Genomic DNA, 54,258 nt, shown 5'->3' with positions numbered 1-54,258 from the left:
TGCCCGCACCAGCGGCAGGCCTTCTTCGATGCTGCGGAACCGGGCGGCGGCCAGATGCTGATACGGCCCCGCACTGTTACCGAACCAGCCATCATTGGTCACATTAAGCAACCATTCGGGGCGGTCCTGATCATCGGTCACGGCCCCTGGAAAAATCACTTCATAACAAATTAATGGCGAAAATGAGGGAAACCCGGCAACCTTTAAGGTTTTCGGACCATCACCGGCCGAAAAATCGGTGCGCCCGGCGGTCAGTTTCGGGAAAGGCAGGAAATCCCGAAACGGCACATATTCGCCAAACGGTACCAGATGAAATTTATCGAAACTGCCGATAATTTCCCCCAGATAATTGATTGCCTGCACCGAATTCCAGACCTGAAATTCCTCGGTCTCCCGGGGGAAAGTACGCGGTGCACCGGTGATCAGGACATCCTGCGGCCCCAGAACCGAGGCCATTTGCAACCGCAAATTCCGATTGGTTTCGACAAAAAAGGTCGCCGCTGTTTCCGGCCATACCACAATGCGCCTGCGATCTGGCGGCACATCATCGGGCCGTACTGACATTGTCATCAGTTTTTCAAAATGCGCCGCCTGCAAATCGGGCTGCCACTTCAAGCGTTGGGGAATATTGGGCTGGATGATTTGCAAAACCGGCACATCCGCCGGACTGTCTGCGATATCGGTGATCAGTTCCGGCGCAGTATTGAGGCGAAGGGCACCGCCGCCCCATAACACAACCGGGATCATCACCCCGGCAAGGGCCGTCATCCTGCCCCGTTGTCCCTTGATCAGGGTTGCCGGCAAAGTCGCAAAAAGGGCGGTTATCACCGTCAGGCCATATACCCCAACCGCCGAGGCCAATTGCATCGGTGCCGCATCAAACGCCCAGACATGCGCCAGCAAATTCCACGGAAACCCGGTCAGGATATGGCCGCGGACAAATTCCGCCACCGCCCACAGAACCGCCAGCAACACCGCACGCGCAATCATGCCCTGTGCCAGACGCCAGCTTGCCCAGACTGCCAGCATCGGAAAAATGGCCAACCCGCCGCCCAACCCCAACAGGGCAAAGGGGATCATCCAGCCATAAATTTCGGGCTGGACCAGAAAAGCATGACTGACCCAGTAAAACCCGACGGCAAAATGCCCGGTGCCAAACCACCAGCCCGCCGAAAGCGCCCCCTTGTGACAGCGCACCTCCTGCAAGCTCCATAACAAAACCGCAAAGGCAATCGGCAGAACCGGCACAATAAAAAAGGGCGGCAAGGCCAGAACCGCCGCCGCCCCGGACCCGGCCCATAAAAACCGCCTTTTCCAGCCGCGCAGGCCCGAAAGACGCAAAGCCAGATTTTCAAGCATTTTTGGGATTTACCTGCTGCGGCGTCTCGCCATCCGGTGATGGCGTATCCGGCCTGATGGTGTGAATCCGCACCCGGCGGACTCGCCTTGGATCAGCATCGAGTACTTCAAATTGCAGGCCGGACGGATGTTCGATCAATTCGCCGCGGGCCGGGACCCGACCCGCCAGCGAAAACACCAACCCGCCCAACGTGTCGATATCCTCGTCTTCTTCCTCGTCCAAAAGGCTGATACCCAGCTTTTCCTCAAGGTCTTCAACCTCATAGCGGGCATCGGCAACAAAACAGCCATCCGAAAGCCGCACCAGCTTGGGCGTTTGATCGATATCATGTTCATCGTCGATTTCACCGACGATTTCCTCGACCAGATCCTCAATGGTGATCAGGCCATCAATTCCACCAAATTCATCGACCACCAGCGCCATATGAGTGCGCGACAGCCGCATTTCCGACAGCAAATCCAGAACCCGGATGGCCGGTGACACAAACAGCACCCGGCGCAACAATGTCTGGAACCGGAATTCCTTGCCCGCCGTCGCACAGCCCAGCACGTCCTTGATATGAACCATGCCGACAATATCATCCAGACTGTCGCCATAAACCGGCAAGCGCGAATGGGCTTTTTCAACCATCATCGCCACCAGATCATCGAGCGTCACATCCTTGTGGACGGCGACAATATCGGCACGCGGCACCATAACATCTTCTGCCGTCATGTCGCGCAGCGTGATGATATTTTCAAAAAGGCTGCGTTCATGCAGGGAAACCGGCTCGTCATCCTCTTCGGTGCGTTCGGCCAGTTCTTCAAGCGTATCGCTGAGCGAGGCTTCGCCATTGCGCGATTTCGCCCGGCGCAATCCGATGGCAGATGCCATGCTGCCCCAAAAGGATTCGCCATCGGAATCCTGATTACGATCCCCGCTGTCGCGGGGATTAATACTGTCTTTTTCTTCGTCGCGTTCGTTTATGTCGTTCATCGTCCTGTTTCGACATCCTGATCTTCAATGGGTTCATAGGGATCGTCAATGCCCATCCGGGCAAGAATAAGGCGTTCAAGCTGTTCCATCTTGTCGGCCTCATCATCGTCAATATGATCATAGCCGACAAGATGCAGCGTGCCATGCACCGCCAGATGGATCAAATGATTAACCAGCGGCTTGTTCTGCTCCTGTGCCTCGCGGAGACAGGTTTCACGCGCAATCACAATATCGCCCAGCATCAGCGGCATATCCGGGGGCATGTCAAAATCGCTGGCCTCGTCATCGCTTTCAAGGCTGGCAAAGGATAACACATTGGTCGGGCTGTCCTTGCCGCGATAATCACGGTTTAAAATCCGCACCGCCGCATCATCGGTCAGCGTCAGGCTGATTTCAATCACCGGTGCCCGATCCAGCAAGGACGGACCATTTTCGCCGTCCGCCAACGCCCCGTCCAAGGCCGCCGCATCCAGAGCCTTTTCAACCGCCCCACGCACCGCATCGATTTCAACCGCCTGCCAGTCCCCGGCATCTTGCGTGATGTCAAGATCAAGCGGGGCTGTCATTGCTGTCCTGTCCTGCGGTCTTGCCTTTTTTCCCGCCCTTGTAACTGTCCTGAATTTTCTTTTGCAGGGCATCGGCAGCATCATAGGCAATCACAATTTTGGTCACCAGCGGATGACGCACCACGTCGCGCTGGTCAAATTGCACCCGTCCGACATCTGCAACACCTTCGAGAATTTCAAGGGCATCGCGCAGACCCGATTTGGTGCCGGGCGGAAGATCGATCTGGGTCAGGTCGCCGGTCACCACCATGCGTGATCCTTCGCCCAGACGGGTCAGGAACATTTTCATCTGCATCGGGGTGGAATTCTGGGCTTCGTCCAAAATCACAAAGGAATGCGCCAAAGTCCGCCCGCGCATGAACGCCAGAGGGGCGACTTCAATTTCGCCGCGTTCCATGCGTTTCATCACCACATCACCAGGCAGGGTATCGTTCAACGCATCATAAAGCGGACGCAAATACGGATCGACCTTGTCTTTCAGATCACCTGGCAAAAAGCCCAGCCGTTCCCCGGCCTCGACCGCCGGACGCGACAAAACGATGCGGTCTACCTGTCCCTGTAACAACATCTGCACGGCCATCGCCACCGCCAGATAGGTCTTGCCGGTCCCGGCCGGGCCGATGCCAAACACCAGTTCATGATCGAGCATCGCCTCGATATAATCTTTCTGGCGTTTGGATCGCGGCGAAATTCGGCGTTTTTTGGTCTGGATCGCCAGACGCGCCCCGCCAAATACATCCGCGCTGCCACTGCCGCCGTTTCCGCCATTCCCCCACGGATTGGCTTCGTCGGGTTCAGACAGGCGCAGGGCCGCATCAACCGTTTCGGTATCGACACGATCAATATCACCCTCGCGCAAGCGGCTATAAAGCTGCGATAAAATCAGTTTTGCCTGTGCGACTTTTTGCGGATCGCCCGATAACAGCACAATCGAACCCCGGTTGCCAATATCGACCCCGGTTCCTTCGGAAAGGCGGGTCAGGTTTGCGGCCTGTGGTCCATATAGAATCTGAACCAGCGCATTATCGGAAAATTCAATCTGGGTGGTATCCTTGACAGGTTTTTTGATCTTGGCGGGGCTTTTGGTCCTGGCGGGGGTGGGGGTAACGCTCACGCAACATTCCTTTCCGAACCGCTGCCTTCGACCAGTTCGCCACCAAGCGAATTGGGTCGGGCTTCGGTAATTTTCAGGCGAACGATCCGGCCCAGATCGGCCTCGCTCAAACCCTTGACATAAACCGGCTGCATATACGGGCTGCGCCCGACAAGCTGACCATCATATTTGCCCATCCGGTCCAGCAACACATCCATTTCCTGCCCGATACAGGCTTCGTTGAAGGCAATCTGCTGTTCGGCCAGCAATGCCTGAAGACGGGCAAGACGGTCAGCCTTGACATCTTCGGGCACCTGCAATTCCATCGCCGAGGCCGGTGTTCCCGGACGCGGGCTGTATTTGAAACTGTAGGCCTGAATAAATGTCACGTCGCGCACCAGTTGCAAGGTGTCTTCAAAATCCTTGTCCGATTCACCGGGAAAACCAACGATAAAATCCGACGACAGGGCCAGACCGGGATTGGCAGCCTTGAGTTTTTCCACAATCGCCCGATAATCGGCCCCGTCATGTTTGCGGTTCATCGCCTGCAATACCCGGTCCGATCCCGATTGCACCGGCAGATGCAAAAACGGCATGACTTTGGGTACATCGCGATGGGCAGCAATCAGATCATCATCCACATCACGCGGATGCGACGTGGTATAGCGAATGCGGTCCAGACCATCGATTTTCGCCAGTTCACGCAACAACCGGCCCAAAGACCATTCTGCGCCATCGCCATCGGCGATACCGGCCCCGTGATAGGCATTCACATTCTGACCCAGAAGGGTGATTTCGCGGGTGCCATGTGCGACCAGTTGCCGGGCTTCGCGCAGGATATCGGGACCGGGGCGCGAATATTCGGCACCACGGGTATAGGGCACCACGCAAAACGTACAAAATTTGTCACAGCCTTCCTGAATCGCCACAAAGGCGGAAAAGCCCTGTTGCGAGACCTGATCTGGCAAATGATCGAATTTTTCCTCGACCGGGAAATCGGTATCGATGATGCGGTCAAACCCCATCGCCCGGTTGGCACGCGCCACCATTTCGGGCAGACGGTGATAGGTTTGCGGCCCAAAGACCATATCGACAATCGGTTCGCGACGCATCAGTTCGGCCCCTTCGGCCTGTGCGACACACCCGGCCACCGCCACGATCATGCGGTCGCTGCCATTGGCCTCCTTGGCTTTTTTATGCTTGCGCAAACGGCCCAGATCGGAAAATACCTTTTCCGATGCCTTTTCGCGGATATGGCAGGTATTGAGAATGACCATATCGGCACCCGCCGGATCATCCACCGACTGGTAACCCAACGGGGCCAGAACATCCTGCATGCGCTGGCTGTCATAGACATTCATCTGACAGCCATACGTTTTTACAAAAAGCTTTTTGGTTGCGCTTTCTTTCCGGTCCAAATCCTGCTCCTGCGCCGAAAGCGGCGGGGAAATCCACGCCGCATGACGGACATCGTCGTTATCTGAAATCAGTATACGGCGAAACGGTCAGGAACCAAATTGACATCCGGTGTTACCGGTCAAAACAGACGAAAATCTTCTGAAACGACCGCAAGTGGCGCACAAGCAATCAGATCACCGCGCCGCCCGCCATGCGCCAGCGGCACAAATGTCGCCCGATTTGCGCCACTCAGCGCCGCCTGGTGTCCCCGGGCGACCATCGTTTCACACATCTGCGCCAATTGCTTGCGCGATCCTGCCTGCGCCAGCGTCACCGGTGGATGTACAATCAGTTCCACCGTTACCTTGCCCAGTGCGAGAAACTGCCACAAATGCGGGGCCAAGTCCATATCCCCATACCACGAATAATAAGCCCGCAGATCACGGCCCATCGGCGCACCATCCAAACCGGTTGCCGCAATCGATACCGGCTGCAAACGGACCTGCGATCCGTCAGGCATCTGGCGTTCGGCAACCCCAAACAGGGTGGATTTAAAGGGCAGGACCCGATTGCCGTCATTGCTGGTTCCTTCGGGGAACATGATCAGCTTGTGCCCGGCGGCCAGACGCCGACCCAGTTCATCGTTCTGGGTACGAGACCGCACCGGGCGACGTTCGATAAAGGTGGTGCGCTGCAATTTCGCCAGAAATCCATAAACCGGCCAGCTTGCGACCTCTTTCTTGGCAATGAAACTGCCTCGCACCAGCGATCCCAACACCGGCACATCCAGATAGGACGCATGATTGGCAACGATGATGCCCGGTCCGTCCATCATCGGCACACCCGATACCCGCACCTCGATATTGAGGATTTTCAGGCACAGCCCATGATAAAACCGGGGCAGATCATCCGCCAGTTTCAGACGCAGCAACACCGCCACCATTTGCACCGGCAGCAATAACAGCGTCAGCAACGCATACATCACAAGCCGGATCGCGGCACAGGGATAACAGTTCACGATACCCTCGCAGTCCGTTCATAATGCTTGTAATAACGGTCGGTGACTTTTTCAGTCGGCAGAACGATGCAGATATCGGTGGTGTTGAATTGATGATCAACCACCGCACCGTCGCCGACATAACCGCCCAACCGCAAATACCCCTTGATCAGCGGTGGCAGATCACGCAAGGCCTGCCGCGGATCGACATTATGAATTTCGGACCGCGCCATTGATTCATAGCGGTCCTCGATGGCGCGCGGGCGCATTTCTTCGGGGGCCATATGATTGTGATGCAAATAGGTCAGGGCATCGCGGAAGGCATCCGGATCGGTGCCGTGAAAGGATGCACAGCCAAACATCAGCTTGATATCATATTTGAAGACATAGGCGGCAATGCCCTGCCACAATAATTGCAGGGTTGGCATCGTGCGGTAATCCGCCTCAACGCAGGACCGGCCCAGCTCCATGATTTCGCCGCTATTGCCAACATTGGCCAGCATCGAGTCGATTTCATATTCATCGGCACTGTAAAAGCCGCCATGACGGTTGGCCACCGACTGGCGCAACATGCGATAGGTGCCGACAACGCCCTTGGCCCCGGCTCCGCGATTATGATCAATCACCAAAAGATGGTCGCACAAAGGATCATAGGAATCAAAATCGCGTTCGACCTCGGCCATTTCGGCAGAGGGCTGCGCCCCCCGTTCTTCGTAAAAAACCTTGTAGCGCAATTTCTGACTTGCCAGGATTTCGTCTTCCGACTCCGCCAGGCGGACTTCCAACCGTCGCTGCTGATCGTCGCTCATCGCAACTCCCTTTCGTACATGTGCGCAGAGTTTGCGCGACATTCCGATCAAGAGCGAGTGAAGGCTTTGTTAAGAAATCGTAACAAAAATATGAAAGCCATCCGCATCAAAATACGGATGGCTTTTCACACATCAACTATTCTGAAACCGGCAGAAACCGGTTACTTTTCGTCTTTGGCAGGAACGCCGTAAAGTTCAAGGCGATGACCGACAAGCTTGTAGCCAAGCTCGCGGGCAATTTCTTCCTGCAATTTTTCAATCTTGTCATTTGAAAATTCGATGACGTTCCCTGAACGCATATCGATCAAATGGTCATGATGTTCTTCGGTCAGTTCCTCGTAACGGGCGCGACCGTCACCGAAATCATGTTTTTCAAGAATATCGGCTTCTTCAAAAAGGCGCACCGTCCGATACACCGTAGCAATCGAAATTTTCGGATCAATTTCGGTTGCCCGGCGATAAACCAGTTCCACATCGGGATGGTCTTCCGAGTCTGACAGCACCTTGGCGATCACTCGCCGTTGTCCCGTCATTTTCAGACCGGCATCAATGCATTTTTGCTCGATGGTTGATTCTTCCAACATAATCTTTTTTCTCGTTTCCGGTTCCGCCTGCCCCCATGGCCAGGAAAGTTGATCCAGGCCCCGATCTGTTATCTCGCTAAATATCGAGAAAAGTCACACATATCGCAAGGTTGTTTTCGCGAAATATTTCCTCTTTGACTTGCCCGGTGCGATTTTCGGCGCTAGTCCGGTCATATCACCTGTTCACACGAGGCCCCGATGACGCCATTTTCCCCGGATGATACCCTTGATATCACCCGCGATATCTGTCCGATGACCTTCGTCAAAACCCGCCTGAAGCTTGAAAAAATGGCGGCGGGCCAAACCCTTGCCGTTACCCTGAATGAAGGTGAACCGCTGATCAATGTGCCGCGGTCGGTAACGGAAATGGGTGACGAAATCCTTGAACTGATTGAAATGCCTGACCATCCGGGCATCTGGCACCTGATTATTCGCAAAAACTGAATAACCTTGCACCTTGTGGGACTATAACAGCTTTAATCGCCCCAGCCCAGTGCGCAGACACCCAATTTGCGCTCCATTACCAGCGCATCCACCCTGCGTCCGGTTTTGCGGCGGTAATATTCCTTGCGACGACCGGTTTCCTCAAATCCGCAGGACCGATACAGGGCAATTGCCGCGCTGTTATCTTCGGCCACTTCCAGCAACAGGCGGTTCACACTGCCGTCGCGCAAGCGTTCCGTTACCGCCGCCAGCAATGCCTGCGCCACACCGCGCCGCCGGGCAAAGGGGGCGGTGATAAGGGTATTGATTTCCGCCTCGTCCATTACCGCCTGTATCAGAACAAATCCCAAAGGCCGATCAGCACCATCCCCTCCCTGATCAAAGGCCAGCAGGCCAAAGGCACCGGGCACGGCCAGCAGGGCAATGATATCATCTTCCGGCCACGGATCATCGAACCCACCAGCATGCAACAATGCCGCCACCCCGGCAAAGGCCGGGGTCAAGGGAATGATTGACAAGGGTAATGCCGATTCCGGTACCGTCATGACGATGCGACCGGTTGATCCTGTTCATCCATGCGTCTTGCATCCGGGGCACGTAAATAAAGCGGCACCGGTGGCAAATTGCCACCGGATTCCCAGCGTCCGGCGGCAATTTGCGCCACCACACCGGCACGCGGCAGACCCGGCGCAGTGCAGGCATAAAAAGTATCCGGGGCATGGGCGGCGGCGGTCAAAAGCCGCGGCGTCGCATCCCCGGCCAGAACCGTCGGGCCGGGCGGAGCCAGCATCAAGGCCTGACGCGGTGGCAGGCATTCTGGCGGGCCAAGCGGGCGTTTTTGCGCATCAAAGGCCTGGGCGAAAATCTCGTTTCGTTTGCTGTCGAGCGCGACCACAATATTGCGGCCCTGATGATCGCGTTGCGTAACCCCCCATGCAACGGCTTCCAGCGAACTGACGCCGACCACCGGTATTTTACGGCTAAGCCCCAATCCGCGTGCCGTGGCAAGACCAATGCGCATACCGGTAAAGGCACCGGGACCAACCGTTACGGCAATGCCATCGACCTGATCAAATGTCACACCGGCCTGATCAAGGCTACGTTCGATAAAGGGCAACAGGTTTTCAGCCTGTCCGCGTTCCATATCCTCGTATGTTTCGCCGCGCACCACCCCATCCACCAGCACCGCCGTTGACAGCGATGTTGACGCGGTATCAATCGCCAGCAGGATCAATCCGGCAGGGTCTTGTGGCAAAGTGCTTTGCGGAGCCACCTGATCTGCGCTAAGGGAATCGGAACGCATTTGGCCGGTCAGCATTTTTTTGATGTAGTCGGTAAACTTCAAGAACAGGGAGCCTCCGCCGATGGCGCTGGTTGAAATAACGCCGCAAGAATATGATGTTGAACTCGATATCGTTTATGCCACGAATCGCAATTTCACCGGAATGCCAATTTATACGCGCCCGGCCTGCTATCTGCATCCCGATGCCGCGATCTGCCTGAAAAAAGCCAGCCAGCTTGCCCGGCGTCAGGGGACGCGCATCCGGGTACTGGATGCCTTTCGCCCACAAGAAGCCCAGCGTGCCCTGTGGAACCACACACCGAACCCCGATTTCATCGCCAATCCCGATATCGGATCGCCGCATGGTCGCGGGGTGGCCATTGATCTAACCCTGTTGGATCAAAACGGCAAGGAACTGGATATGGGGGCAGGGTTTGATGAAATGCATATCCGGTCCTATCACGGGGCGGACGGGCTGAGCCGTGTGGCCGAAGCCAACCGGCTTTTGTTGCTCGGCATCATGGTGACAGCCGGGTTTGAATATTACACCCATGAATGGTGGCACTATCAGTTGCCCAATGCCCGGACCCGTTACCCGTTATTTTCCGACAGCGCCCTGCCGGTGCCGATGATGTCGTGAAAATCGCAGACAAGACCGCGGCAGGCCTGATAGCACAAAGCCGCAACAGGCCGTTCGGCATCCAGAAGGATCGTATCGGTTTCGTCGCCGTCAAACGGTTCAAGGGTGGCATATTGGTTGGTCAGCAAACTGACAGGCATGAAATGGCCCTGCCGATGTTGCAGGCGCGCCTCGATCACCTCAAATCGTGCCTGCAAATGCACAAATACATCTGCGCCACCCCGGCGCAAAATATTGCGATAATGGCGTTTCAGGGCTGAACAGGCGACCACGCAGCCGCCCGGACCGGCAGATTGTTGCTGCATTTCGGCCCCAATCCGTTCCAGCCACGGTTGCCGCATCCTGTCATCCAGCGGCAATCCCGCACTCATGCGTGCCCGGTTTTGCGGCGGATGCAGATCATCGCCTTCGATAAAAGGCAGGCGCAAACGGTCAGATAACATCCGCGACAGCGCCGTCTTGCCACATCCCGAAACCCCCATCACAACAATATTCATGGCCGGGCTACAGGATTGCCTGGCCGGAGTCGGGATCAAATACCGATATCCGCGCCCCATCCGCCAAAATCGAGACCGAAGCCCCGGAGCGAAACACCTGTTCCGGGCCGGTACGCGCCGTGACTTCGGCCCCGGCCACCGCCACACGAACATATTGGTCCGGCCCGGTCGGTTCGGCCAGCAAGACCTTTGCCGCGCATCCGGCATCATCAAACACCAGATGTTCGGGCCGGGCCCCCAGCGTCACCGGACGATCCAGCAAATGTGCAGCGTGATCCGGCAAACCGGCAACAGGCAGGCAACCGGCCCCGGTATCAAACAATACGGCATCACCATCGCGCACCAGTTTGCCATCCAGAAAATTCATCGTCGGTGCGCCGACAAAGCTGGCGACAAAGCGATTGGCCGGACGGCGATAGACATTTTCCGGCGTATCATTTTGCTGGATGCGACCTTGTTCCAGAACCACCACCCGTGTCGCCAGTGTCATGGCCTCGATCTGGTCATGGGTGACATAGACAATGGTCCGACCCAGCCTTTCATGCAGGCGCTTCAATTCAACCCGCATATCGGCGCGCAATTTGGCATCAAGGTTCGACAGCGGTTCATCAAACAAAAACACCACCGGATCGCGAACAAGGGCACGGCCAATCGCCACACGCTGTTGCTGGCCGCCCGATAATTGCGACGGCTTGCGATCCAGAAGCGGGGTAATCTGCAACAATTCGCCAATTTCCGACACCCGCCTTTCGATATCAGGGCGTGCCATGCCCCGCATTTTCAGGCCAAAACCGATATTTTTGCGCACCGACATCGTCGGATACAGGGCATAGGACTGAAACACCATCGCGATATCGCGTTCATCGGGTTCCAGTTTTGTCATATCGCGCCCGGCAATGTGAATTTCCCCACCCGTCACCGGTTCCAGCCCGGCAATCATGTTCAACAATGTCGATTTGCCACACCCGGACGGCCCCAGCAAAACCAGAAACGCCCCGTCTTCGATTTCAAGATTGATGTCTTTCATCACGGCAAGACCGGAATAGGCCTTGGTGACACCGCGTAATTCCACGCCATTCATGTCGTGATTATCCTTTCACTGCCCCTGCGGCAATTCCGCGCACAAACAACCGCCCCGACAGCAGATAAACCGCCAGTGTCGGCAATGCTGTCAGCATGGTGGCAGCCATATCGACATTGTATTCCTTCTCGCCAAATTGCGAGCCGACCAGATTGTTCAGCGCCACCGTCATCGGTTGCCCGGACCGCCCGCCAAAGGTCAGGCCCAGCAAAAAGTCGTTCCAGATATAGGTGAACTGCAAAATCATCGCGACACCCAGAATAGGCAGGGACAGCGGCAACATCACATACCAGAACAATGGCCAGAACCCGGCCCCGTCAATCCGGGCGGCTTTCAGCAAATCCTGCGGTACTGTTTTGAAAAAGTTGCGAAACATCATGGTGGTAAAGGCCACCCCCCAGATCACATGTACCAGAACCAGCCCCGATATACTGCCAAACAGGCCCAGTTCGCGCACCAGAATGATCAACGGATACAGGGTGACCTGCGGCGGAATGAACATGCCCACCAAAAGGGCGGCAAACAACAGATTGGCCCCCGGAACCCGCCATGCCGCAAGGGCATATCCGGTCACCGACCCCAGCCCGACCGACAAGATCAGGGCGGGGATCACGATCCGTACCGATGTCATGAACGAGGATGACAATCCCTGACAGACATCACCAACCGCCTGGGTGCAATCGCCAAACCATGCCTTGCCCCATGCGGCAAAGGTGGGGTCGGTCGGCAGGGCGAAAATGCTGCCGCCACGGATTTCCGACATCGGTTTTAGCGAGGTCGAAATCATGATCAGAACCGGGGCCATCAACATAAAGGCGGCAACAATCAACAACCCATACAGCGCGACACGATTTAACCGCATTAGTGCGCCCCCCGCGCTTTGCGCAGTTCAAAATAGATATAGGGCGAAATCACCGCCAGAACGGTACACAGCAGAACAAACGCACCTGCCGCCCCCATGCCCAGTTCCTGCCGGTTCAAAATATGATCGACCACAAAGCGCGCAGGCAAATCCGACGAAAAGCCCGGCCCGCCGCCAGTCAGGGCAACCACAAGGTCGAAGGCCTTCATGACAATCGCACTCATGAGAATAAAGACCGTGAAAAACACGGTACGCATCATCGGGGTGATGATGTGCAGATAAACCCGCCATACCGGAATGCCATCCACCCTTGATGCTTTCCAGATATTGGGATCAACATTGCGCAACCCGGCCAGAAACAGCGCCATACACAAGCCGACCTGTTGCCAGATTCCGGCAATCGCCAGCGTATAGATCGACCGGTCCTGCCGCACGATCCAGTTAAATTCAAAGGTCACCCAACCCAGATCGCGCACCGCTTCCTGCAAACCCAGTGTCGGGTTCATCACCCATTGCCAGATCACACCGGTCACAATGAAAGACATCGATAACGGCATCATGAACATGGTGCGAAACAGGCCTTCACCACGCACCCCGCGATCAATCAGAATCGCCAGCCCGTATCCGATCACGACACAGCCACCAATAAACAGACAGCCATGAATCGCCAGATTCTGCATGGATGTCCACCAGCGTTCATTGGCGAACAGACGGGCATATTGATCAAACCCGGTGAAATTATAAACCGGCAACAGGCGCGACCGGGTCAGTGAAATGATAAACGTCCAGACGATAAACCCGTAAAAACAGACAATTGTAATAATCAGGGCCGGGATCAGGGCGACTCGCGCCGTCCAGTCCGGACGCCACCATCGTCTGTCAGGATGCTGTCTCCGCGCAGCCAGATGTGCCGGTTCGACCATATCTCTTTTCCCGCTTTGTTGGAACAATGCCGTTGCCTTGCTTGCGGTAGGCAACGGCACAAAACCGGTCAGACGCGCCAGCTTATTTGGCGTTGGCAATGGCCTGACGGAAGGAGTCACGACCCTGTTCCGGGGTCATGTCTGCACTGTTCCAGAAATTCGAGATGGTATCATCAATCGCCCCGGAAACCGAACTTGGCACACCAAACAGGCCGGTACTGACCAGATGGGTATTCGGGTCCTGAATGGTTTTGATGGCGTATTGGGCGCAGTCATCAAAGCTGTCATTGGGGATATCCATCCGCGCCGGGATCGATCCCTTTTTCTGGTTAAAGGCGATCTGCACATCCGGATCAAACATAACGCCTGCCATTTTTTCCTGGGCGGCGCGGGCAGCATCGGTGTCGATATTGGAAAAGGCAAACACATCCACTGTCATGATATAGGCAAGGTCTTCTGCCGGGGCAAAAACACAACCCACCGAACTGCCCGGTTCAATCCCGGCGGCAATGATTTCGCCCTTGGCCCAGTCACCCATGAAATGAAACGCCGCCCGGCCATCAATCATCATCGCGGTCGCCTCATTCCAGCGACGGCCGGGGCTGCCTTCATCGACAAAGGGCTTCAATGCGGCAAAGGTTTCAAACACCTTCAACATGGTGTCTGACATCAATAAATCTTCGTCCAGCGTACTATACGCCCTGGCATAAAAATCGCGCCCGGCAACGCCCAGCATCACACTGTTAAACAGGATGCGTTCCTGCCACGGTTGCCCGCCCAGACCAATCGGGATAATCCCGGCATCCTGAAGTTTTTGCGCGGTTTCAATAAATTCCGGCCAGCTTTTGGGTACGGAAACACCGGCTTTTTCCAGCGCAGCACCATTGTAGAACATCCAGTTTTCACCGTGGATATTGATCGGTGCGGCAATATATTTGCCGTCATGTTTGGCCGCCTGCATGATCAGCGGTGGCAATTTGTCATCCCAACCTTGCCCGGCGGCAACATTTTCGACATCAGCCAAAAGCCCCTGATCCGCCAGTTCGCGCAATTGTTCGCCAATCGCAAACTGAAACACCGTCGCCGGATCACCACCCAGCATACGGTTGACCGCCGCGGCCCGTGCCGCACTACCCCCGGCGATCGGCGTGTCGATCCATTCGCCGCCCCGAGCTTCATAACCCTTGCGAATTTCGGCAATGGCGGCCTGTTCACCGCCTGACGTCCACCAATGCAAAACCTCTGCCGTCTGGGCATTCAACGACGATGCCGATGCCCCGGCAAGCAAAAGAGCCGTAAGGCCCGCCACCTTTGTAAATCTGGTCATTCCGGTATCCTCCCGATTTTTTACGACGTTGCGCCCGACATGCTTCGGTTTAAATTCGTAACGTTTCGATTTTTTTGATAGGCCTTTCATTCAGGCTTGTCAATCAAGAAAACTTCCCCATAATGGCCGCAAATCCCAGCGGCATTATTGTTTTGCCGTAATTATCGAAACGTTACGAATTTTGGACCGGGCCACAGAACCCGGAACAGAACAGGGCAAGGAAACAGGAATGACCAGACACTTTCCCAAAGATTTTCGCTGGGGGGTTTCGACCTCCAGCTATCAGATTGAAGGCGGGGCCAGGGATGATGGTCGCGGTGCCACGATCTGGGACACCTATTGCGACACACCGGGCAAGGTCGCAAATGGCGAAAACGGTCGCATTGCCTGCGACCATTATCATCGCTGGGCCGAGGATCTGGACCTGATCAAAAACATGGGGGCGCAACATTACCGGTTTTCGGTGATGTGGCCGCGTGTGATGCCCGACGGCACCGGGGCGGTGAATGAAAAAGGCCTCGCCTTTTATGACCGGCTGGTTGATGGCATGCTGGAACGCGGTATTGATCCGTGGCTGTGCCTGTATCACTGGGATCTGCCACAGGCCTTGCAGGATCGTGGCGGCTGGGCCAATCGCGATATTGTGGGCTGGTTTGGCGATTATACCGATGTTATTGCACGCCGTCTGGGTGACCGGATCAAGGCATGGGTGACATTTAACGAACCCAATGTCGTCGCCTGGGTTGGTCATGAAGAAGGCCGCCATGCGCCGGGCCTGACCGACCCGCGTGCTGCCATGCGGGTGGCCCATCATCTGAACCTTTCACATGGCCGGGCAACCCGGATTCTGAAAGACATCTGCCCCGATACACCGGTGGGATTTGTCCTGCCGATGCACAAGGCCTATACCCTGCCACACCGGCACGAACAGGATGCCCATCTGATCGGCCTGTTTGAAGACAAATGGAACGGTGTTTTTCTGGATCCGGTTTATAAAGGGTACTATCCCGACTCGGTGATGGAGCGGATGGAACCGCATCTTCGGGAGGGTGACCTTGAAGCCATCCATCAACCGGTCGATTTTCAGGGCCTGAACCAGTATTTCCCCAGTTATATTGAAGCCACCGAAGGGCGTGCATGGCCGTTCAAACATGCCGAACCGCCGCGCTATTTCCGGCGCACCGAAATGGGCTGGGCGATTGACGGACGCTGTTTTTATCAGACCATCAAAATCCTGCAAAACCGTTATGGCAATCCACCGATTTTCATTACCGAGAATGGCGGCGCTTTTCTTGACCTGGCCCACAAGGACGGTCAGATCAATGATCAGGACCGTATCGCCTATCACAGCGAATACTTGACGGCGCTTCTTGACGCAGTAGAAGAAGGCGCAAATGTTCAAGGGTATATGCCGTGGTCGCTGATGGATAATTTTGAATGGGCTTATGGCTATGACAAACGGTTTGGTCTGGTGCATGTCGATTACAAAACCCAGAAACGCACCCCCAAGGCATCCTATGACTTTATGAAACACATCATGGAAACCAACAGCCTGTCATAATTTCGAATCCGAAATGAATATCAGAACAGACTGAAAGATAAAGGATTTCAATGGCAGCGGCGCGGCCCAATCTTCGCACCATCGCGGACCGTCTTGGCCTTTCGGTCACAACGGTATCGCGTGCCCTGAAAGACGGGCCGGAGGTCAAACCCGACACAGTAGCGCGGGTCAAGGCGACCGCTGCTGAAATCGGCTATCTGCCCGATGCGCGCGGCGTGATGTTACGCACCGGGCGCACCATGCAGGTCTGTTCGATCCTGTATTCTCACGAAGTAGGCGATTATGGTGACCCGGGCTTTCTGGCCCAGGTCGAAAGCCTTGCCCAAGGGCTGGATCAGGCGCATTACAGCCTTGTCGTTCTGGCCCAGACCAGCGAGGAAGACCCGCTGGAACCGGTGCGCCGCGTGCATATGCAACGCATGGCCGATGCGGTGGTGTTTTCGCGCACCACCTTGCAGGATATTCGCGCCAAATATTGTCTTCAGTACGATTTTCCCTTTGTGTCCTTTGGCCGGACCGAATTGCTCACACCGCATGCCTATGTCGATCATGACGATGAACAGGCGGCCTATGATGCAATCAAACGTCTGCTTAATGACGGGCACCGCCATATTGCGATGATTGATCCACCCGAAAAGCTCAGTTTTTTTGGCTATCGCAAACGCGGTGCACGCCGGGCGATGGTCGAGGCCGGGCTGGACCCCGACAGCATGATCTGGATGCCGTCCCAGTTATCCGTGCGGGCGGCGCGCGAAGCCACCCTGCAATTGTTCCGCCGCCATCCCGACACCACCGCATGGGTATGCGCCAGTCAGATGACGATGATCGGCGCGCTTGAAGCCTTGCCCGAACTGGGCCTTGATACGGTGCGTGATGGCATCGGGCTGGTCGGATTTGGCGGCATGCCGTTTCGCATGCTGTCGAAACAGAAACTGGCCTATTATTACCAGCCGCAACGCCGGGTTGGCAAAGTCCTGTCGGACCATTTGCTGGCCTTGCTGGATGGTACGCCCGCCGAAGACCTGCAAACGCTGCTGCCCTATCGCCGCATTGACGATCTGGCCGCCTTTCGCGATGGCGACGATCTTTAATCTTCAATCCGGTCTTGAAAACAGCTTCACCAACCTCATTTCCAGCCCCTTCATCGGCACCAGCACAACAAATGTCAGGATCGAGGCAATGGCCACCACATGCCACGCCGCCAAGGCGCAGGCAATGCCAAGGGCCGCCGCAATCCAGACCGTCGCCGCCGTGGTCAGGCCATAAACGCTTTTATTACGAGGCTGACGCAAAATTACCCCGGCCCCGATAAAGCCAATACCGGTCAAAACCCCCTGCAACACGCCTTGCACAACGCGGGACAGGGCATCAGGATGATCGACGAGATTTTCAAAATGCACGGCAACAACCGCCACCACCGCCGCCCCCAACGAAACAAGGGCAAGGGTCCGCATTCCCATCGGCTTGTCATTCACATCGCGGTTCAGTCCGATCAACATACCGATCACGGTCGCCGCACACAGCCGCAGGACCATATCGACAAGGGCGATGTCGAAATACTTCTCGGTATTGACGAAAAAAGAAATGTCGGACATGCCGGGCCTTTGTGCAGGATCAGATAAAAACCTGAACGCTCCGGCTCCACCAAATGTTCCGCCCAAGGCCAGTTAACCCGGCGCAACCATTTCTGCCGCCTGTATCATCAACCAGTCAAAAAATCGCCCGATCCGCTGATCACGAGACGGGCCGTCCAAAGTGATCAGAACATATTCAAATCCGGTCACCGCCATGCCCAGCGGAGCAATCAGCCGTCCGGCAACCAGATCATCCTGCACCAAAGGCAACGGGCCGATTGCCGTCCCCAATCGATTGACCGCCGCTTGCAGGGCGAAAAAGAAATGGTCGAAATATTGTTCGCTGGCCGGTAGCCCCTGATAATGACTGGCCTTTTTCCAGACCTCCCATGCATCGGGGCGGGTGCGACTATGCAACCAGCGCGCCCTGGATAAATCGCGCCCCAGAATGGTTTCCCAACAGTCCGGATCACATACCGGCCCGGCCCTTTCAGTCCATAAATGGGTCACATGATAATCGTCGGAAATCCCGAAATCGTTGCGACGGATTGCAATATCACATCCATCCTGCAACAAATCGATCGGCCCGCCCGCCAGACGCAAATCAATATGCAAATCCGGATTATTTTCACGAAACAGACCCAGACGCGGCATCAGCCAACGCATGGCAAGACTGGGTTCGCATGATACCGTCAAAATTGGCGAAGCAACATCATGGCGGTGAATCTCCTCAATCGCACGACCAAGACCATCAAGTGCGGTACCCGTCGCCGCCAACAATCTTTCACCCGCACGGGTCAGATAAACCCGGCGGTTTCGCCGGACAAACAGGGCGCAATCAAGTCGTTCTTCAATCTGGGCCACTGCACGGCTGATTGCGCCATGCGTCAGATTCAATTCTTCTGCTGCCCGCGAAAAACTTTGATGCCGTGCCGCAGCCTCAAAGGCGGGCAAGGATGCAAGGGGCAAAGCGTTCCGCTTTCTGTGAATATTACTCACAATAAATCCTGATATTTTTCGATTTTATGGCGGTCAAAATCATTTGATAATTGATTTTATCACAAATCAAGGAAGATTGATCATGGCCGGACTCCCCGATATGGAAATTCTTGCGGTTGCCATCGTCACCGTGCTGGCCGTCATCAGCCCCGGCCCCGATTTTGCAATGGTCACCCGCATGGCCCTTGCACGCGGGCGACGGGCCGGAATTCTCTGCGCGATTGGCATTGGATCGGGTGTTTCGGTTCATCTCGCCTATACATTGATCGGGCTTGGGGTGGTATTTGCCAGCAATGTCTGGATTCTGAACAGCCTGCGCTATTTTGGCGCGGCCTATCTGATCTGGCTTGGCTTTTCGGCCCTGTGGCCCGATTTGCGCCGCCTGATTTTGGGCAAAGCACAAAATACCACCTCAACCATGCCCGCCGCACCTTCACAGAAACCACAGACAAGGAACGGATCAGCCTTCTGGTCCGGTTTTGCCTGCAACGCACTTAACCCGAAAACGATGCTGTTTATCGTTTCGCTGTTCAGCCAAATGATTTCACCCGATACATCGCTGTCTGTCGGACTGGCTTATGGTATCTATATTGCCGCCTGCCACATGGTCTGGTTTGCATTGGTGGCCGTTGCGCTCACCCTGCCATCGGTACAGACCCGCATTCAGTCGGTCAAAATCTGGATCGAACGTGCGGTGGGGATTTGCCTTGCCGGGTTGGGCATCCGACTTTTGGCAAGCTGATATCAGATAAACAGCATCTCGCCCGATTGCCGGGCATCATTGAGAAATGTCACCACCCCGCCAACCTCGATGGCAAGGTCGTCTCGGCGTTTTTCATGTTCCAGCCCAAGGGCGCGCAGACCCATTTCACACACCATGAATTTGCCGCCAAGGGCGACACAGGCCGATAACAGTTCCTCGAAGGTGCCAATGCCGCGCTGGGCATATGTCAGATCAAGGCTGGTTGCGGTTGCCCCCTGCATATCGGGGCGCAAATGCCGCCAGCCGGACGGGGCCAGCACCGTGCGGCTGGCCTCCATCGTGAAAAACAGCGTCACCGCCCGGTTACTGGCAAGGGCGGCGCTGGCCATCACCAGCGCATAATGGACTTTTTCAAAACTGCCGGAAAACACCACCAGCGAAAGTTTTTTCGGGCTGTCGTCAGTCATGCTCATGGCAGGAAAGGTCCTTTATCGTGGCATTATCAGAACATAGCGGACAACCGGGATCACGCGGCACACGGATTTTGCGAAAACTGGCCGCCAGGGCATCGACAATCACCAGATGCCCCGACAGACCATCGCCAATCCCTATCAGTTCCTTGAGGATTTCAGTTGCCTGCATACCGCCAATTGTCCCCACCACGGCCCCCAGAACCCCGCCTTGCGAACAGGATGGAATGGCATCGGGCGGTGGCGGCGCATGATAGATACAGCGATAACAGGGGTGCGGGGCGCCCAGATGCGCCTTGAACGTCACGACCTGCCCGTCAAACCGCAAGGCAGCCCCGCTGACCAGCGTCTTGCCCGCGAAATAACAGGCATCATTGAGCAAAAACCGCGTGTCAAAATTATCCGACCCGTCGGCAATCACATCATATTGCGCAATCAGATCCATGACATTCCGGGCATTCAGCCGCATTTGATGGGTTTGCACGGCAATGTCGGGATTCATGTTGCGGATGGTATCACGTGCACTGTCCACCTTGGCCCGGCCCAGATCGTTCATGCCATGCGCGATCTGACGTTGCAGGTTTGACAGTTCGACCACATCATCATCGACAATGCCAATGGTTCCGACCCCGGCGGCAGCCAGATACATCGCCAAAGGCGAGCCCAGCCCACCCGCACCGACAATCAGAACCCGCCCCTGTTTCAGACGCATCTGCCCGGTGCCGCCGACATCCTTCAGGACAATATGGCGGGCATAACGGTGCAACTCATTTTCGCTGAAATCAAAATCCATCAAGACGCCCCGGTTGCTGACAGCCAACAGATAAGATGCGATTCATGATTTTGCCAGCCAAAAACCAAAAGCCCGGAAGACTTATCCTCCGGGCTCTGTGCCTGTGATATCGGGTTGCGATTATTGCAACCCTTCAAACAGCGCGGTCGAGAGATAACGTTCGGCGAAGGACGGGATGATTACGACAATCCGTTTACCTTCGTTTTCCGGCATCTGACCCAGTTCAATCGCAGCCGCCACCGCCGCACCTGATGAAATGCCGGTCGGCACCCCTTCGATGGCGGCCAGTTTACGAGCCATGGCAAAGGCTGTTTCATTACCAATCGTCATGGTGCGGTCAATGACGGAGGTATTGAGATTGCCGGGGATAAAACCCGCCCCGATGCCCTGAATTTTATGCGGGCCGGGCGCACCGCCCGAAATCACCGGGCTGTCTTCGGGTTCAACCGCAATGATCTGGACCTTGGGATTGTGTTTTTTCAGAACTTCACCCACCCCTGTCAAGGTCCCGCCCGTGCCAACACCGGCCACAAAAATATCAACCTTGCCGCCAGTATCCTTGATGATTTCCTGGGCCGTCGTGTTGCGATGAATTTCCGGGTTGGCCGGGTTGTCAAACTGCTGAAGCATGATCGCGCCGTCAATTTCAGCTACCAGTTCCTCGGCGCGGGCAACAGCGCCCTTCATGCCCTTGGCCGCCGGGGTCAGGTCGATCTGCGCCCCCAGCAACAACAACATCTTGCGCCGTTCCAGAGACATGCTTTCAGGCATGGTGAGGATCAGCTTGTACCCCTTGGCGGCGGCCACAAAGGCCAGCGCAATGCCGGTATTGCCCGATGTCGGTTCGACAAGGGTGGCACCCGGTTTCAGTTTTCCTGATTTTTCGGCGTCTTCGACCATTGCCAGACCAATGCGATCCTTGACCGAGGCCAGCGGATTGAAAAATTCCAGCTTGCCCAGAATGTCGGCCTTTGCACCTTCGGCTTTGGCCAGACGGCCCAGACGCACCAGCGGCGTTGCGCCGATGGTATCGATGATGCTGTCGTAAATTTTACCGCGAAACTCAGTCATGATTTCCTCGCACTTTTATGTGAAATTATATCTATCACATGATGATATTGTATTTATCCTGATTGTACCGGATATCAAGTCCGGGGCAATCTGTTTTTACATCTCATTGCGAATCCAAAAGGCAATCCCGATGTGCAATTCAGTGTTTTTGCAGCAAGATTTTGTGGTTTTTAGGGCCACACCATCGCAAGGACCAATACCAACCTAGATGATAAAATCGGGCGATTCTTCGATCCCGCTGCGCAAACCGGCATCCCGCGCCCGGTTGCACAAATCCTCGACCGTGATGGTTTCAAGGTTTTTCATCATGTCATCTTGCAATTCGCGCCATAATGGCCGCACCACTTCCTTGCCCAGTGGCGACCCTGCCGGATCCTCGATCGGGTCATCCGATGTTTCCATCGACCTTATCACCGACACAATATCGGCCAGCGTAATCCGGCGCCGTTCGCGGGCCAGCCGGTATCCGCCGCGTGGCCCGCGCACCCCGACCAGAAGATCGGCCCGCACCAATTGTTGCAGGGTCTGTTCCAGATAGCGTTTCGGAATGCCCTGACGTTCGGTGATATCGCGGCTTTGCACCGGTTCACCCGCCGCATTATAGGCGATATCCACCACCGCCTCGATGGCAAACAGCATCTTTTTTGACAGTTTCAGCATCGTCTTGGTCTTTCTCCCCTGCGGGCAACGGGTTTTCCGTCATTCTGCCCGAATGATAAAAATCAAAGGATCAGCACAGATGATCAACCAAGACCGGTTGATCCAAAACCGCCCGCCCCGCGTGCCGTTTCATCGAGATCATCAACCCTGTTCCAGCCCACCTGAAGGACCGGCGCAATCACCATCTGGGCAATGCGCATGCCGCGTTCGATGACAAAATCCACATCGCCATGATTGATCAGGATCACCTTGATTTCGCCGCGATAATCCGCATCAATCGTGCCCGGACTGTTGAGAACCGTCACACCGTTCTTGGCGGCAAGACCGGATCGCGGGCGCACCTGTGCTTCAAACCCGGCGGGCAGAGCAATCGCAATGCCGGTTTCAATCATCGCACGCTTGCCCGGCGCCAGAACCACATTGCCCGTAATCGCCGCCTGCAAATCAACGGCCGCGGCCTGATCGGTGGCATAGGCTGGCAGCGGCAAATCGGCCGCATGGTCAAGCAATTTCAAATTTACGTTCAAAGCCGTCATTGTGGTCTGTTATCCTTGTTAAGTACCCTGTCAGGGTTTTGTGCCCGCAAAATGGGCGATGATCTGTGCCACCAGGTGATCCGCCACCGCCTTTTTATCCTGACGCGGCCAGACATCATCATCCTGGGGCCGATCCTGACGGATCAGGTGAATTTGGTTGTGATCGCCGCCAAAGGTACCGCTTTCTGCCGTCACATCATTGGCCAGAATCCAGTCGCACCCCTTGCGCACCAGTTTCGCCCGCGCATGAGCCAACAGATTTTCGGTTTCTGCCGCAAATCCGATCACAAGGGCGGGGCGATTGGGCCCCGGTGCGCCAAGGGCTGCCAGAATATCGGGATTTTCGGCAAAGCGCAGATCGGGCATCTGCCCCGATTCATCTTTTTTAAGTTTCTGACCGGCACTTGACGCCACCCGCCAGTCGGCCACCGCCGCCGCACATACCGCAATATCGGCGGGCAAACTGTCTTGCACGGCCACCATCATTTCCCGCGCCGTTTCAACATGGCGCACCGCCATGCCCGACGGGTCGGGCAAAGCAACCGGACCACTGATCAGGGTGACTTCGGCCCCCGCCGCCGCAAGGGCCACGGCAATGGCGTGGCCCTGTTTGCCCGATGACCGGTTGGCGATGTAACGCACCGGGTCAATCGGTTCATGGGTCGGACCGCTGGTGACAATCGCCCGCTTGCCCGCAAGAGGCTTGGCTGCGGTCCGGGCGGTAAAAAAATCGGTGACGGCGGCAATGATATCCGCCGGTTCGGACAGGCGACCCGATCCGAATTCGCCACAGGCCAAATCACCCGATGCCGGGCCAATCCGCATTACGCCCCGGCTTTCCAGTGTGGCAATATTGGCTCGGGTTGCCGCATGGTTCCACATTTCGACATTCATCGCAGGCGCAATCAGCACCGGCTTGTTGGTCGCCAAAAGGGCGGTGGTTGCCAGATCATTGGCCATGCCCGACGCCATTCTGGCAATCAGATCGGCACTGGCCGGGGCGACAAGCACAAGGTCCGCCTCGCGTGACAGACGGATATGGCCCATTTCGGCCTCGTCAGTCAGGGAAAACAGATCCTGATAAACCCTGTTTTCAGTCAGGGCGGCCACCGACAGAGGGGTGACGAATTGCGCCCCGCCTTCGGTCAGGACCGCCCGGATCATCATCCCGCGGTCACGCAGACGCCGGATGACTTCCAGCACCTTATAGGCGGCAATCCCGCCCGAGATGATCAACAGAAGGTTTTTTCCAGAAAGCACTGTGGTTCCCAGTTATTTACGTTGTCAGGGTGTGGTTAACCTATCGCGTCCCACCCCGACACGCAAGTATCCTTCGCATTCCGTCAAAAACCCGGAAAATTCGTTAAATACCGGATCCGCCGCAAACTTTATTGGGCGGTCTTTTCCGGCACGGTATAAAGCATACCAAACCAGCGCCAGCGATTATCCGGCCCCAGACTGGTGCAATTGATCCGCCAGCGGCCCGGTGCCACCGGCCCGTCCAGACGGATTTCCACCCGCGCATCGCCCAGACGGGTCATTGTCGGCACACCGGAGGACGGATAACAATTCAGATCGCGGGCCGGACCATGCAGGGTAAAGCCAAAGGCAGGCGGATTGCGTTGCAACAGATAATCGGCCGGGGTGATGTCGCTGACCGGCATGGGCACCGAATTGGCTGCCAGCAGGAACCGTTCCGGCGTGCCATAGGATTCGTTTAACGCATAACGCGGCAGATAAAACAGATCAGCACTGTCATCAAAGGCTCCGCTATGCTGGCCAAAGGCCGCTTTGTATCCGGCTTCGAGGACGGCTTCGCGAACTTCGAGGCTGGCCTCGCCGTAAGGGTAGGCAAACAGATCAGGGACAAAGCCCAGTTCATCCTTGAAACGCTGTGCCGAATGAGCCAGTTCAGCCTTGACCGCCGCAATCGGCATGGTCGCCAGATGCGAGTGATGCTGACTGTGACCGCCAATCGTCACCCCTTCGGCAACCAGCGTACGCAGCTGGTCCCAGCTCATATAAGTACTGTTGTCAGTATCGACCTGTTCGGTCGAGACAAACACCGTCATCGGAAAATTGTGTTTCTTGAAAACCGGCCATGCCACGTCAAACACCGAACGATAGGCATCGTCAATCGTGATACCAACCGTCCGGTCCGGCAAGGATTCGCCATTGGCAATCGCCTGCACAATCGCCCCAACATCCATCACATGATAAGGACCGCGTTTCAGTTCGGCGATATGGGCATCAAGCTGTTCGGGGCGGATATTGGTCGAGGGATAATCGCTTTCGCCAAAGCGGTGATACATGAAAACCACCGCCGACGCCCCGGCTTGCGCTTCGGCAGGCGAGGCCACAGCAGGGATTGCTTCTGCCGCCGGTTCATCGGGTGCGGGCGTTTGCTGTGCCATCACCGGGGCAGCCATCACCATCAACAGGGTCATCACCACGGCACCGGCCATCTGCAATCGCAGGCGTCCCGTAACCGGGCGGACTGACTCGATTGCATTCGGATTAATATGCCTGTTCATTCCGGTGCTTTTCATACCTGCCGCTCCTCGTGCGATTTTTGCGACTGTACCGATTTTTCATCGCCAGATTATGGCAAACAAGCTACCAGCGAACCGTTTGTTTTTCCACAATTTTATCGAAAGACTTGCGGTCAGTGCAGCAGGTAATACTTATGAACAGGTCATCCTGTACCCCAAATTACGGAGGTTTCCATGCTGAACGACCAGGCCCTTGCCACCCTGTTTACCGATGCCCGCACCCATAATGGCTGGCACAAACGCGATGTGGACGAAAAACTAATCCGTCGCGCGTGGGACCTTGCCGTTATGGGTCCGACCAGTGCCAATTGCGAACCGATGCGCATTGTCTTTGTCAAAAGCGATGCAGCCAAACAGCGCCTTAAACCCCATCTGGCACCAGGCAATGTTGAAAAAACCATGAGCGCCCCGATCACCGCCATCATCGCCCATGACATGGAATTTTACGAAAAACTGCCACAGCTTTTCCCCCATGCCGACGCCCGATCATGGTTTGTCGGCAAGGAAGAAGCGATTAAAATCACCGCCTTTCGCAACGCCACCCTGCAAGCCGGATATTTCATCATGGCCTTGCGCGCCATCGGCCTTGATAGCGGTGCGATGTCGGGGTTTGACAATGCCGGAATTGATGCCGAATTTTTCGCAGGTACCCCGGTAAAATCGAATTTCCTGATCAATATCGGCTATGGCGACCCGGCAAAACTGTTTGCCCGCAGCCCGCGCCTTGGTTTTGACGAAGGCGCAAGCATTATCTGAGGATTCCGGGCGTCATTTTACAACCGTCAAAATCCCGCTTTGACAAGGGGTTGAAAACTGTCATCTAAGTTTGATTTGATATTTGACGGCAGATGATCATGTTAGGTGCCCGATCTGTAAAATGACGCCTGTATCTGTTTCGCCGGGAGGATGGCTTGGGCTTTCAACAATTGCTGTTAACGGCATCAACGCTGAGTTTCCCGGCTGCTGCCATTCTGACAGTGCTGGCGGCGGCGGGCCAGATTGGCTGGGGACTGGCGGTGATGACATGCGCCGCCATCTGGTTGGGTGTTGCCGGAATCCTGCGCCTTTATTTTGGTGATCTGCGCCGTGTAGCCCGCTATGCCGCGCAATTGCGCGATGAGTTTCGGGGTACCCCGCCGCCCGATCTGTCCTTTTCCGCTGCGGCCGAGCTGTCGTCGCTTTATTCCCAGATTGCCAGCGCCTTTCGCGACCGCATTGCCCTGCTCGAAGCACAAACAAGCACCGATGCCGAAATTCTGGATCATTTGCCCAACCCGGTGGTGATGGTCAATCGCCTGCGGGTGGTTACCGGTTTCAATCAAGCGGCACGTGCGCTGTTTCATAATCTGGAAACCGGCAAGGATTTGACCCGCTATATCCGCGATCCTATCCTGCTGGATGCCTTTGACGATGTGTCATCCGGGCGGCACAGCCTGAAACATACCGAATTTGTGCTGGCCGCCGATGCCCATCGTCATTTCGATGTGCTGACCGCCAGCCTGCCTTCTGTCGCCGGGGATCGCAATTATGTCCTGTCCTTTAGCGACCTGACCGAATTGCGCAAAGTCGAACAGATGCGCGCCGATTTCGCCGCCGATGCCGGTCATGAATTGCGCACACCGTTATCGGTGCTGCTGGGATTCATTGAAACGCTGGAAGGCCCGGCAAAGGATGATCCGGATGCCCTGCATCAATTCCTGCCGGTAATGCGCGATCAGGCACAACGCATGCAGCATCTGGTCGAAGATTTGCTGTCGCTGTCGCGTATTGAACTTAACGAACATACGCCGCCATCGGGCGATTGCGATATCAGTGCCGTGATCGAACGGGTAACCACCGGATTGAAAGTCAAGGCAGACGCCAAAAACATGACGATCCACGTCACATCCACACTGGATAATCCGGTCACCATCGGCGAAGACAAGGAACTGATTCAGGTGTTCCAGAACCTGATCGATAATGCCGTCAAATACGGCCATGCCGGAACCGAGGTTGAAATCGATATTGCAATGGCCAAAAACCCGCCTGCCGCACTGGCGCGGTTTCGCCATCCGCGCATCATGGCGGTTTCGGTGCGCGATCATTCCGACGGCATTGCGCGTGAACATCTGCCGCGCCTGACCGAACGGTTTTACCGGGTCGATAATGCCCGGTCGCGGGCGGTCGGCGGCACCGGTCTTGGTCTTGCCATCGTCAAACATCTGGTCCAGCGCCATCGCGGCACCATGACGATTGACAGTGAACAGGGGGTTGGATCGGTCTTTACCGTCTATCTGCCCGCCCGAACCGGCGATAATGTGCGAAAATTGCACAGCGCTTGAACAAACTTCAAACTACCTTGTAAAGCAAGGTCTTATAGCCTTCTGCGGCTGTTGAAGATGGACAGCGGTCAAGCTCCTGAAAACCGAAGTTCCGATACATCCCGACCGCAGATCCGCTTTTCAGATAAATTGTTTCAATTTCGAAACGTTTTACCTCATGCAATATGCGATCAATCAGATTACGGGCGATTCCCAGTCCGCGATAACGGTAAAGCGTGTAGACCGCTGCAATCCACGGTGTCTTATCAAGCCAGTCGGTTCCGTCCTGAGGCCATAAGCTTGCCATGCCGATTGGCAAGCGGGTTTCCCGGTTGATCGCCAAGAACGTTAAGGGCAGTGCATCTTTTTGAGCACAAGTCGCAAAGTATTCCTGTACCTTGGCAAGACTGCTATCGGGTTTTTGCACGCCCCACCGACCATATGCCCAAGCTGCACAGGCATCAACACAATCAGGTCTGTCAGCCAAGTACACAATGTCGAATGACATTAGTTTACATCCCAATGAACGTCTCAAATGGATAATCAACTATAAGTCATATATAGTTATGATATATAAAAGAAAAAGGCCAACACATCTGCGTTGGTCTTTTAATTTCAGTATTTCCAATAGAATATTTCTATTACAGAATAAACTTCGAAAGATCGGTATCCTTTGACAGTTCCTCGACCTGTTCGCGCACATAGGCGGCATCGATTTTTACATGATCGCCCGGCCGGTCGGTGGCGGTAAAGCTGATATCGTCCAGCAGTTTTTCCAAAACCGTGTGCAAGCGGCGTGCGCCAATATTTTCGACACTTTCATTCACATTGGCCGAAATCCTCGCCACTTCATCAATCGCATCATCGGTGAATTCCAGCGTCACATCCTCGGTCTTCATCAGGGCGATATATTGCTTGATCAGGGAGGCTTCGGGTTCCAGCAGAATCCGGCGGAAATCCGCCTCGGTCAGGGCCTGCAATTCCACCCGGATCGGCAGGCGGCCCTGCAATTCCGGCAAAAGATCCGACGGTTTGGCCAGATGGAACGCACCCGAACAGATAAACAGCACATGATCGGTTTTGACCGTGCCATGTTTGGTGGCGACACTGGTACCCTCGATCAGCGGCAACAGGTCGCGCTGCACACCTTCACGCGACACATCGCCACCGCGTTCCGAACGCGCCGTGATTTTGTCAATCTCGTCAAGAAACACGATGCCGTTCTGCTCGACATTATCGATGGCCTCAGCGGTTACCTTGTCCATATCAAGCAATTTGTCGCTTTCCTCGTCAATCAGACGATCAAAGGCGTCGGCCACCGTCATGCGTTTGGGTTTGGTCTGGCCGCCAAAGGCCTTGCCGAACATGTCGGACAAATTCAGCATGCCCATCTGCGCACCCGGCATGCCGGGAATATCGATGGTCGGCATTGAGGCCGCACTGCTTTGCGTGACCGGAATTTCGATTTCCTTGTCCTGCAACTGGCCTTCGCGCAGCATCTTGCGGAATTTCTGCCGGGTTTCCGCCGATGATGTATCGCCGACCAGCCCGTCCAAAATGCGTTCCTCGGCCTGCATTTCTGCCTTGGCGCGAACCTTTTTGCGCATGGAGTCGCGCGTCAGGTCAATAGAGACTTCCAGCAAATCACGGATGATCTGTTCAACATCGCGCCCGACATAGCCGACTTCGGTGAATTTGGTGGCTTCGATCTTTAAAAACGGTGCTTCGGCCAGCTTGGCCAGACGCCGGGCAATTTCGGTCTTGCCAACCCCGGTCGGGCCGATCATCAGGATGTTTTTCGGCAGCACTTCGTTGCGCATCGCACCATCAAGCTGCTGACGCCGCCAGCGATTGCGCAGCGCCACCGCCACCGCACGCTTGGCATCTTTCTGGCCGATGATATGGCGATCCAGTTCGGAAACAATTTCGCGCGGGCTGAAATGTTGGGTCATCTGTTTTCTTAAATCCGGTTTTCTTGCTTGGACACAGGAACGGGAACACGAGGGCGCGACGCCGCGCTTATTTGGCGTCGTCGATTTTCTCAAGCGTGACATTGCCATTGGTGTAAACACAGATGTCACAGGCAATCGCCATCGCCTTGCGGGCAATTTCCTCGGCCCCCAGATCAAGGTCGATCAGGGCGCGGGCTGCGGCCAGCGCATAATTGCCACCCGATCCAATTGCGATAATGCCGTCTTCGGGTTCCAGAACATCGCCCATGCCGGTCAGCACCAGCGACACATCCTTGTCGGCCACCGCCATCATCGCTTCCAGTTTGCGCAAATACCGGTCCGTACGCCAATCCTTGGCCAGTTCGACACAGGCCCGCATGGTCTGGCCCGGATGACGGTCCAGTTTGGCCTCCAGCCGTTCGAGCAGGGTAAAAGCATCGGCCGTCGCCCCGGCAAAACCGACAATGATATCCTGTTTCGGGCCGATCCGGCGCACCTTGCGGGCATTACCCTTGATCACAGTCTGGCCCAGCGAAACCTGACCGTCCCCGGCCACTACCACCTGATTGCCCTTGCGCACCGACAAAATGGTCGTGCCGTGCCAGCTGGGTTGCGAATGATCTGTCATGAAAATCCCTATCAACATGTTTCGTCCAACAGTTAGCACGCCCACCGCCCCGGTCAAGGGGCCGGGCGGATTTGCGGTGTATAGAGGTATTGTTAGGCACATATTTTAAAACACCCTGGCAATAACACCGCCCTTGCGCACATGGTTGAACTGGCAATTGCCGTCCGATCTTGCTAAATACCATGCCATCAGGTGTATCGATACTTGCAGGAAAGGAGCTTTGCATGCGCAAGGCCCGCGTGGAGCGCAATACCAACGAAACCCAAATCACGGTCGAACTGAACCTTGACGGGACCGGCATCTATGATGTCCAGACCGGGATTGGCTTTCTTGACCACATGCTTGAACAGCTTTCGCGCCACAGCCTGATCGACCTTACGGTCCGGGCCAAGGGTGACCTGCATATCGATTTCCATCACACCACCGAAGATAGCGGCATTGCCATCGGACAGGCTTTTTCACAGGCGCTGGGCAATAAAAAGGGCATCAAACGCTATGGCAGTTGCCTTTTGCCAATGGACGAGGCCCTGACACGTGTCGCACTGGATTGTTCAAACCGTCCTTACCTGATCTGGAAGGTTGATTTTAGCCGAGACAAGCTGGGCGATATGGATACCGAACTGTTCCGTGAATGGTTTCAGGGATTTGCCCAGGCCGCCGGCCTGACATTGCATGTCGAAAACCTGTATGGCGACAACAACCATCATATCGTCGAAAGCGCCTTCAAGGCACTGGCGCGGTCCTTGCGCGATGCAATTGAAATCGATCCGCGCAAATCTGATGCCATTCCCTCGACCAAGGGGGTTCTGGGCGGGTCCTTGTGATCCGTCCCGTATCCCTGATCTGACCGGGCTTTTGCCGGGGTCGCCCCAACAGTCTGAAATGCGATGAAGGTTTATACGGTTCATATTCATCCCGGTCGCGCCGATCCGCTGGCCGATGCGGTACTGATTCGGGAAGGCTTTAATTTCTGGGCCTTTTTGCTGACCGGATTATGGGCGTTGTATCACCGGCAATGGCTGGCCTTTTTCGGGTTGATTGCGGTGTCGCTGATCTGTTCGGCGATATCGTGGCTGGGTAATGGCGGCGAGATGATGGATTTCGCACTGGCCCTTGTCACCGGAATCGGATTTGGCCTGATTGCCAATGATGTACGGCGACGCAAGCTGGCCAAAACCGGTTGGAAACTGGTCGATATTATTGCAAGTGCGGATGAAAGCGGTGCCGAGCACCGTTTCTTCGCCAGTACCAGACACGCCCCTGCCTTTAGCGGCACTGGTGCGACCAACCCGGAGCTTTCCTGAACAATGACTGTCGCGATTATTGATTACGGTTCGGGCAATCTGCGATCCTGCGCCAAGGCGTTTGAACGGGCAGCGCGCGAAACCGACAATCCCGGCGATATTATCGTCACCAGCAATCCCGAACAGGTCCGTATGGCCAGCCACATCGTCCTGCCCGGCGTCGGAGCCTTTGCCGATTGCCGTGCCGGTCTTGATGATGTCGCGGGTATGGTTGAGGTGCTGGAAGAACAGGTGATTCGGGGCGGCAAGCCGTTTCTGGGTATTTGCGTTGGCATGCAGCTGATGGCATCCGTCGGACGTGAATTTGCCGATACCATGGGGCTGGACTGGATCGATGGCGAAGTCGTGGCGATTACACCCGATGACGCATCCCTTAAAATCCCGCATATGGGCTGGAACGAATTGCAACTTGATCCTGCCGGTCGCGATCACCCGGTTCTGGCCGGGATTGCCGATGATGATCATGCCTATTTCGTCCATTCCTATCACATGCATGTCCGCAATCCGGCGCAACGTCTGGCAACGGTACGGTATGGCGGCGATCTGACGGCAATGATCGGGCGCGACAATATGGTTGGCACCCAGTTTCATCCGGAAAAAAGTCAGAAAACCGGCCTGACCCTGATTGGCAATTTTTTGGGGTGGAAGCCATGACAACCGGGGCCGACGATCACAAACCCGAAGTTTTTGCCGAGCGCGTGACCGAACTTTCGGCAGGCGATATTTCCGATATCGTTGATGCCTGCACCCAGGCGATCATCGAGGGGGGCGGTTTTGGCTGGTTGACGCCACCCGACCGCCCGGAAATGGAAAAATACTGGCGCGGGGTGTTGCTGATGCCCGGTCGGCATTTGTTTGTAGCGCGCCTTGATGGTGTGATTTCCGGCGCGGCCCAGTTGCTGGAAACTCCTGCCAATCTTGAGGCACAACGCCATTCTGCACAGATTACCGGGCATTTTGTCGCCCCGTGGGCGCGCGGGCGCGGCAATGGCAAGGCGATTGTGCGGTCGATTGAATATTACGCCCGTGACAAGGGCTATAGCGTTCTGAAACTCGATCTTCGCGAAACCCAAAAGGCCGCCATCGCCCTTTATAACGGGCTGGGTTATGTCCGTTGGGGCATTAATCCCTATTATGCGATGATCGACGGCAAAATGGTCGAAGGTTATTACTACACCAAGAAATTACAGGAATCTGCCTCGTGAATCTGTATCCGGCAATTGATCTGAAAGATGGTGCCTGTGTCCGCCTGCTGCGTGGCGACATGGACAAGGCAACAGTATTTAACAATGATCCCGGCGCACAGGCCGCCGAATTTGTCGATGCCGGTTGCCACTGGGTGCATGTGGTGGATCTCAATGGTGCTTTTGCCGGGGAACCGGTCAACGGTGCCGCAGTTGATGCCATTCTGGCCGCAACCCGTGGCAAGGCCAAAACCCAGCTTGGTGGCGGCATTCGTACCATGGAAACGGTGGATTACTGGCTGAATAAAGGTATTACGCGCGTGATCCTTGGCACTGTTGCGCTGCGCAATCCTGATTTCGTCAAACAGGCCTGTGCAAAATGGCCGGGCCGGATTGCGGTCGGCATTGATGCCCGCGATGGTTATGTCGCAGTCGAGGGTTGGGCCGAAACATCCGAAGTCACCGCCCTTGAACTGGCGCAAAAATTCGAGGATTGCGGCGTTACTGCCATCATCTTTACCGATATCGACCGCGACGGTGCGATGGGTGGGCCCAATATTGACAGTACCGTTGCCCTTGCCAGCGCAATTTCAACCCCGGTTATCGTATCGGGCGGCGTATCTTCACTTGATGATCTGATGGCTGTTGCCAAACATGCTAAAAGCGGGATTGATGGCGCGATTTCGGGCCGCGCACTTTATGATGGCCGGATTGATCTTGCCAAAGCGCTCAAAGCCCTTGCGTAAACAGGAAGAAGACAATGCTGAAAACCCGTGTCATTCCCTGTCTGGACGTCAAGGACGGCCGTGTCGTCAAGGGCGTTAATTTTGTCGATCTGATCGATGCCGGGGATCCGGTCGAACAGGCGCGCATTTATGATGCCGAAGGTGCGGACGAACTTTGTTTTCTGGATATCACCGCGTCCAGCGACAATCGCGACACGATTTTTGACGTGGTGGCCCGCACCGCCGAGGCGTGCTTTATGCCCGTCACGGTCGGCGGTGGCGTGCGAAGCCTTGACGATATCCGCAAATTGTTGCTGGCCGGGGCCGACAAGGTGTCGATCAATACAGCCGCGGTCAATAACCCCGATTTCGTCCGCGAGGCGGCGCGCAAATTTGGATCGCAATGTATTGTCGTTTCCATTGATGCCAAATCAACCGGCCCCGACAAATTTGAAATTTTTACCCATGGCGGGCGCAATGCCACCGGAATTGACGCTGTTTCGTTTGCAAAACAAATGACGGAATATGGGGCCGGGGAATTGCTGGTAACCTCGATGGATCGCGATGGCACCCAGTCGGGCTTTAATTTGCCGCTAACCCGATCCATCGCCGATGGGGTCAGTGTACCGGTGATTGCGTCGGGCGGGGTGGGTACGCTCGATCATATGGTCGAAGGGGTGACCCAAGGCCATGCGTCGGCAGTTTTGGCTGCATCGATCTTTCATTTTGGCACCTATCGCATTCGCGAGGTCAAGGCACATATGAAAGCCGCCGGAATCCCGGTGCGCGAGGATTAAGGAACGATCATGACCGACACACATATCCTTGATCAGCTTTATGCCGTGGTCAATGCTCGCAAGGGCGACGACCCCGATCAAAGCTATACCGCCCGCCTGTTTGCCAAAGGCACGCCGAAAATCGCGCAAAAACTGGGCGAGGAAGCGGTAGAAACGGTGATTGCCGCCCTTGCCGAAAGCCCGGAAAATGTCGCATCAGAAAGTGCCGATCTGCTGTATCACCTGATGGTTCTCTGGGCCGACAAGGGAGTTGATCCGGCCGATGTCTGGGCAATTCTGGCGCAGCGACAGGGCATTTCGGGTCTTGCCGAAAAGGCGGCGCGGACAGATAAATAAGGTATCGTTTTTCGTTATTTTCAGGAGCCCCGGATGGCCGTTCAACCCTATGATCCCGAAAACATCTTTGCCAAAATCCTGCGCGGCGAGATTCCGTGTGGCAAGGTTTATGAAGATGATCATGTCCTGGCCTTTAACGACATCAATCCGCAGGCCCCGACGCATGTGCTGGTCATTCCCAAGGGGGCCTATGCCTCGTTTGATGAATTTTCCGCCAAGGCCAGCGATGCCGAAATCGTCGCCTTTAACCGCGCCGTTGGTAAAATCGCCCGCGATCTGAATGTCGCCGAAGACGGATATCGCCTGATCGCCAATACCCGTCAGAATGGCCGTCAGGACGTTCCTCACCTGCATGTACATATTATCGGTGGTAAAATGCTTGGCCTGATGCTGCCGAAGGAATAAGCATTCTTCATATCGTTTAAAATTTGACTAAAAACGCTCGACTCGTGAGAAACAGCTAGTATTGAACTCATGATTCAAACGTTGTATCTATAGATTGAATGAATCTGAATCGTCAGGGTTGGAAAGCTTATGTCTCTTCCATCTAAACTCAAAGAAGACTTTATCGTTGAAGCGTTACTCGAATTACGCTTCCAGTCAGACGAATTGCCAGAGGTGATTATGGCAAAACTCATTGATGGATTGGAGGTTGAGAAATTCTCACGACATCAATTGCCAATTGCTGATATTCCTTGGTCAATAAGGCAACAAGATCCCAACCTTAAGCATCAACCGACAGTCGTTTTCATTAGCGCAGACAAGAAGCTTCAATTCAAAGTTGGACCTTCCGTTTTATCCGTTCACAACCTCGGCAAATATGGTGGCTGGGATAAAGTGTCAAAAATTTTCGCAAAATCAGCGCAATTAATTTGCACAAAATTTCAATCTAAAATTGTTAGGTGTGGCTTAAGGTACGTAAATATTGTAAATCCAGAAAAGCATTATATTACAAGTTTTTCTGATTTAAACGTTTCTGTAGCAATTGGTAGTGAGACTCAGAATCCACCGTTAAATGTTAATTACATGCTCAGTATTGACGGAACTGAAGTGGTAGTACGCGCTTGCTCGCCAGAGTTTGTGACGCCTTGGCTACCTGATGGTTCTACCGCCTTTATTGACATTGACGTTTCTACAACTGTTAAACACCACACAAAATCTTCAGATGCAGTCGTTGAATGGCTAGAAACTGCACATAACCTAGAAAAACGGGAATTTTTCAAATTGCTTCCTGTAAAGGTTATAGAAAAATTAGCTGAATACGAATAAGGAGGTGCATCATGAATGCTTTTGCGGACCAAATGTCTTGGCACATTTATGGCTCACAACCGCTTGCAGAAAATCGTCATATCAATTGGGAAAGTGTCGGCGATGCGTTGTTGCATTTCCCAGAATTGGTCGCTCAAGTAGTTTCTGGTTCTAATTCCTCCTGCTACTCGATTATCGACCGGCATACTGCATTACCTGTCACTCTTCAGGATATAGAGCGAACTGGTACCATGAGTGAAAAACTAGATACGCTTCTGTCGGAATTTTCTGCCCTAGAAGAAAATTGGGACGGTTATGATGCAAAGCCGATTAATCACTTTGCAATTAACCAAACACGAGAGTTTCTCAGCCAACTTAAAAATTCAATTCCGGAACCAAGTTTAGCTCCAGATGCGGATGGCTCGGTTAGCATTATTTGGGACTGCCCTCACATATATCTAGATGTCGGCTTTGACACAAATGGTCGCTATAGCTTTTATGGCGACCACGAAGAATTAGGTGAATTTGAGATTGAACCAACGATTGGCGCAATTCTTAGTGACCAATCCCTCAACAAATATTTGGACAAGCTGGCGGTGTAAGGACGTAATGACGGACGAAAAGCCGGAACTTGTCCCCGAAGACGAAAACGTGCTTCGCCGCATTTTTTCTCCGTACCACATCAACGAAGATGGGTCTTTGAAAAGTAGTGCCTTCTCTCCCAGTACCAATACTTTAGATATATCCGTTAACCGAGAAAAGATCGCGGACTTTAAGAAAAACTGCGAGATCGGACGCCAAGAGGAGCAGCCCTCACCCGACGGTAATCCCGTAAGAGAAAAAATTTTCCGCGGCTGCATCAGAGGCAACGTCGGAGAAATCCACAATACGCCTGTCGATCAGGAAAAAACTCTATATTGTAAAGTTCTTGCCACTCCTGACCATGAAAACGAAAATCCTAGTCACGCGGATTTACGGCTCCCCAAGGATAGTCGTGGTATTCGCAGAAAGTTAGCCAAAATCTTCTCCGACTTAATTAAGCCTGAATAAGTTCATTCCAAAACAATTCTACTATGACGCTCAACCATTCAAATTCATGTAAAATTTTCACCACACTTGTAGGCAATTGGTTGCTTATGCGTGATCTGGGCAATGTCGGTCAGTTTACAGGCGATGTAACGTTTCGCACGGCAGAGCCCGACAAACCCGATGTCTTACGCTACCGCGAGGAAGGGTTTCTGACCTACCCAGACGGACAGGAATTTGAGGGCTTTCGCGAATATGACTTTCTCAACACCCCGCACGGTATTGAGCTGCGCTTTCGCGATCCGGTCCGTTTCGGGCGGCTTTATGTTTGTCTGGATTTCACCAAAGACCCTGCGGGAAATTTGACCGCCTGTGACATTCATCCCTGTGGCGACGATATCTATCACCACAGCATGATGTGGCACAACGCTGATCATTTTGAAACCAAAATAAAAATCAAAGGCCCGCGCAAGGACCATCTGCTGCACAGCCTTTATCGTCGCCAACCCATGGCAAGCTGACGAACCCGTTTGGTAAAATGGTGGTGGGCGGCTATAAAAGACCCTTGTTTCGTTCATACGAGGTTTGTCATGCAACCGCCCTTTCACCTTGCCTTTCCGATCAAATCCATCGCCGACACCCGTGCGTTTTACATTGATATTCTGGGCTGTGACGAAGGCCGTTCGACCGAAAACTGGATCGATTTTGATTTTTTTGGCCATCAATTATCCGCCCATGTCCGGCCTGACGCCGGGCAAAATGCCGGGTCGGGAACTGTCGATGGCGATGCGGTGCCGATCCCACATTTCGGCGTGGTTCTGGAATGGCACCAATGGCATGATCTGGCGGATCGTTTGAAGGCTGCCAATGTCGTTTTCCTGCTGGCGCCCAAAATCCGTTTTGTTGGCGAACCCGGTGAACAAGGTACTTTTTTCATCACAGATCCGGCAGGAAATGGCCTTGAATTCAAAACTTTCCGCGATCCGGCAATGATTTTCGCCCATTAAGTACCAAAGCGATCCGGAACGTCGGCACCTGTCAGACGTTCCGGAAGAACAGTCAAAAAACAGAAAGATATCCGTCATGACTCGCGCCACCGTCCCCCCGAAAATCCTGATTGCAGCTGCCGGTGCCGATGACCGCTGGAAAAAGGCGATGGTGGAACGCCTGACGGATGCCAAGATTTTCACTCAACATGAAAATTACGATCCTGCAACGATTACCCATGCCCTGTTATGGAAACAACCTCAGGGAATGCTGAAAAGCCTGACCGGCCTTCAGGCGATCTTTTCGCTGGGAGCCGGGGTGGATCATGTGCTGGCAACGCCCAGCCTACCGACAGATGTTCCGGTGATCAGACTGCAAGATGCCGGGATGGCCGATCAGATGGTGCAATATCATCTTTATGCCGCCCTGCATTTCATGCGCGATTTCGATATCTATGCCCGCCAACAGGCCAAAGCCGATTGGATTCAGCATGATGTTGCCCGCATTTCACACTGCCGGGTCGGAGTGATGGGGCTGGGCGCGCTCGGTGCGGCCGTCGCCACCGCCCTGACCCGGCTTGGCTTTGCCGTATCGGGATGGAGCCGCACCATGAAGGCGATTGACGGCATCACGACCTTTGCCGGATCGGAAACCCTGAATGAATTTTTGGGGCAGTGCGATATTCTGATCTGCCTGTTGCCGCGCACACCAGAAACTGAAGGCGTTCTGAACGGTAATAGCCTGTCGCATTTGCCCAAAAATGCCGCCGTGATCAATGCCGCACGCGGCGCCATCATTGTCGAGGCCGATCTGTTGCGCCTGCTTGATACCGGCCATTTGCGCGGCGCGTTTCTGGATGTCGCCGCCACAGAACCTCTACCCGAAAACCATCCGTTCTGGGATCATCCGAAAATCCGCATCACCCCGCATATCGCTGCCGAAACCCGGATAGAAGAATCGGTCGATCAGATTGCCGATAATATCGCCCGCATGACCCGTGGGGAAACGCCGAGCGGGCTGGTTGACCGTATGTCAGGTTATTGAAGCCATGAGCAATCTTGCCTTTCGCACCGCCACCCGTGACGATTTGCCCGCCATTGTTGCCCTTTTGGCCGATGATGAAAAAGGCAAAACCCGAGAGGATACAAGCCTTCCGCTGTCACAGGCCTATTACGATGCCTTTGACGCGATGACGGCTGCCAGCACGGATCAATGCCCCAATATCTATCTGTTGGCGGTATGGGGAAATGATATTGTCGGATGTCTGCAATTGACCCTGATCCCCGGCTTGTCGCGGCGCGGACGGTTGCGTGCCCAGATCGAAGGGGTCCGGGTATCATCGCGCCATCGCGGGCAAAAGATCGGTGAAAACCTGATACTTGAATCCATTTCGATATCAAAATTACTTGGCGCAACCCTGATGCAATTTACCACCGATGCCACGCGCAAGGATGCCCACCGCTTTTACGAACGGTTGGGCTTTGTCGCCAGCCATCTGGGCATGAAACGCGATCTTTAGGAACCAAAATGCAGGGTCCGGAAAAGTGCCGTCAGCCAGTCGGCAAAGGCCCGGACCCGTGGCGATAATTGCCGATTTTGCGGATAAAGTACCGAAACCGGCATCGGTTCGGGCGGATATTCGGGCAGGATTTCAACCAGCGCCCCCGCACGCAAATCCTCTATCACCCGATATCGCGGCACCTGAATCAGCCCCAGCCCCGCCAACCCCGCTGCCATATAAAGATCGGCCCCGGTCACCGACACACTGGCAGGCAGCATAACCTGACGCAGGACCCCACCAACGGTAAAATCAAGCGGCACCGGTCGGTCATTCGCCCCGGAAAGATAGCCAACCGCCTGGTGATTCTGTGTTGTCAGATCGTCAAGGGTTTCGGGAATGCCGATTTTGCCAAAATAGTCCGGACTGGCCAGCGTGACCGTCGGTAACAGTGTCAACCGCCGGACGATCATGGTTGAATCCGACAATTCACCGGACCGCACCACGCAATCATATCCTTCCTGCACCAGATCGACATAGCGGTCGCTATCGGCAATCAGCAGGGTCAATTCCGGATAGGCCGACATAAAACCGGGTAAGGCAGGAATGATGAATTTGCGCGCAAGGGTTCCTTGCAGATTAACCCGCAACAATCCCTTGGGCATTGTCTGACGAAAAAGGCCGTCGGCATCTTCAAGGTCAAAAAGAATGCGGCGGCACCGCTGATAATAGGCTTCGCCATCCAGCGTCGGTTTAACCTGACGTGTTGTACGTTCCAGCAATCTTGTGCCCAGCCGTTCTTCAAGACGCTGAATCGCATTGGTCACGGTTGCCCGCGGTATCATCAGATCGGTGGCCGCTTTGGTAAAGCTCCGGCGTTCGACGATGCGAACGAAAATATGCATTTCTCCAAACCGATCCATCACAGCCCTGATTGTTATATGAAATCGAATAGTGATACCAAATATAGCATAATTATCCGAAATTTTATTGCTGTCATATTGCGGAAATCAACTCACCGTTTGGAGGATTTCCCCATGACCGATACAAACCCGAAAACCGCCCTCGTCACCGGTGCCTCACGCGGCATTGGTGCGGCCATCGCCCGGCGTCTGGCAGAGGATGGCTTTGCCGTCATCATCAATTACGCCCATAGTGCCGAAAAAGCTGAATTTTTGGCCGCAAGCCTGACCGCACAGGGCCATCACGCCCTTGCCATCCGCGCCGATATCGCAGACCCCAAAGCCGTCACACAGATGTTTGAGCAGGCCCGCGACCGCTTTGGCGGTGTCGATGTCATCGTCAATAATGCCGGGGTGATGACAACCCAACCGCTTGCCGATATCAGCGACGCAATCTTTGACCAGATGTTTGACATCAATCTGCGTGGCAGTTTCAACATGATGCGCGAGGCTGCCCGATTTTTGCGCGATGGGGGCCGGGTGATCAATCTGTCCACCACTGCACTGGCCCTGAAACTGCCGGGGTATGGGGTTTATAATGCGACAAAGGCCGCGGTCGAGGCCCTGACCGGCGTCTTTGCCAAGGAATTGCGCGGACGCAACATCACGGTCAATGCCGTTGCCCCCGGCCCGGTGGCGACCGAATTGTTCCTGAATGGCAAGACCGATGAACAAATCGCGCATTTTGCCAAAATGCCACCGTTGGAACGTCTGGGACAACCCGACGATATCGCCGGTGTCATTTCCTTCCTTGCCGGTCCAAACAGCGGCTGGGTCAACGGCCAGATTCTGCGGGCCAATGGCGGGTTGGCATAACCCTGCGCGCCGCACATCTTTCTGATACGGGGTATGCCCGGTCCTTTATTCTGAAGGGCCGGGCACAGCTTCAACAAAATTCACTGTCATCGTCACAGCAATAACCATTGCAGGAGACAGCATCATGAATTTATCCGACCTTCAGGAAGACGCCATTCGCAAGGGGTTTACCCATCATTTCAGCCACGCCGGAACCCATGTGACCTGCGATGGCAAGGATACCGTCTATCAACCCTGCGACCTGACCCTTGTCCATAGCAACAGTGTCGATAACGGCACCGATCCGGGCGATGATGCGACCCTCTATCTGATCGAGGCCCCGGACGGTATCAAAGGCACCATGATCGTCCCATCGAGCTTTTATACAGATCCCGAAAAAGCCGATCTGATTGACCATTTGCAGCGTCCGCGCCGGTGATCTTTTAAGCACGAGGTGGAACCGGGACCTTATTTGAGCGTTCTGCAAGATTAGGACCCGTTCAGAGGAGAAGATGATGAATGTAGCAGAACTTCAGGAACAGGCAAGCCGCAAGGGATTCTCGCACAGCTTTATTGTAGATGATGACGGCGTGCGTTGCGATGGCGAGGGCAAGATTTATCAGGCCTCGGACCTTAAAATTATCCATAGCGAAATGGTCGGTGAAGGTACGGACCCCGGCGATGATGCCACCCTTTATATGATCGAAGCCCGCGATGGCGCCAAAGGCACAATGATTATCCCGTCCAGCTTCCATACTGATCAAAACAAGGCAGACCTGATCGATCATTTACGCAATAACGCAAAAGAACCAAAATAAAAAACCGGCACCCGGCGGTGACAACACGCCACAAAAAGACCACCTTGTAGGGCGCAAATGCCGTTGCAAATAGCATGGGGTCGAAAACCGGGTGCCAAAGACATTGCCAAAAATGCAGGGCACCCCAAAAGCGGGAGACAGAATGTCTGATATTGTGCCGTTTTTGCGCGCCTGGGTCGCCAATCCCAAACGTGTTGCCGCTATCACGCCTTCTGGTCCCGCCCTTGCCGAACTGATAACCCGCGATCTTGGACCTGAAACCGGGCCGGTTCTGGAACTGGGTCCGGGCACCGGGGTTTTTACCAAGGCCATTCTGGCACATGGTGTTGCATCACAAGACCTGACCCTGATTGAGTTTTCACCCGATTTTGCCCATACCCTTGCCAGACGCTTTCCTAACTGCCGGATATTGTGCATGGACGCAGCGCGGCTTGGCACAGCAAATCTTTATTCCGATGATGCCAAACCCGGTGCCGTGATCAGCGGCCTACCGATTTTATCGATGAATGCCCGGCAAATAATGGGGATTCTGGGGGGAAGTTTTACCCTGATGCGGCCAGACGGAGCGTTTTACCAATTCACCTATGGTCCGCGCTGCCCGGTCCCTCATCAGATTCTGACCCGACTGGGCCTGAAAGCACAGCGGGTCGGAGCGACAATGCGCAATGTGCCGCCTTCCACCGTCTATCGCATCACCCGCGCCCCGGAACATCTTCACCCGAACTAACGCCGGTAAACCATCTTGCGATACATCAGCGCCTCGGCGATATGCAGGCGGGTCACAGTGGCGGCTCCGGCCAGATCGGCAATGGTGCGCGCCACCCGCAACACCCGGTGATAGCCGCGCGCAGATAAATTCATCCGCTTTGTCGCCTCCTGCAACAGGGCGCGACCGGCCTCATCGGGTGTGGCATGGCGCATTAAAACATCGCCATCGGCTCGTGCATTGCATCCCGCCTGATTGTTTTTATATCGTAATGATTGTTTGTCCCGCGCAGCCAGAACACGCTTGCGCACCACCGCACTGCTTTCGCCACTGGCCGGAGCATCCAGTTCTTCGGGGCGAACGGCGGGGACTTCGATTTGAATGTCAAAGCGATCCAGAAGCGGGCCGGACAGCCGCGCCTGATAATCCTCGCCACAGCGCGGCGCACGGGTACAGGCCTGTTCGGCATCGCCCAGATAGCCACACCGGCATGGATTCATCGCCGCCACCAGTTGCACCCGTGCCGGATAGGTCACATGCGCATTGGCACGCGCCACCGACACCCGCCCGGTTTCCAACGGCTGGCGCAGGGCATCAAGGACATTGCGTTGAAATTCCGGCAATTCATCCAGAAACAAGACCCCGTGATGGGCCAGTGATATCTCGCCAGGTTTCACCCGATGGCCGCCACCCACAAGGGCGGGCATACTGGCAGAATGGTGCGGTTCCCGATAGGGGCGGCGGCGGATCAGCCCGCCTTCGGGCAACAGGCCCGATACAGAATGAATCACCGTGCTTTCCAACGCTTCGCGTGCATCCAGATCGGGCAGAAGACCGGGCAGGCGGGCTGCCAGCATCGATTTCCCTGATCCGGGCGGGCCGCTCATCAGTAAATTATGCCCGCCGGCCGCGGCAATTTCCAATGCTCGTTTCGCACTTTCCTGTCCCTTGATATCGCGCAGATCGGGATGCGCCATACCATCCTCAACCGACAGGGCAGCAACGGGGCGCGATAAAATCTGATTGCCCTTGAAATGATTGATCAGCTCCATCAGGCTGCGCGGAGCCAGAATTTCCAGATCCCCGGCCCAGATGGCCTCCGCCCCGTTGCGCGCCGGACAAATCAGGCCCAGTTCCGATGCCCCGGCCTGCATCGCAGCGGGCAAAACCCCACCGACACCGGTAATACTGCCATCAAGGCCCAATTCACCCAAGACAACAAAGCGGCTGATCTCTTCCAGCCCGATCACATCCATCGCCGCCAAAAGGCCAAGCGCAATCGGCAGATCGAAATGCGAGCCTTCCTTTTGCAAATCGGCCGGGGCGAGGTTGATGGTGATGCGTTTGGGCGGTAGGGCCAGCCCCATGCTCGATAATGCAGATCGCACCCGTTCTCGGGCCTCGGATACCGCCTTGTCGGGCAGACCAACGACGCTAAAGGCGGGCAAGCCGCTTGCCATTTGTACCTGGACATCGACCATGATGGTCTCAATCCCTGAAAAGGCCACCGTTGCCACCCGTGCTGTCATGTGATTGCCGATCCCCGTCGTCCCAATTTTCCCAACTTTGACGGGAAACGGGGATCAAGGCAACAAGTGCTTTAATGGCATGATATCAGGCACAACCTGCACCTTCTTGCGGGGCCATTTCAGTATTGATCATCCACGGCGTGCCAAAGCTGTCGGTAAACAGGCCATAGCCGGGCGACCAAAAGGTTTCCTCGAACGGCATGGTGATGGTGCCGTCTTTGGACAGGGCATCGAACATCTTTTTGCCGGTTGCGGCATCAGGGAAATGCAGTGACACACACAGGCCCTGCATTTTGACGAAATAATCCGGCGGGCAGTCGGACGCCATAATCGTCCAGCCATCGCCCATCAGGCGGGCATGGGCGATTTTATCGTTGAAGCCGGGCATGTCGCCCGCCATCGGCGTATCGCCAAACGGCATGGTGGTCAATTCGCCCCCCAGGACAGATTGATAAAATTCCATCGCCGCACGGCAGTTACCATCGAAATTCAAATAGGGGATCATTTTCATCGGTTTTTCCTTTGGAAAGGGCCGTTTTCACGGTTCCAGATCAAACAACGCCTTGCCGCTTTCCATATCAAATGGCAGCGAGAAATGTTCATGCACGATGCGCCAGCGCCCGCCCTCTTTAAGCAGGCAGCTTGTCATCCGCATCCACGAGGTTTTTTCAACGCCATTGGCATCGGTTCCGCCACAGCGCAGCAAGCAATGGCAAAAACCCACATTGTCGCTGGCCTCGATTTTCGGATCGCTGATCTCGAACACCAGCGGACCAGTGCAAAATTGTGAACAGGCTTGCCAGTGATCGCCATAGGCTTTTTTGCCGATAAACTGGGTCTGGATCACTGCGTCAAATGCACGGATATCGTCGGTGTAATGGTCCAGAAGGACCGGAATATTAAAAATACGGGCCGCTTCGGCCCAGTTTTGCAAGGTCGCACGGATTTCAGCAACAGAATGATCGGTTTTGGACATGGGATCCTCCCTGTTTTGCCCGCTGTCTTTGGGGGTTTCAGCATGGATGCGCATTTTTGCGTTCTTGACATAATAAGTTGATATCAACATAATTAAAGCATGTCAAAAAAAGATTTCAACCAGAACGATTCTATTCCGTTTGCGACCACACTTCTGGTTCGCGATTCCTGCCTGTGTCTGCATGTGCGTCGGGCGGCACGCAGTGTTGCACGTCGTTTTGACGATGCTTTTCGGCCCTTTGATCTGACCAGCGGGCAATTTTCGTTGCTGATGTCGCTAAACCGGCCGCACTCCCCGCATATGCGCGACGTTGCCGATCTTCTGGCGATGGATCGCACCACCCTGACTGCCAATCTCAAACCACTGAAACGGCGCGGGTTGGTGACAATCGAACCCGACCCGAAGGATAAACGCGGAAGGCTGCTGACCCTGACCGATGCGGGCATGGCGTTGCTGGCAAAGGTTTTTCCTGTCTGGGAGAAAACCCAGGGGGACCTTGAAAGTCTGGTCGCACAATCCGATCCTGCGCGACTGCTTTCGGACCTGATCACCCTGTCAAACGACAATCGCGCCAAACCATCCTGACAAATTCCACGCTTCTGTATCAGCTATCCGGATTTGCCGATTCGATTTCCTCAAGAAGTGCCAATATCTGCCGCAATTTTTCCTTTGCACAAAGGATATTGCGAATTTTGACCAGTTCTGTCCGCCCTGACAGCAAAAGGACAGTTTCAAGCACCTGATCGGAATGGCGGCAGAGGCGGATCAGGAATTCCCCGTTTGGTCCGTTGACAGCATCAAACCAGTTTTTGACAGCACGTTCATTGGCATTCACCAGACGCGCAACGGTTTTGACCGAGCTGGGATTGCCGCCAAATTCCGCCCGCAATGCCTGCGAGATTTGTTCGGCAAACCTTTTGGAGCCACGCCTCTCCACACCGTCATAATCCTTTATGGAAAATGTCTTCCATAAATGGCCCTTATTTTTCGGGCGATTTCGGCCAACGACATCCTTCAATCATCCATACTAAAAATTGAATTGCATCGACTTTTTATCATTAAAAACGCGCATTTATGCTCGTTTTGATGTGAAACAAGTCCTGCGTTTCATGGTCATCTTTACGGCCAAAACACACCATATATGCCAATGGAGAGATAAAATGGGTGTTGAAATCGAAGGTACCATCGACCTGAACAAGTTCCACGAACTTGCCAGCAAGGATATCGGCAAACTGATCGCAGGCGCCGCCGTCAAAGGCGCTGTGATTTTCAACAATTCCAACAAGCCCGTGACATTCCATGTCTATAACTACAGCGATCTGGTCAACTGGGTTCCGGCACAGAAGACCACGATTGCCCCCGGTTCCTACGGGACGGTTGCAGCATCGGGTGTCTTTTTCAAGGTTCATGCCAACAACAATCACGATGAGGAATTCCTCGTCGCCCCGGGCAAGGCCTATGTCTATTCCGGTCCTGGCCGCTTTGAAGCAGCGTCCTGATCCTGTCAGGGCAACCGGCAGACTGTCGAACCGGATTTCCCGAGACAGGCCTATAATAGGACGTTTTTGTCCAGCCTTTGTGAAATTGTGGCTGAAAAATCCGGTTTGATGGTCTTTTACAATTCAAGGGAGACTATCATGAAAATGATCTTTCCAATCATTACCATCACCGTCGGGCTGCTTGCCGCCTCAACCGTGGCACAGGCCAAGGGATTCAAAGCTGAATATTGCAACAATATTCAATTTCTCACCAATGAGGGAGTGAACGGCCCCTCGACTTATCCGCATCTTCATTGTGAAAACCGTTACCTGGGGTATTCCCGCAACAAAAACAAAGGCAGTACCTACGATCTTATCGACGGCAACGGTGATCTCAACGACGGTAATGCGATCAAAGCCTGCGAGGATGCTGCGGCGAAGGGGAAGGATAATTTGCGCACACGGATCAGGCAAATCTGCGATCAATTCCAGAATGCCACATGCAGTGCAACCTGTAGCTGATTTGTGTAACATTGTTGGGAAGGCCGCTGAAATACACAACGGCCTTCCCTGTTATGATGGTGCGATTTCCCCATCGCGCGGCGGCAAAAATTCCTTGCGACACGGCACGGCTTCGCCATCGACCACGGTCCAGCCAAAATCGCGAAACTTGCCAAAACTGGTCTTTTTCATCGTGATGCCGCTGGGCTTGTGGATGCGGACCTCATCGGGGTCCTGATCCTTGATCTTGCGGGCACGGGCCCAGGCGCGTTCACGCATCGATTTTGAAATCTCGGTCATGGTCTCTCTGTTTCGTAAAAACGGTCAGTACCGTTATAGGTTGAGGGCAGGCGTTTGCAAACATTACCGCAGTGTCACCCCGCCCAGCCAGTGCCGGTAGATCAATGTTACCGCGATAAACGGCGCAAGGGATGCTGAAAATATCACGGTAATGGTCAGCAACAACCCCCAGATATCCCCCAAATTGGTAAAGCTTTGCAGCATCAGATCGGTTGCGTAACTAAATCGCGCAACCACTTCAAACGGCTGAAAGCCATGATCAAATGTCGCCGCCCGTTCAAAGGCCACGAATGATCCCGGTTCAAGGGTTGGATCGACCCGCCATAAAAACCATGCGGCATAAGCCACAAACAACGCCAGATAATTCACCACCGAGGCAAACAGTCGCAATCCCGGCGCACTGGCCGCATCGCTCAGGCTGTGCTGCGCCAGCGGGGCAAAGCTGCGCAACAACCATCCATACAGAAACACATCGATCAGCAGCACCGGCAAAAACCCGATATTGAGGGCCAGAAACACCACCGTTTGCACCGCCAGAATCGCCCCGATGACACTGGCGCACACCACCATCCATATCCGGCCAAACAGCAGATTGCGGATCAAGCCATCGCGCAGAACCGCCATCATCACCACCCGGCGCAAATCGCGCCACAGCACATATACCTGCCAGCCACAAATCAGCCATATCAAACCAAGCCCGGCCAGAAATGTTACCGCCGACATCCGGGCATCAAACTGTTGCCAACGCCCGACATGTACAAGCACAGTACACAGGATCACCACCGCCAAAGCCCATAAATAAGGCCGCATTTTTTGCAACCACGTCATATTTACGGAACATCCGGCGCAGGGGGTGCAGCGGGCAGCGGTTGCGGGATTGGCTGGATGACCCGGGGTTCCTCATCTGATGGTGACGCATCCCCATCGACCTGATCCGGATTCCGGCTATGTTGCAACAACCGTCGCGCACCGTCTTCGTAACGCGACAATTGACGGCGTAAATCACTGTTTTCCGACATTGCAGCCGCCAGTTCCGACTCAATCTGGCGTTTTTCAAGAACCAGCGCATCAATTCGCGCCATGGCATGCTCAAGACGCGCCGTATGGCTTTCAAACCAGAAAGCTCCGCCAACGCCTCCGACAAACAGCGCCAGAAACAACGCAAGATTAATCGCACGTATCATGCCGGTCTCCTTTGGGAATTCGGGCGGCTTGTTACGGCAACCGGGTTTCGATGGCATCCCAGATCAGGGATTCCAGCTTGCTGCCGTCAAAGCGGTTGATTTCCTGAAGGCCGGTCGGCGAGGTGACGTTGATTTCGGTCATATAGTCGCCAATCACATCAATCCCGACAAAAATCAGATCGCGTTTTTTCAGTTCCGGCCCGATGCGTTCGCAAATTTCGATTTCGCGGGCGGTCAGCATCGATTTTTCGGCCACGCCCCCCACATGCATGTTGGACCGGGCTTCACCGGCCGCCGGAACGCGGTTGATCGCGCCCACCGGTTCACCATCAACCAGAATGATGCGTTTGTCGCCCTTGCGAACCTCTGGCAGATAGGCTTGCACCATCAGGGATTCGCGCGATCCCTTGAAAAACAGTTCCAGCAGGGAATTGAGGTTTTCATCATCGGGTTTGATATGAAACACCCCGGCCCCGCCATTACCAAACAGCGGTTTGACAATGATATCGCGGTGCTTTTCACGAAATTCGCGCACCCGTGCAACCGACCGGGTGATCAGGGTCGGTGGCATCAGATCGGGGAAGCGGGTGACAAACAGCTTTTCCGGGGCATTGCGCACTTCGCCGGGATGATTGACGACAAATGTTTCCGGATGCACCGATTCGAGCAAATGGGTGCTGGTGATGTAGTTCATGTCAAAGGGCGGGTCTTGCCGCAACAAGATGACATCGGTATCGCGCGCCAGATCAATAATGCGCGACTCGCCCAGTTCAAAATGGTTGCCCTGTTCATACCGCAGCTCAAGCGGACGGACTTCGGCCCAAATGCGCCCGCCTTCGTAAAACATGTCATCGGGATGATAATGATACAGGCTGTAACCGCGCCGCCGGGCTTCAAGCCCCATGACAAAGGTTGAATCCCCTTTGATATCAATATGGGCGATCGGGTCCATCTGAAGGGCGACGGTGCGGGTCATCTGCAAGTTTCTCCTTTTGCCGCGCCCGGTTTGATTGGGGCGAAATCCGGCCAATTGTGATCATTTTCGGGCACAGCTTGACCCATCTGGTCTTGCGCGCCAAATGATGCGATATGTGGGTTGCAGATTCTTTACCACCGGCTTTCTGCAACCGCTATTCCTTTGACGTAATCGTGACAGACAGGCAACCAGATGGGTTTTGTTTCAGGCTTCGCCAGTTTTGGCAGATATTTTCATAAATCGGCACTGACATCGCTGGTCGCACTCGGCATTGCCGTGGTCCCTGTTGTTGCCTTAACCGGGCTTTCGCTGCCTGCACAGGCCCAGACACAACAACAAGCCGACGATGTGGCACGGTTTGACCCTGAAATCATCGAACGTATCGAAACCTATCTGAACAATATCACCACGCTTAAGGCCGATTTTGTCCAGATTTCATCGGATGGCGGGGCGGCTGACGGGCAGCTTTTCATGGAGCGTCCGGGAAAAATGCGGTTTGAATATAACCCGCCCGCCCAGATCCTGCTGGTTTCGACCGGGCATGATTTGATTTATTTTGACAAGGAAATCAATGCGCCGACCTATTTCAGCATTGATGAAACCCCCGCCGGGGTGATCCTTGCCGATCAGGTATCGCTGTCGCGCGATGTCCGGGTTATTGACCTGCGTCGTGCCGCCGGAACCACGCGTGTTACACTGGTGCGGCGCAAGGACCCTGGTGCAGGTACCGTTACCCTGGTTTTCCAGGATAATCCGATGCAATTACGTCAGTGGATTGTTGCCGATGCCGCCGGTGTTGAAACGACCGTAACTTTGTTTGACACGGTACAGGGCATCTCGCTGGACCCGGAGCTGTTTAAGTTTAAACGTATCTGGCAATAGCCCGATGTGATGGTCGAAACCGGAAAGCCAACAGATTCAATTTGTTGGCTTTTTTGTTGGGCGTGATCACTATTATTTTACCGCCATGCGCCAAATAAATAGCCGCCATGCGTCCTTTTGTTCTGGCGAAACGGGATCATCCTTCCCATATAAAAATCTGTCACAAAGCTCCTCTCTCAATTGAGGGGCTTGGTGTGAGGCACGGTTTCCCCTACCGTCCCTCACGCTCCATCTCATCGGAGCGCTGGCGTCCGGTTACCCCCCTGGCCGGACGCCTTTTTTCTGCCTTGCTTTCCTGTCTTTCTGCGTCAAATTCATCTGCTCTGCCCCATGACTTCACGGCCTGTTAAGTTTCATCGTCTACCATCACAGGCCCGCGCAAAAGACCGGAACAGTCCAGACACGATGATCAACGATTTCCTGAAATCCTTCAGCCAGTTTTCCGACCCGCGGTTTCGTTCCGTCCTTCTGATCGGGGTGGGCGGGGCGATTGCCACCATTGTCGCATTGTGGTTTGGCATCGGATTTTTTGTGTCATCCGTTGATTTTTTCACCGATGGCGGCTGGCTTGAAACCACGATTGACTGGGTGCTGGGATTTGGACTTGGCCTGTTGGTATTGTTGCTGTTTCCCGCCGCAACCCTTCTGATCAGCAGTCTGTTGCTGGAACGCATTGCAGATGCCGTCGAAGACAAATATTATCCCGGTCTGCCCGACATCAGGCCACAACCGCTGTCGGAAGCCATTTTTAACGGTGTGAAATTTGCCCTGACGGCTTTGGCGCTGAATATTCTGTTGCTGCCATTGCTGATCACCGGGCCGATCTATATCATCGCCTTTTACGCCATGAACGGTTATCTGCTGTCGCGTGAATATTTTGAACTGGTCGCCGCCAGACGCTATGATGCCCGCACCATGACCGCCCTGCGCAAAAGCCATCAGACGAAATTGTGGATGGGCGGCATTGCAATTACATTTTTAATGACAATACCGCTGGTCAATCTGATCGCACCGATTATCGCCACCGCCTTTATGGTGCATTACAGCGTACGTCTGGGTGCCTTCAGGACCACAAGGACCACCGCCCCGATTTAAGGCGGTGATCCAGACCCGCAAACCGGAATCTCGCGGCCAAGGCCGCCCGCAACTGCAAGCCAAGGATTGACCAAACCCATGTTTGGAAAGAAAAAAGCCAACAAAACTGTCGACAGCAGCCCGGCATCGTCAGATACATCATCACAGCCTGCCGCCAGCCCCTCTGACAGCGCAGCAGACCGGTCCGCTGCCACAGGGCCAAGCTGGACACCGGCAACCGATAAAAAAGATACCGAAAAGCGCAGTGAACCGCGCCTGTTTTCGCAGCCGCGCATCAAGGATGAAACGCAGATGTCGAGCAAACCCCATTCCACCAACTTCCGCCCGGAAATCTCGAAACGCCCGCTGGAAATTCCGACCCGCGGTACCGGCAATCGCACGGTCAGCACCGGCAATGCCAATCAGGACGGTAAAAAACTGACGGTGGGCCGCGATATCCGGCTGGCCGGGGAAATCGGGTCCTGCGACGTTCTGGTGGTTGAAGGCCATGTCGAAGCCCAGATCAAGGAATGCGACCGCCTTGAAATCGCCGAAGGCGGTGCCTTTGTCGGTTCTGCCACCGTTACCGAAGCGGAAATCAGTGGCCGTTTTGAAGGCGAGCTGAATGCCCGCCGCATTACGATCCTGTCTTCGGCAGAAATCGACGGCAAGCTTAAATATGGCAGCCTTCAGGTTGAAAACGGGGCCAAGATCAAGGGCAGCCTTGATTATGTTGAAGGCAGCGACGATGCCTTTGGCCGCGCCCCGGCTTCTGCGGCAATCACCATCCCGCGCAAGTCCGACGATCTTTAAGCAGTGCAGAATCCGGTGAAACATCTGGCGCACCCAAAATCCCGGATTCCTTTTGCCCGATGGCAGCCTTCCGCCGCCATCGGGGCACTGCTTGTGATGGCGGTATCGCTTGTGTCCTGTGGCGGATCAGCCCCCCCGCCCGGATCGACCAATGATACCTATCGCAACCCGGCGATGACCGGCAATTCACCGCAAAGAACGCGCACATCCCCGGCCATTCAGCAGACGATTCCCCCCCGGCGTCAGGCGATCCCGCCGCGCCCGGTAACGGTTGCACCCGAACCGGCCCCGGATGAAAATGCCGATGCCATCGCTGAAACGCCGCCAGAAACCGCCGCTATTCCCTTTGTTCCCAGCCTTGATGTCAATGACCTGATCGGCCAGACCGAAGCCGCCGTTACCGACCGTCTGGGCGAACCGGAACTGGTGCGCGGCGAGGGACCATCGCGGGTCTGGCAATACCGGACGGATCGTTGCATTTTTGATGCGTTTTTCTTTCCGCAAACCGAAAATGCCCCCCGCCATCTTGCCCATATGATTGCCCGGCTGCGCAATGGCGAAGGCGAAATTACCCTGCAGAACTGCCTGGATGACATTATGCGCAGCCTTCATGAAGGCCGATCCTGAAAACCGGCCCTTAAACGGCACGCCTGATCTGCAAAATTTATGAAAACCGGCCATTTCCTTGGTCGAATTTTTACCTTTGCCGGGCAAAGTCACAGAAATCAAAAGAACCGGATCGTTTTTATAACGGGCCGGTTGCCTCGAAACCCGGATTCAAAGCGGACATCATGCAAATTTCAGCACATCGTCTTGTCAAAAACAGTCTCGCCGCTGTTGCTGTGATGGTGTCATTGGCGACTTCATCTGCCTTTGCCCAGAACGCACCGCAGCTCATTGATGTTTTTGGAAAATGGGAAGCCTATTCCTATACCGAAAAAGGCAAAAAGGTTTGCTATATCGGCAGTCAGCCGGTTTCGGCCAAAGGGGATTACAGCCAGCGGGGCAAAATTTATGTGATGGTCACCCATCGCCCGGCCCTGAAACTGTTTAACGAGGTCAGTTTCATCACCGGTTACGCTTACAAAAAAGACAGTGATGTCGAATTGCGAATCGACAGCACGCCTTACAAGCTGTTTACCTACGAAGATTCAGCCTGGGCGGTCAATGGTGAGGAAGATCGCAAAATGGTGCGGTCGATGAAGTCGGGCAGCAATATGACGGTTGTCGGCTATTCCACACGTGGTACAAAAACCACCGATACCTATTCACTGTCGGGCTTTACCGCAGCCTATAACGCCATTTCCAAGGCTTGCGATACAACACCGGTCAGCTAAACCCAACCGCCATCTTTTGCAGATCAAGCCTGATTGCACCGTGCGGTTGGCAGCAATGTGAAAATTGTGATTTTACAAATGCGCCGTCCCCGCTATATGCGGGGCGTCTGCATTTGGGGCGAAATCTGTTATAGTGCTCCCGACACCGATAAAAATGCCAAGCATCGCCATAAAATTGAGAGAGA

General features: G+C 54.7%; 70 protein-coding genes (1 of these 70 only partly in view). 34 read left to right on the top strand and 36 right to left on the bottom strand.

Features of this window, described 5'->3' with window-relative positions; all coding sequences use genetic code 11:
* The 8 genes from lnt to Q8O73_RS14550 form a co-directional block, all read right to left on the bottom strand.
* Positions 1-1,359, bottom strand: partial view of an apolipoprotein N-acyltransferase gene (gene lnt / locus Q8O73_RS14585; protein ID WP_305558893.1) — the 5' portion only. The gene continues 225 nt to the left of window position 1, outside the view; only the first 1,359 of its 1,584 coding nucleotides appear in the window; its start codon is at positions 1,357-1,359; the stop codon falls past the left edge of the window.
* Positions 1,352-2,335 (bottom strand): hemolysin family protein, encoded by a 984-nt coding sequence (locus tag Q8O73_RS14580; RefSeq protein ID WP_305558892.1) that lies wholly within the window; start codon positions 2,333-2,335, stop codon positions 1,352-1,354. The genes lnt and Q8O73_RS14580 overlap by 8 nt, the downstream gene beginning before the upstream one ends.
* On the bottom strand, positions 2,332-2,901 hold the full coding sequence (ybeY, locus tag Q8O73_RS14575) for an rRNA maturation RNase YbeY (protein ID WP_305558891.1): 570 nt from the start codon (positions 2,899-2,901) through the stop codon (positions 2,332-2,334). Before ybeY ends, Q8O73_RS14580 begins: the two co-directional genes overlap by 4 nt.
* A complete protein-coding gene (locus Q8O73_RS14570) occupies positions 2,885-4,015 on the bottom strand; it encodes a PhoH family protein (protein WP_305558890.1) in 1,131 nt (376 codons plus the stop codon). Before Q8O73_RS14570 ends, ybeY begins: the two co-directional genes overlap by 17 nt.
* Positions 4,012-5,412, bottom strand: coding sequence for a tRNA (N6-isopentenyl adenosine(37)-C2)-methylthiotransferase MiaB (gene miaB, locus Q8O73_RS14565; RefSeq protein ID WP_305558889.1), 1,401 nt, complete (start codon positions 5,410-5,412; stop codon positions 4,012-4,014). Before miaB ends, Q8O73_RS14570 begins: the two co-directional genes overlap by 4 nt.
* Before the next feature lie 119 nt (positions 5,413-5,531).
* Positions 5,532-6,410, bottom strand: coding sequence for a 1-acyl-sn-glycerol-3-phosphate acyltransferase (locus Q8O73_RS14560; protein ID WP_305558888.1), 879 nt, complete (start codon positions 6,408-6,410; stop codon positions 5,532-5,534).
* Positions 6,407-7,198 (bottom strand): GNAT family N-acetyltransferase, encoded by a 792-nt coding sequence (locus Q8O73_RS14555; protein WP_305558887.1) that lies wholly within the window; start codon positions 7,196-7,198, stop codon positions 6,407-6,409. Before Q8O73_RS14555 ends, Q8O73_RS14560 begins: the two co-directional genes overlap by 4 nt.
* Before the next feature lie 161 nt (positions 7,199-7,359).
* Positions 7,360-7,782, bottom strand: coding sequence for a Fur family transcriptional regulator (locus tag Q8O73_RS14550; protein WP_305558886.1), 423 nt, complete (start codon positions 7,780-7,782; stop codon positions 7,360-7,362).
* 198 nt (positions 7,783-7,980) lie between these two features.
* Here Q8O73_RS14550 and Q8O73_RS14545 point away from each other — a divergent pair, with 198 nt between their 5' ends.
* The gene (locus Q8O73_RS14545; RefSeq protein ID WP_305558885.1) at positions 7,981-8,226 is read left to right on the top strand and encodes a sulfurtransferase TusA family protein; all 246 of its coding nucleotides are present in this window, start codon (positions 7,981-7,983) and stop codon (positions 8,224-8,226) included.
* Between the two features lie 32 nt (positions 8,227-8,258).
* On the opposite strand, the gene Q8O73_RS14540 is transcribed toward Q8O73_RS14545, so the two are convergent.
* Together Q8O73_RS14540 and tsaB are read right to left on the bottom strand one after the other, a co-directional pair.
* Entirely contained in the window at positions 8,259-8,771 is a 513-nt protein-coding gene (locus Q8O73_RS14540) for a GNAT family N-acetyltransferase (RefSeq protein WP_305558884.1), read from the bottom strand.
* Positions 8,768-9,571: a tRNA (adenosine(37)-N6)-threonylcarbamoyltransferase complex dimerization subunit type 1 TsaB gene (gene tsaB, locus Q8O73_RS14535; protein WP_305558883.1), complete on the bottom strand. Its 804-nt coding sequence runs from the start codon at positions 9,569-9,571 to the stop codon at positions 8,768-8,770. The genes Q8O73_RS14540 and tsaB overlap by 4 nt, the downstream gene beginning before the upstream one ends.
* A 19-nt stretch (positions 9,572-9,590) precedes the next feature.
* On the opposite strand from tsaB, the gene ddpX reads away from it, so the two are divergent.
* Complete coding sequence (ddpX, locus tag Q8O73_RS14530) at positions 9,591-10,148, top strand: D-alanyl-D-alanine dipeptidase (protein ID WP_305558882.1); 558 nt, start codon at positions 9,591-9,593, stop codon at positions 10,146-10,148.
* Here the strand turns inward: ddpX and Q8O73_RS14525 are convergent.
* From Q8O73_RS14525 to Q8O73_RS14505, 5 genes are all read right to left on the bottom strand, one after another.
* Positions 10,100-10,645: a gluconokinase gene (locus Q8O73_RS14525; RefSeq protein ID WP_305558881.1), complete on the bottom strand. Its 546-nt coding sequence runs from the start codon at positions 10,643-10,645 to the stop codon at positions 10,100-10,102. The genes ddpX and Q8O73_RS14525 overlap by 49 nt on opposite strands.
* A gap of 7 nt (positions 10,646-10,652) precedes the next feature.
* Positions 10,653-11,726: an ABC transporter ATP-binding protein gene (locus Q8O73_RS14520; RefSeq protein ID WP_305558880.1), complete on the bottom strand. Its 1,074-nt coding sequence runs from the start codon at positions 11,724-11,726 to the stop codon at positions 10,653-10,655.
* 7 nt (positions 11,727-11,733) lie between these two features.
* Positions 11,734-12,588, bottom strand: coding sequence for a carbohydrate ABC transporter permease (locus Q8O73_RS14515; protein ID WP_305558879.1), 855 nt, complete (start codon positions 12,586-12,588; stop codon positions 11,734-11,736).
* Complete coding sequence (locus Q8O73_RS14510; RefSeq protein WP_305558878.1) at positions 12,588-13,511, bottom strand: carbohydrate ABC transporter permease; 924 nt, start codon at positions 13,509-13,511, stop codon at positions 12,588-12,590. Before Q8O73_RS14510 ends, Q8O73_RS14515 begins: the two co-directional genes overlap by 1 nt.
* 82 nt (positions 13,512-13,593) lie before the next feature.
* Positions 13,594-14,838: an ABC transporter substrate-binding protein gene (locus Q8O73_RS14505; protein WP_305558877.1), complete on the bottom strand. Its 1,245-nt coding sequence runs from the start codon at positions 14,836-14,838 to the stop codon at positions 13,594-13,596.
* 229 nt (positions 14,839-15,067) lie between these two features.
* Between Q8O73_RS14505 and Q8O73_RS14500 the strand changes: the two genes are divergently transcribed.
* Both Q8O73_RS14500 and Q8O73_RS14495 read left to right on the top strand, forming a co-directional pair.
* Entirely contained in the window at positions 15,068-16,399 is a 1,332-nt protein-coding gene (locus Q8O73_RS14500) for a GH1 family beta-glucosidase (protein ID WP_305558876.1), read from the top strand.
* Positions 16,400-16,449: 50 nt separating this feature from the next.
* Positions 16,450-17,490, top strand: a complete 1,041-nt coding sequence (locus Q8O73_RS14495) for a LacI family DNA-binding transcriptional regulator (RefSeq protein WP_305558875.1) — start codon at positions 16,450-16,452, stop codon at positions 17,488-17,490.
* A 3-nt stretch (positions 17,491-17,493) separates the two neighbouring features.
* Here Q8O73_RS14495 and Q8O73_RS14490 read toward each other — a convergent pair whose 3' ends face one another.
* Both Q8O73_RS14490 and Q8O73_RS14485 read right to left on the bottom strand, forming a co-directional pair.
* Positions 17,494-17,994 (bottom strand): MgtC/SapB family protein, encoded by a 501-nt coding sequence (locus Q8O73_RS14490; protein WP_305558874.1) that lies wholly within the window; start codon positions 17,992-17,994, stop codon positions 17,494-17,496.
* A gap of 72 nt (positions 17,995-18,066) precedes the next feature.
* The gene (locus Q8O73_RS14485) at positions 18,067-18,942 is read right to left on the bottom strand and encodes a LysR substrate-binding domain-containing protein (RefSeq protein ID WP_305558873.1); all 876 of its coding nucleotides are present in this window, start codon (positions 18,940-18,942) and stop codon (positions 18,067-18,069) included.
* 112 nt (positions 18,943-19,054) lie between these two features.
* Between Q8O73_RS14485 and Q8O73_RS14480 the strand changes: the two genes are divergently transcribed.
* Positions 19,055-19,714 (top strand): LysE family translocator, encoded by a 660-nt coding sequence (locus tag Q8O73_RS14480; RefSeq protein ID WP_305558872.1) that lies wholly within the window; start codon positions 19,055-19,057, stop codon positions 19,712-19,714.
* Between the two features lie 2 nt (positions 19,715-19,716).
* Here Q8O73_RS14480 and Q8O73_RS14475 read toward each other — a convergent pair whose 3' ends face one another.
* The 7 genes from Q8O73_RS14475 to Q8O73_RS14445 all read right to left on the bottom strand — a co-directional run bounded on the left by Q8O73_RS14475 (position 19,717) and on the right by Q8O73_RS14445 (position 25,739).
* Positions 19,717-20,148, bottom strand: coding sequence for a DsrE/DsrF/DrsH-like family protein (locus Q8O73_RS14475; RefSeq protein WP_305558871.1), 432 nt, complete (start codon positions 20,146-20,148; stop codon positions 19,717-19,719).
* Positions 20,135-20,941, bottom strand: a complete 807-nt coding sequence (locus Q8O73_RS14470) for a molybdopterin-synthase adenylyltransferase MoeB (protein ID WP_305559000.1) — start codon at positions 20,939-20,941, stop codon at positions 20,135-20,137. Before Q8O73_RS14470 ends, Q8O73_RS14475 begins: the two co-directional genes overlap by 14 nt.
* A gap of 117 nt (positions 20,942-21,058) precedes the next feature.
* On the bottom strand, positions 21,059-22,009 hold the full coding sequence (gene cysK / locus Q8O73_RS14465; protein WP_305558870.1) for a cysteine synthase A: 951 nt from the start codon (positions 22,007-22,009) through the stop codon (positions 21,059-21,061).
* 204 nt (positions 22,010-22,213) lie between these two features.
* Entirely contained in the window at positions 22,214-22,669 is a 456-nt protein-coding gene (locus Q8O73_RS14460; protein WP_305558869.1) for an Rrf2 family transcriptional regulator, read from the bottom strand.
* A gap of 83 nt (positions 22,670-22,752) precedes the next feature.
* Positions 22,753-23,205: a dUTP diphosphatase gene (dut, locus tag Q8O73_RS14455; protein ID WP_305558868.1), complete on the bottom strand. Its 453-nt coding sequence runs from the start codon at positions 23,203-23,205 to the stop codon at positions 22,753-22,755.
* 30 nt (positions 23,206-23,235) lie between these two features.
* Positions 23,236-24,465, bottom strand: coding sequence for a bifunctional phosphopantothenoylcysteine decarboxylase/phosphopantothenate--cysteine ligase CoaBC (gene coaBC, locus Q8O73_RS14450; RefSeq protein WP_305558867.1), 1,230 nt, complete (start codon positions 24,463-24,465; stop codon positions 23,236-23,238).
* Between the two features lie 128 nt (positions 24,466-24,593).
* Positions 24,594-25,739, bottom strand: a complete 1,146-nt coding sequence (locus Q8O73_RS14445) for a polysaccharide deacetylase family protein (RefSeq protein WP_305558866.1) — start codon at positions 25,737-25,739, stop codon at positions 24,594-24,596.
* A 192-nt stretch (positions 25,740-25,931) separates the two neighbouring features.
* Here Q8O73_RS14445 and Q8O73_RS14440 point away from each other — a divergent pair, with 192 nt between their 5' ends.
* Positions 25,932-26,513 carry a malonic semialdehyde reductase gene (locus Q8O73_RS14440; protein WP_305558865.1) on the top strand — a complete coding sequence of 194 codons (582 nt, stop codon included), beginning with the start codon at positions 25,932-25,934 and terminating at the stop codon, positions 26,511-26,513.
* Between the two features lie 155 nt (positions 26,514-26,668).
* Positions 26,669-28,078, top strand: coding sequence for an ATP-binding protein (locus tag Q8O73_RS14435; RefSeq protein ID WP_305558864.1), 1,410 nt, complete (start codon positions 26,669-26,671; stop codon positions 28,076-28,078).
* A 7-nt stretch (positions 28,079-28,085) separates the two neighbouring features.
* Here Q8O73_RS14435 and Q8O73_RS14430 read toward each other — a convergent pair whose 3' ends face one another.
* The 3 genes from Q8O73_RS14430 to hslV form a co-directional block, all read right to left on the bottom strand.
* Positions 28,086-28,565, bottom strand: a complete 480-nt coding sequence (locus Q8O73_RS14430; RefSeq protein WP_305558863.1) for a GNAT family N-acetyltransferase — start codon at positions 28,563-28,565, stop codon at positions 28,086-28,088.
* Between the two features lie 133 nt (positions 28,566-28,698).
* On the bottom strand, positions 28,699-30,009 hold the full coding sequence (gene hslU, locus Q8O73_RS14425; RefSeq protein WP_305558862.1) for an ATP-dependent protease ATPase subunit HslU: 1,311 nt from the start codon (positions 30,007-30,009) through the stop codon (positions 28,699-28,701).
* Between the two features lie 67 nt (positions 30,010-30,076).
* A complete protein-coding gene (hslV, locus tag Q8O73_RS14420) occupies positions 30,077-30,637 on the bottom strand; it encodes an ATP-dependent protease subunit HslV (protein WP_305558861.1) in 561 nt (186 codons plus the stop codon).
* 224 nt (positions 30,638-30,861) lie between these two features.
* On the opposite strand from hslV, the gene hisB reads away from it, so the two are divergent.
* The 15 genes from hisB to Q8O73_RS14345 all read left to right on the top strand — a co-directional run bounded on the left by hisB (position 30,862) and on the right by Q8O73_RS14345 (position 39,763).
* Positions 30,862-31,461 carry an imidazoleglycerol-phosphate dehydratase HisB gene (hisB, locus tag Q8O73_RS14415; RefSeq protein WP_305558860.1) on the top strand — a complete coding sequence of 200 codons (600 nt, stop codon included), beginning with the start codon at positions 30,862-30,864 and terminating at the stop codon, positions 31,459-31,461.
* 63 nt (positions 31,462-31,524) lie between these two features.
* Positions 31,525-31,941, top strand: a complete 417-nt coding sequence (locus tag Q8O73_RS14410; RefSeq protein WP_305558859.1) for a DUF2628 domain-containing protein — start codon at positions 31,525-31,527, stop codon at positions 31,939-31,941.
* A 3-nt stretch (positions 31,942-31,944) separates the two neighbouring features.
* Complete coding sequence (hisH, locus tag Q8O73_RS14405; protein ID WP_305558858.1) at positions 31,945-32,595, top strand: imidazole glycerol phosphate synthase subunit HisH; 651 nt, start codon at positions 31,945-31,947, stop codon at positions 32,593-32,595.
* Positions 32,592-33,146 (top strand): GNAT family N-acetyltransferase, encoded by a 555-nt coding sequence (locus Q8O73_RS14400; protein WP_305558857.1) that lies wholly within the window; start codon positions 32,592-32,594, stop codon positions 33,144-33,146. The genes hisH and Q8O73_RS14400 overlap by 4 nt, the downstream gene beginning before the upstream one ends.
* The gene (hisA, locus tag Q8O73_RS14395; RefSeq protein ID WP_305558856.1) at positions 33,143-33,871 is read left to right on the top strand and encodes a 1-(5-phosphoribosyl)-5-[(5-phosphoribosylamino)methylideneamino]imidazole-4-carboxamide isomerase; all 729 of its coding nucleotides are present in this window, start codon (positions 33,143-33,145) and stop codon (positions 33,869-33,871) included. The genes Q8O73_RS14400 and hisA overlap by 4 nt, the downstream gene beginning before the upstream one ends.
* A 14-nt stretch (positions 33,872-33,885) precedes the next feature.
* Complete coding sequence (gene hisF / locus Q8O73_RS14390) at positions 33,886-34,647, top strand: imidazole glycerol phosphate synthase subunit HisF (RefSeq protein ID WP_305558855.1); 762 nt, start codon at positions 33,886-33,888, stop codon at positions 34,645-34,647.
* A gap of 6 nt (positions 34,648-34,653) precedes the next feature.
* Positions 34,654-34,983, top strand: coding sequence for a phosphoribosyl-ATP diphosphatase (locus Q8O73_RS14385; RefSeq protein WP_305558999.1), 330 nt, complete (start codon positions 34,654-34,656; stop codon positions 34,981-34,983).
* Between the two features lie 33 nt (positions 34,984-35,016).
* A complete protein-coding gene (locus Q8O73_RS14380; protein WP_305558854.1) occupies positions 35,017-35,388 on the top strand; it encodes a histidine triad nucleotide-binding protein in 372 nt (123 codons plus the stop codon).
* Positions 35,389-35,517: 129 nt separating this feature from the next.
* Positions 35,518-36,252, top strand: coding sequence for a TIGR04255 family protein (locus Q8O73_RS14375; RefSeq protein ID WP_305558853.1), 735 nt, complete (start codon positions 35,518-35,520; stop codon positions 36,250-36,252).
* An 11-nt stretch (positions 36,253-36,263) separates the two neighbouring features.
* Complete coding sequence (locus tag Q8O73_RS14370) at positions 36,264-36,833, top strand: hypothetical protein (protein WP_305558852.1); 570 nt, start codon at positions 36,264-36,266, stop codon at positions 36,831-36,833.
* Between the two features lie 7 nt (positions 36,834-36,840).
* Positions 36,841-37,281 carry a hypothetical protein gene (locus Q8O73_RS14365; RefSeq protein ID WP_305558851.1) on the top strand — a complete coding sequence of 147 codons (441 nt, stop codon included), beginning with the start codon at positions 36,841-36,843 and terminating at the stop codon, positions 37,279-37,281.
* Between the two features lie 23 nt (positions 37,282-37,304).
* Positions 37,305-37,778, top strand: a complete 474-nt coding sequence (locus Q8O73_RS14360; RefSeq protein ID WP_305558850.1) for a DUF6314 family protein — start codon at positions 37,305-37,307, stop codon at positions 37,776-37,778.
* Positions 37,779-37,847: 69 nt separating this feature from the next.
* The gene (locus Q8O73_RS14355) at positions 37,848-38,264 is read left to right on the top strand and encodes a VOC family protein (RefSeq protein WP_305558849.1); all 417 of its coding nucleotides are present in this window, start codon (positions 37,848-37,850) and stop codon (positions 38,262-38,264) included.
* Between the two features lie 76 nt (positions 38,265-38,340).
* On the top strand, positions 38,341-39,288 hold the full coding sequence (locus Q8O73_RS14350; RefSeq protein WP_305558848.1) for a glyoxylate/hydroxypyruvate reductase A: 948 nt from the start codon (positions 38,341-38,343) through the stop codon (positions 39,286-39,288).
* 4 nt (positions 39,289-39,292) lie between these two features.
* Positions 39,293-39,763 (top strand): GNAT family N-acetyltransferase, encoded by a 471-nt coding sequence (locus Q8O73_RS14345; RefSeq protein ID WP_305558847.1) that lies wholly within the window; start codon positions 39,293-39,295, stop codon positions 39,761-39,763.
* On the opposite strand, the gene Q8O73_RS14340 is transcribed toward Q8O73_RS14345, so the two are convergent.
* The gene (locus Q8O73_RS14340; protein ID WP_371135092.1) at positions 39,760-40,647 is read right to left on the bottom strand and encodes a LysR family transcriptional regulator; all 888 of its coding nucleotides are present in this window, start codon (positions 40,645-40,647) and stop codon (positions 39,760-39,762) included. The two genes, Q8O73_RS14345 and Q8O73_RS14340, sit on opposite strands and share 4 nt — an antisense overlap.
* 132 nt (positions 40,648-40,779) lie before the next feature.
* On the opposite strand from Q8O73_RS14340, the gene Q8O73_RS14335 reads away from it, so the two are divergent.
* From Q8O73_RS14335 to Q8O73_RS14320, 4 genes are all read left to right on the top strand, one after another.
* The gene (locus Q8O73_RS14335; protein WP_305558845.1) at positions 40,780-41,520 is read left to right on the top strand and encodes an SDR family oxidoreductase; all 741 of its coding nucleotides are present in this window, start codon (positions 40,780-40,782) and stop codon (positions 41,518-41,520) included.
* A gap of 124 nt (positions 41,521-41,644) precedes the next feature.
* On the top strand, positions 41,645-41,938 hold the full coding sequence (locus tag Q8O73_RS14330) for a phosphoribosylpyrophosphate synthetase (RefSeq protein WP_305558844.1): 294 nt from the start codon (positions 41,645-41,647) through the stop codon (positions 41,936-41,938).
* A gap of 73 nt (positions 41,939-42,011) precedes the next feature.
* Complete coding sequence (locus Q8O73_RS14325) at positions 42,012-42,317, top strand: phosphoribosylpyrophosphate synthetase (RefSeq protein WP_305558843.1); 306 nt, start codon at positions 42,012-42,014, stop codon at positions 42,315-42,317.
* 142 nt (positions 42,318-42,459) lie between these two features.
* Positions 42,460-43,044: a class I SAM-dependent methyltransferase gene (locus tag Q8O73_RS14320; RefSeq protein WP_305558842.1), complete on the top strand. Its 585-nt coding sequence runs from the start codon at positions 42,460-42,462 to the stop codon at positions 43,042-43,044.
* Here the strand turns inward: Q8O73_RS14320 and Q8O73_RS14315 are convergent.
* From Q8O73_RS14315 to Q8O73_RS14305, 3 genes are all read right to left on the bottom strand, one after another.
* Complete coding sequence (locus tag Q8O73_RS14315; RefSeq protein WP_305558841.1) at positions 43,041-44,552, bottom strand: YifB family Mg chelatase-like AAA ATPase; 1,512 nt, start codon at positions 44,550-44,552, stop codon at positions 43,041-43,043. The genes Q8O73_RS14320 and Q8O73_RS14315 overlap by 4 nt on opposite strands.
* 85 nt (positions 44,553-44,637) lie before the next feature.
* On the bottom strand, positions 44,638-45,063 hold the full coding sequence (locus tag Q8O73_RS14310) for a VOC family protein (protein WP_305558840.1): 426 nt from the start codon (positions 45,061-45,063) through the stop codon (positions 44,638-44,640).
* A 27-nt stretch (positions 45,064-45,090) separates the two neighbouring features.
* Positions 45,091-45,528 carry a nuclear transport factor 2 family protein gene (locus tag Q8O73_RS14305; RefSeq protein WP_305558839.1) on the bottom strand — a complete coding sequence of 146 codons (438 nt, stop codon included), beginning with the start codon at positions 45,526-45,528 and terminating at the stop codon, positions 45,091-45,093.
* A gap of 99 nt (positions 45,529-45,627) precedes the next feature.
* Between Q8O73_RS14305 and Q8O73_RS14300 the strand changes: the two genes are divergently transcribed.
* Positions 45,628-46,113, top strand: coding sequence for a MarR family winged helix-turn-helix transcriptional regulator (locus Q8O73_RS14300; RefSeq protein WP_305558838.1), 486 nt, complete (start codon positions 45,628-45,630; stop codon positions 46,111-46,113).
* Positions 46,114-46,132: 19 nt separating this feature from the next.
* Here Q8O73_RS14300 and Q8O73_RS14295 read toward each other — a convergent pair whose 3' ends face one another.
* Positions 46,133-46,465, bottom strand: coding sequence for a transposase family protein (locus tag Q8O73_RS14295; RefSeq protein WP_305558837.1), 333 nt, complete (start codon positions 46,463-46,465; stop codon positions 46,133-46,135).
* A 223-nt stretch (positions 46,466-46,688) separates the two neighbouring features.
* Between Q8O73_RS14295 and Q8O73_RS14290 the strand changes: the two genes are divergently transcribed.
* Positions 46,689-47,027 carry a hypothetical protein gene (locus Q8O73_RS14290; RefSeq protein ID WP_305558836.1) on the top strand — a complete coding sequence of 113 codons (339 nt, stop codon included), beginning with the start codon at positions 46,689-46,691 and terminating at the stop codon, positions 47,025-47,027.
* A gap of 138 nt (positions 47,028-47,165) precedes the next feature.
* Positions 47,166-47,528, top strand: a complete 363-nt coding sequence (locus tag Q8O73_RS14285; protein WP_305558835.1) for a hypothetical protein — start codon at positions 47,166-47,168, stop codon at positions 47,526-47,528.
* Between the two features lie 51 nt (positions 47,529-47,579).
* Here the strand turns inward: Q8O73_RS14285 and Q8O73_RS14280 are convergent, their stop codons facing one another.
* The 4 genes from Q8O73_RS14280 to gshB form a co-directional block, all read right to left on the bottom strand.
* Complete coding sequence (locus Q8O73_RS14280) at positions 47,580-47,807, bottom strand: hypothetical protein (protein ID WP_305558834.1); 228 nt, start codon at positions 47,805-47,807, stop codon at positions 47,580-47,582.
* Between the two features lie 63 nt (positions 47,808-47,870).
* Positions 47,871-48,635, bottom strand: coding sequence for a hypothetical protein (locus Q8O73_RS14275; RefSeq protein ID WP_305558833.1), 765 nt, complete (start codon positions 48,633-48,635; stop codon positions 47,871-47,873).
* Positions 48,636-48,637: 2 nt separating this feature from the next.
* Complete coding sequence (locus tag Q8O73_RS14270) at positions 48,638-48,991, bottom strand: hypothetical protein (protein ID WP_305558832.1); 354 nt, start codon at positions 48,989-48,991, stop codon at positions 48,638-48,640.
* A gap of 31 nt (positions 48,992-49,022) precedes the next feature.
* Positions 49,023-49,967: a glutathione synthase gene (gene gshB, locus Q8O73_RS14265; protein ID WP_305558831.1), complete on the bottom strand. Its 945-nt coding sequence runs from the start codon at positions 49,965-49,967 to the stop codon at positions 49,023-49,025.
* 192 nt (positions 49,968-50,159) lie between these two features.
* Here gshB and Q8O73_RS14260 point away from each other — a divergent pair, with 192 nt between their 5' ends.
* From Q8O73_RS14260 to Q8O73_RS14240, 5 genes are all read left to right on the top strand, one after another.
* Positions 50,160-50,849, top strand: coding sequence for an outer membrane lipoprotein carrier protein LolA (locus Q8O73_RS14260; protein WP_305558830.1), 690 nt, complete (start codon positions 50,160-50,162; stop codon positions 50,847-50,849).
* A 405-nt stretch (positions 50,850-51,254) separates the two neighbouring features.
* Entirely contained in the window at positions 51,255-51,944 is a 690-nt protein-coding gene (locus tag Q8O73_RS14255; RefSeq protein ID WP_305558829.1) for an EI24 domain-containing protein, read from the top strand.
* A gap of 78 nt (positions 51,945-52,022) precedes the next feature.
* Positions 52,023-52,736, top strand: coding sequence for a polymer-forming cytoskeletal protein (locus tag Q8O73_RS14250; protein ID WP_305558828.1), 714 nt, complete (start codon positions 52,023-52,025; stop codon positions 52,734-52,736).
* A 96-nt stretch (positions 52,737-52,832) separates the two neighbouring features.
* Positions 52,833-53,363 carry a hypothetical protein gene (locus tag Q8O73_RS14245; protein ID WP_305558827.1) on the top strand — a complete coding sequence of 177 codons (531 nt, stop codon included), beginning with the start codon at positions 52,833-52,835 and terminating at the stop codon, positions 53,361-53,363.
* 164 nt (positions 53,364-53,527) lie between these two features.
* Positions 53,528-54,073, top strand: coding sequence for an invasion associated locus B family protein (locus Q8O73_RS14240; protein WP_305558826.1), 546 nt, complete (start codon positions 53,528-53,530; stop codon positions 54,071-54,073).
* Positions 54,074-54,258: the final 185 nt, after the last annotated feature.

The sequence above is a fragment of the Thalassospira sp. genome (genome assembly GCF_030690045.1).
Classification (GTDB): domain Bacteria; phylum Pseudomonadota; class Alphaproteobacteria; order Rhodospirillales; family Thalassospiraceae; genus Thalassospira.
Note: the sequence above shows the minus strand (reverse complement) of the source record. Positions and strands in the feature narration are given on the sequence as shown.

Bases quoted from the DNA above. Each gene is read 5' to 3' on its own strand.
- Q8O73_RS14580 (WP_305558892.1), bottom strand. From the start codon at position 2,335: ATGAACGACATAAACGAACGCGACGAAGAAAAAGACAGTATTAATCCC.
- ybeY (WP_305558891.1), bottom strand. From the start codon at position 2,901: ATGACAGCCCCGCTTGATCTTGACATCACGCAAGATGCCGGGGACTGG.
- Q8O73_RS14555 (WP_305558887.1), bottom strand. From the start codon at position 7,198: ATGAGCGACGATCAGCAGCGACGGTTGGAAGTCCGCCTGGCGGAGTCG.
- Q8O73_RS14550 (WP_305558886.1), bottom strand. From the start codon at position 7,782: ATGTTGGAAGAATCAACCATCGAGCAAAAATGCATTGATGCCGGTCTG.
- Q8O73_RS14545 (WP_305558885.1), top strand. From the start codon at position 7,981: ATGACGCCATTTTCCCCGGATGATACCCTTGATATCACCCGCGATATC.
- Q8O73_RS14540 (WP_305558884.1), bottom strand. From the start codon at position 8,771: ATGACGGTACCGGAATCGGCATTACCCTTGTCAATCATTCCCTTGACC.
- ddpX (WP_305558882.1), top strand. From the start codon at position 9,591: ATGGCGCTGGTTGAAATAACGCCGCAAGAATATGATGTTGAACTCGAT.
- Q8O73_RS14525 (WP_305558881.1), bottom strand. From the start codon at position 10,645: ATGAATATTGTTGTGATGGGGGTTTCGGGATGTGGCAAGACGGCGCTG.
- Q8O73_RS14520 (WP_305558880.1), bottom strand. From the start codon at position 11,726: ATGAATGGCGTGGAATTACGCGGTGTCACCAAGGCCTATTCCGGTCTT.
- Q8O73_RS14515 (WP_305558879.1), bottom strand. From the start codon at position 12,588: ATGCGGTTAAATCGTGTCGCGCTGTATGGGTTGTTGATTGTTGCCGCC.
- Q8O73_RS14510 (WP_305558878.1), bottom strand. From the start codon at position 13,511: ATGGTCGAACCGGCACATCTGGCTGCGCGGAGACAGCATCCTGACAGA.
- Q8O73_RS14505 (WP_305558877.1), bottom strand. From the start codon at position 14,838: ATGACCAGATTTACAAAGGTGGCGGGCCTTACGGCTCTTTTGCTTGCC.
- Q8O73_RS14500 (WP_305558876.1), top strand. From the start codon at position 15,068: ATGACCAGACACTTTCCCAAAGATTTTCGCTGGGGGGTTTCGACCTCC.
- Q8O73_RS14495 (WP_305558875.1), top strand. From the start codon at position 16,450: ATGGCAGCGGCGCGGCCCAATCTTCGCACCATCGCGGACCGTCTTGGC.
- Q8O73_RS14490 (WP_305558874.1), bottom strand. From the start codon at position 17,994: ATGTCCGACATTTCTTTTTTCGTCAATACCGAGAAGTATTTCGACATC.
- Q8O73_RS14480 (WP_305558872.1), top strand. From the start codon at position 19,055: ATGGCCGGACTCCCCGATATGGAAATTCTTGCGGTTGCCATCGTCACC.
- Q8O73_RS14475 (WP_305558871.1), bottom strand. From the start codon at position 20,148: ATGAGCATGACTGACGACAGCCCGAAAAAACTTTCGCTGGTGGTGTTT.
- cysK (WP_305558870.1), bottom strand. From the start codon at position 22,009: ATGACTGAGTTTCGCGGTAAAATTTACGACAGCATCATCGATACCATC.
- Q8O73_RS14460 (WP_305558869.1), bottom strand. From the start codon at position 22,669: ATGCTGAAACTGTCAAAAAAGATGCTGTTTGCCATCGAGGCGGTGGTG.
- dut (WP_305558868.1), bottom strand. From the start codon at position 23,205: ATGACGGCTTTGAACGTAAATTTGAAATTGCTTGACCATGCGGCCGAT.
- Q8O73_RS14445 (WP_305558866.1), bottom strand. From the start codon at position 25,739: ATGAACAGGCATATTAATCCGAATGCAATCGAGTCAGTCCGCCCGGTT.
- Q8O73_RS14440 (WP_305558865.1), top strand. From the start codon at position 25,932: ATGCTGAACGACCAGGCCCTTGCCACCCTGTTTACCGATGCCCGCACC.
- Q8O73_RS14430 (WP_305558863.1), bottom strand. From the start codon at position 28,565: ATGTCATTCGACATTGTGTACTTGGCTGACAGACCTGATTGTGTTGAT.
- hslU (WP_305558862.1), bottom strand. From the start codon at position 30,009: ATGACCCAACATTTCAGCCCGCGCGAAATTGTTTCCGAACTGGATCGC.
- hslV (WP_305558861.1), bottom strand. From the start codon at position 30,637: ATGACAGATCATTCGCAACCCAGCTGGCACGGCACGACCATTTTGTCG.
- hisB (WP_305558860.1), top strand. From the start codon at position 30,862: ATGCGCAAGGCCCGCGTGGAGCGCAATACCAACGAAACCCAAATCACG.
- Q8O73_RS14410 (WP_305558859.1), top strand. From the start codon at position 31,525: ATGAAGGTTTATACGGTTCATATTCATCCCGGTCGCGCCGATCCGCTG.
- hisH (WP_305558858.1), top strand. From the start codon at position 31,945: ATGACTGTCGCGATTATTGATTACGGTTCGGGCAATCTGCGATCCTGC.
- Q8O73_RS14400 (WP_305558857.1), top strand. From the start codon at position 32,592: ATGACAACCGGGGCCGACGATCACAAACCCGAAGTTTTTGCCGAGCGC.
- hisF (WP_305558855.1), top strand. From the start codon at position 33,886: ATGCTGAAAACCCGTGTCATTCCCTGTCTGGACGTCAAGGACGGCCGT.
- Q8O73_RS14380 (WP_305558854.1), top strand. From the start codon at position 35,017: ATGGCCGTTCAACCCTATGATCCCGAAAACATCTTTGCCAAAATCCTG.
- Q8O73_RS14375 (WP_305558853.1), top strand. From the start codon at position 35,518: ATGTCTCTTCCATCTAAACTCAAAGAAGACTTTATCGTTGAAGCGTTA.
- Q8O73_RS14370 (WP_305558852.1), top strand. From the start codon at position 36,264: ATGAATGCTTTTGCGGACCAAATGTCTTGGCACATTTATGGCTCACAA.
- Q8O73_RS14365 (WP_305558851.1), top strand. From the start codon at position 36,841: ATGACGGACGAAAAGCCGGAACTTGTCCCCGAAGACGAAAACGTGCTT.
- Q8O73_RS14360 (WP_305558850.1), top strand. From the start codon at position 37,305: ATGACGCTCAACCATTCAAATTCATGTAAAATTTTCACCACACTTGTA.
- Q8O73_RS14355 (WP_305558849.1), top strand. From the start codon at position 37,848: ATGCAACCGCCCTTTCACCTTGCCTTTCCGATCAAATCCATCGCCGAC.
- Q8O73_RS14350 (WP_305558848.1), top strand. From the start codon at position 38,341: ATGACTCGCGCCACCGTCCCCCCGAAAATCCTGATTGCAGCTGCCGGT.
- Q8O73_RS14345 (WP_305558847.1), top strand. From the start codon at position 39,293: ATGAGCAATCTTGCCTTTCGCACCGCCACCCGTGACGATTTGCCCGCC.
- Q8O73_RS14340 (WP_371135092.1), bottom strand. From the start codon at position 40,647: ATGCATATTTTCGTTCGCATCGTCGAACGCCGGAGCTTTACCAAAGCG.
- Q8O73_RS14335 (WP_305558845.1), top strand. From the start codon at position 40,780: ATGACCGATACAAACCCGAAAACCGCCCTCGTCACCGGTGCCTCACGC.
- Q8O73_RS14330 (WP_305558844.1), top strand. From the start codon at position 41,645: ATGAATTTATCCGACCTTCAGGAAGACGCCATTCGCAAGGGGTTTACC.
- Q8O73_RS14325 (WP_305558843.1), top strand. From the start codon at position 42,012: ATGATGAATGTAGCAGAACTTCAGGAACAGGCAAGCCGCAAGGGATTC.
- Q8O73_RS14320 (WP_305558842.1), top strand. From the start codon at position 42,460: ATGTCTGATATTGTGCCGTTTTTGCGCGCCTGGGTCGCCAATCCCAAA.
- Q8O73_RS14315 (WP_305558841.1), bottom strand. From the start codon at position 44,552: ATGACAGCACGGGTGGCAACGGTGGCCTTTTCAGGGATTGAGACCATC.
- Q8O73_RS14310 (WP_305558840.1), bottom strand. From the start codon at position 45,063: ATGAAAATGATCCCCTATTTGAATTTCGATGGTAACTGCCGTGCGGCG.
- Q8O73_RS14305 (WP_305558839.1), bottom strand. From the start codon at position 45,528: ATGTCCAAAACCGATCATTCTGTTGCTGAAATCCGTGCGACCTTGCAA.
- Q8O73_RS14300 (WP_305558838.1), top strand. From the start codon at position 45,628: ATGTCAAAAAAAGATTTCAACCAGAACGATTCTATTCCGTTTGCGACC.
- Q8O73_RS14290 (WP_305558836.1), top strand. From the start codon at position 46,689: ATGGGTGTTGAAATCGAAGGTACCATCGACCTGAACAAGTTCCACGAA.
- Q8O73_RS14285 (WP_305558835.1), top strand. From the start codon at position 47,166: ATGAAAATGATCTTTCCAATCATTACCATCACCGTCGGGCTGCTTGCC.
- Q8O73_RS14280 (WP_305558834.1), bottom strand. From the start codon at position 47,807: ATGACCGAGATTTCAAAATCGATGCGTGAACGCGCCTGGGCCCGTGCC.
- Q8O73_RS14275 (WP_305558833.1), bottom strand. From the start codon at position 48,635: ATGACGTGGTTGCAAAAAATGCGGCCTTATTTATGGGCTTTGGCGGTG.
- Q8O73_RS14270 (WP_305558832.1), bottom strand. From the start codon at position 48,991: ATGATACGTGCGATTAATCTTGCGTTGTTTCTGGCGCTGTTTGTCGGA.
- gshB (WP_305558831.1), bottom strand. From the start codon at position 49,967: ATGACCCGCACCGTCGCCCTTCAGATGGACCCGATCGCCCATATTGAT.
- Q8O73_RS14260 (WP_305558830.1), top strand. From the start codon at position 50,160: ATGGGTTTTGTTTCAGGCTTCGCCAGTTTTGGCAGATATTTTCATAAA.
- Q8O73_RS14255 (WP_305558829.1), top strand. From the start codon at position 51,255: ATGATCAACGATTTCCTGAAATCCTTCAGCCAGTTTTCCGACCCGCGG.
- Q8O73_RS14250 (WP_305558828.1), top strand. From the start codon at position 52,023: ATGTTTGGAAAGAAAAAAGCCAACAAAACTGTCGACAGCAGCCCGGCA.
- Q8O73_RS14245 (WP_305558827.1), top strand. From the start codon at position 52,833: ATGGCGGTATCGCTTGTGTCCTGTGGCGGATCAGCCCCCCCGCCCGGA.
- Q8O73_RS14240 (WP_305558826.1), top strand. From the start codon at position 53,528: ATGCAAATTTCAGCACATCGTCTTGTCAAAAACAGTCTCGCCGCTGTT.